Raw genomic sequence first — 57671 nt, forward strand, 5'->3', positions numbered from 1 at the left:
TTCTACTTCTGGTTTTTCTACTTCTGGTTTTTCTACTTCTGGTTTTTCTACTTCTGGTTTTTCTACTTCTGGTTTTTTCTCTTCATTTTTAATTTTTTCAAGTTTATCTTGTTCAAATAAAAGTTGTACATCATGCGTTTGCTTATAATTTCTTGATGCCATTTCGATAAATACTTTTGTATTTAGTCTTTTAGATAAATCGTTTACTTCAAACTCTACTACTCTTGTATCTTTTTCCTTATCCTCACTCACTACTTTTGCATCAACAAATGCACCATCTTTTTCCGTTTGGAAATTTTTAATTAATGAGCTACTTTTTAGTGTTATAACGGCTTTTTTCTTACCATTTTCTACTTTTAATACTCCTGGATTTACCATGTAACTATTCATCTTGGATTCTTCATCTGTTTGAACTTTGAACACTTTAAATGGAATGCTGTACTCACCATCTGTAATTGTGTTAGAATTTGGTTGTTGATCTAGGTCAAGCTTTTGGTCGGGCTTCTGACTCGGATCAGGTTTTTCATTTGGATCTGGCTGATTAGCTGGGTCCTCTTTTTCATTTGGCTTTTCTACATGAACGGGTTTAATACTATTTTGATCAAAGACAATGCGCACATCATAGTCATGATGATAATTTAAAAAATCAATATCTACTTTTACTTTTGCATTTAATACCTTCTCTACATCTTCCACATCAAATTCTACTACTCTTGTATCTTTTTCTTTATCTTCACTAATTACATTTGTCTCAACAAGTTGGCCTGCTTTTTCTGTTTCAAACTTCGTAATCCATGAACTATTCGTTAATGTAAAGGATACTTTCTTTTTCCCATCCTTCACTTTTAAAGTTCCCGGGCTTACTGAATATTGATTCATCATCGATTCTTCATCTGATGTATCTTTTAAAACTTTGAAGCCAATTGAATATTCACCGTCAGCTAACTTGGTAGCTGCTTGAACTGCAAGTGGTTGTAATGTTGATACGAATGTAAATATCATTAGACACATTGCAACAACAATCTTAAGATACTTGTTCAATGAAATAACGCTCCTTTATAAAAAATTAATTATTTAACACCGTTCCCATCAAATACAAAGCGAATATCATATGAAGCATTGTATTTAATAATTGGGATATTAATTTTCACCTTGCCGTTTAGTTTTTTTGACAAGTCAGCAACTTCAAACTCTACAACTCTAGTATTATCTGTTTTGTTTTCACTTAACACGGTTGTTTCTATAAATTGACCATCTTTTTCTACTTGGAAACTTTTAATAGAAGAACTATCTTTCACTTTAAATGAAACATATTGTTTTCCATTTTTAACTGTTAATGTTGCTGGGCTTTCAAAATAACTATTCATTCTAGATGATTCATCTTTATCGCCTTTCCATACAGTAAAAGCAATATTATATTTCCCATCAGCTAGTTTTGTAGCAGCCTTTGCATCTTGTGAACCTAGTGTTGCGATAAACGTAAATAAAACAGCAAATACGGCAATAATCATTTTAAATTGTTTAAACATATATTCATCACCCTTTGAAATATTTATTTGTTTAGCTTCACTTTACGAATTAAGAAAACACCTGAAACAAGAAGTAACGCTGCAAAGAATCCGATACGTGCTTCGTCTCCTGTTTTTGGATTATCTGTTTTCTCAGCTTTTCTACTCTCATTTGTTTCTTTATTCGCTTCTTTATTCTCTACTTTCGTTTTTTCTTCTTTTACTTGTGTATCTGTTTTCGCTTGGTCATTATTTTTTGTTGCAGCAACTACACCGTTATCGCCACCTACAGCTTTTACATTTGCATCAAACGCAAAACGAATTGTATAGTGGTGGTCATAGTTTGCACTTGGTACAACAACATGAATTTTTACTCCCAACGGCTTTGATAGATCATCAACTTTAAATTCAACCGTTCTTTTATCAGCCGCTTCGTCCTTACTCACTACTTTTGCATCAACAAAATTTCCATTCTCCGGTGCTTTAAATTCTGTAATCCAAGCACTATGGTTCATTGGAACTTGAACTTTCATCTCACCATTTTTTACAACTAACTTAGCTGGCTTTTCAAAATAATCATTTGCCATTGAAGCTGACTCGTTTTCCGCTTTTTGTATTACGTAGTTAATATCATACGTACCGTCAGCTAATTTTGCTGAAGCTTGTCCGAACGGCACTACAAGAAAAGCTAGCATACATACAAATGTCATAATAAAAGCGGGTAATACAGAAAACTTTTTCATTTTTCTTGTTTCCTCCTTGTTTATCTTGCATTTCATTTTTTGAAAATGATAATTATTCTCAATTTATAAGAAAAAAATAACCTTTTCCACCTATATTTAATTAGCATTCTTTTATGTAACATAAGTATTATTGATTATCATTCTCATTGAATATTAAAAATAATATCTCACCCTATTCCTTATACGAAGGCATAGAAACTGAGAAAAAATTATAAAACTTATTAATTGATTATCATTCTCAATATAAATCAAAAAAAATAAACTATCCCTTTTCCTCTTCTTTCACCTCTTCCCATAACAACACTATAGTTATAGAAACCCCTTTCCTTCACTTCCCTTCCAATATTTCCACAACTAAGTCAATCTTAGCCTACTCATAAATTTTTTGTCAACTATATTACGTATAAATTTTTTAATATCTAAATTTCTCTATGTACAACTTTTTCTATAAAAAAAGAGACTTTCTATTATAGAAAGCCTCTTTTCTCTATTTTTCTACAGCAATTTCCTGCTTTTGAAACTTAGAAACTATATAACCAAATCCTATACCGATTATGCCTGGAACTAACCAACCAATTCCTACACTATATAATGGAATCTTATTTAGAATAGGTGCTAATGCTGCAATTTGAAGATTTGCATTGTGTAATCCATCAAAGAAACTAATTGCGAACGCTCCTACAATACCACCCACATACATCGCTAATGGAAGACGAGCGTAGTTTTCAACAAGTGATAATACGATAAGAACGATTCCAATTGGATAAATGGCGATTAAGATTGGTAATGCTAATGCGTTTAACTGCGTTAAACCAAGATTGGCTACCATAAATGCTAGTACACAGAAAATGAAAACGACTTTTTGATATGAAAGCTTTGGTAATAAGGAAGAGAAATATTCTCCACAAGCTGCAACAATACCTACAGAAGTTGTTAAACATGCTGCTGTAATTGCGATACCTAGTAATAATGTTCCGTAACTACCAAATAAATGATTTACAACGTTTGTTAAAATAATGCCTCCGTTTGCGCCCATTCCAAGCGATACACTAGAAGCTCCAAGATACGCAAGCGCTAAATACACAAGTAGTAAACCAAGTGCTGCAATAAATCCTGCAAAGATTGTTACTTTCGCAATGCTATTCTTATTTGTAACACCTTTTGCTTTTAAAGCATTAATGACAACATTTCCGAAAACAAGTGCTGCCAGTCCATCTAAAGTTAAATATCCGTCAATAAAACCTTTGAAAAGAGGAGCACTATACGCTTCTGTCGGTGAACCAAATTCTCCAATTGGTGTAATAAGTGCTTTACCTACAATAATTGCAATAACAGCTAATAAAATTGGAGTTAACACTTTACCGATGCGTCCCACTAATTTTGAAGGATTTAAAGCTAAATAGAAAGTTACCGCAAAGAAAATAAATGTAAAGATAACAAGTGGATAGGATTGGCTAGCTATCTCACTTGGTAAAAATGGTGCAACACTCATTTCATAAGCAACTGTCCCTGTACGCGGAACGCTTACGAATACGCCTAAGCATAAATAAATTGCAGTGATAAAAACAAGTGCGAAGATAGGATGCACACGTCCTGCTAGCTCATTAATATCTCCCTTTAGAGCTATAACGATTACCCCTAATAAAGGCAATCCAACACCTGTTACGATAAAACCAAATAACGCGATCCATACATCTGTTCCAGCACCTTGTCCTAACGCTGGTGGAAAAATCATATTACCTGCACCGAAAAATAGTGCAAATAACATTAAACTTATTGCAAACATCTCAGAAAATTTTAAAGATGATTTCATTTCTACTAACCTCCTAAATAATTAATTAACAAAATATTCTGAATTAAAATCCGTCACATCTCCTCTTTCAAGCATACTTCCCCGTAAAAGAACGCAAAAAACACCCGTCCCTAACAAAGGGACGAGTGTTGAAATCGTGGTTCCACCCTTATTCTAATAAAATGAATTTATAACGAAATAAGCTCATTTTATAGCTCGTGTAAATTGATAACGGTTTTATCCGCCAAGAATTACAATGCATCATGCATGCAGTTCACTCTTGAAGTTTAGAGGTGGTAAGATTGTCTTTTCGTATTAGGAAGCTCACAGCCTAAGGCTTCCCTCTCTGAGAATCGTAGAAAACAACTCATGTCCTCATCATTACTTTTATAAAATATCTTGTCGAAACTTGTTGTTTTTTATTATATGGGCTATTTTTTAAAAAATCAATAGTTTTATTTTTTCTGACAAAAAAATATAGGGAGAAAATTTTTCCTCCCTATAACTGCCCTATTAAAATTTCTAACTCTTCAGCTGTAACGCTCCGCCACTTTCCCACTTCAAGCTCATGTAATTCTATATTCATAATGCGCACTCGCTTTAGCTTTGTTACAGTAAACCCGAAAGCACGGCTCATTCTACGAATTTGCCTGTTCATTCCTTGTGTTAAAACGATGCGAAATGTAGATTGGCCGACTCTCGTCACTTTGCATGGCTTCGTCATTCCATCTTTAATCTTTACACCGCTGGACATCTCATCAATAAACCAATCTGTAAAAGGTTTATCTACCGTCACAACGTATTCTTTCTCATGCTCGTGATCTCCGTGTAAAATTTGATTCGCAATCGCGCCATCATTCGTTAATAAAATAAGTCCTTCCGATGCTTTATCTAATCGTCCAACGGGAAAGATTCGCTCTGGGTAATTGATATAATCAATAATATTATCTTCAATATGATCGGCTGCTGTACAAGTAATTCCAACTGGTTTATGAAAAGCGATATACACCTTTTCTTTCTCTTCTTTTGCAATAACCTGCCCATCAATCGTTACAACATCATCATCGCTCACGAGAGCACCGTGCGTACAAATTTCGCCGTTAATAGCCACGCGTCCAGCTTTAATAAGACGATCTGTTTCGCGTCTTGAGCAGGATTTTGCTTCGCTTATGCATTGGTTGATTTTCATATTTTGTTCCTTTTCGTATATTAAAAGCGTCAATCTATGGCAATATCATTATGCCACGATTGACGCTCCTTCACTTCGCAAAAACAACTAAATAAATAACCCCAATCACCAAAAATATTCCACAACAAGCTAACAATGCTTTTGCAAGTTTGTCCATAAACATATAATGGTTTCCCCTTTGTTTCGTTGTTTGCTATTTTAATTCGACAACTGTTACGCCTAGGCCTCCCTCGCCCATGTCACCGTAACGGTAGTTTTTCACGCCGCGATGTTTTTTCAAGTAATCTTGTACACCTTGGCGAAGCGCTCCTGTTCCTTTACCGTGAATGATTGACACACGAGGATAGCTTGCAAGCTGTGCATCGTCTAAATATTTTTCAACGCGCATCATTGCATCTTCATAACGCTCACCGCGAAGGTCAAGCTCTAACGACACATGATAATCTCTACCCTTCACACTTGCGACTGCTTTTTTCTCTGTTTGCTTCGGTGTATTAATGTATTCCATATTGGATTCTTTCACTTTCATCTTCAAAATACCAATTTGTACGCTCCACTCTGTATCACTTACTTTTTCAAGTAATTGACCTTTTTGACCGAACGTTAATACTTTTACTTCATCGCCTGCACGTAATTGTTGTTTTGGCGCTGTGTTTTTCACATTCACTTTTTGTTTCTTCACAAGCTCTGGCGCTGCACCTTCTAGACGGCTCTTCGCTTCAATAAGCTCGTGATCTTTCACGTTTACAAGCTGCGCTTTGCGCAATTGACGAAGTTCGTGAATAATGCCCTCTGCTTCTTTCTTCGCAGCTTCGACTTTTTCTTCCCCTTCTTTTTGCGCTTTTAACAATTTTTCATCACGCTCTTCGTTAAATTCAATAATTTGACGCTGTAATTCGCGATGAAGTTTTTCAGATTGCTTACGAAGCGCTTCTGCTTCGTTCCAGTCACGCTCTGCGTTCTTTTGACTTTCTTCTAACTTCGCAATCATATTTTCAATTTTATTTGTATCCGTACTAATATGGTTACGCGCTTGATCAATAACGCGATCAGATAATCCAAGGCGCTTCGAAATTTCAAAGGCGTTACTACGTCCTGGTACACCGATTAATAATTTATACGTTGGGCTTAATGTGTTCACATCGAACTCAACACTCGCATTAATAACTTGCTCACGGTTATATCCGTATGCTTTTAATTCCGGGTAATGCGTCGTTGCAACAACGCGAGCACCACGATTACATACTTCATCTAAAATTGAAATTGCTAGTGCAGCCCCTTCTTGCGGGTCTGTTCCAGCACCTAATTCATCGAATAAAACTAAGCTTTCAAAATCAGCTTTTTCTAAAATATCTACAATGTTCACCATATGTGAGGAGAACGTACTTAAACTTTGTTCAATCGATTGCTCATCACCGATATCAGCGAAAATATTTTTAAATACACAAATCTCTGACTCATCCATTACTGGAATATGAAGACCAGATTGCGCCATTAATACACAAATACCAACCGTTTTCAGCGTAACTGTTTTACCACCTGTATTCGGTCCTGTAATTACAATTGTTGTGAAATCTTTACCGAGCATAATGTTATTTGGCACAATAATTTCCGGATCAATAAGCGGATGACGCGCTTGTCTTAAATCCATGTAGCGCTCGTTATTTACGATTGGCTTCGTTGCTTTAATTCGCTTCGCATAAAAAGCTTTTGCAAAAATGAAGTCAAGATTTGCAACTACTTCTACGTTAGACAAAACAATGTCAGCTTCTACTGCTACTTCTTCTGTTAACATTAATAAGATGCGTTCGATTTCTTGTTTTTCTTTCACACGTGCTTCTTGAAGTGCGTTATTTAATTCTACAATTACTTGTGGTTCAATAAATAACGTTTGTCCAGAAGCAGATTGATCGTGAACAATACCACCATATACACCGCGGTATTCTTGTTTTACCGGGATTACGTAACGTTCGTTACGGATCGTTACAATCGCATCAGATAACATCTTTTGTGCGTTTGAAGAACGCGTCATATTCTCTAACTTTTCACGAATACGGCTTTCCGCAGTACGAATTTGGTTACGAATACCACGTAGTTTATCACTTGCGCTATCGACTACTTCACCGCCATCACCGATACAATTTGTAATTTTCTTTTCTAAGTCATATAAAGATACAATTTGAGCGACGTGAGTTTCTAAAATCGGAAGCTCGACACCATTATCAACCATATCTTCGATAAAACGTTTCATATTGCGACTACCATACATCGTATTTGCAATATCAAGTAGTTCATTTGGGCTTAACATACTTCCGATTTTTGCACGCTTCACATTTGAGCGAACATCAGTAATACCACCTAATGGCGCACTCCCTTTTAAACGAATGACTTTCGCCGCTTCATCCGTCGTATCTTGTAGTTCTACAATTTCTTCAAAATCAGTGCTCGGTACTAAATTCTTCACTTTGTCACGACCAAGTGAAGAGGCTGTATGTTCAAGTAATTGTTCTTTTACTTTATTGTATTCTAATACACGCAACGTTCTTTCTAACATGTTGCAGGTCCCCCTTGTGTTACTTATTACGTTTAATATAGTCTAATAAACGTTCAATATCCCACGTGTTAATCACGTTATCTTTTTGAACCCAACCTTTACGTGCTGCTGCTACACCTGTTTCCATGTCTTCTAACATTTCAAGTGTATGAGCATCCGTATTAATCGCTACTTTTACACCAGCATCTTGTGCTTGTTTTAATAATTTCGCGCTTAAATCTAGACGGTTTGGATTTGCATTTAATTCTAAAACTGTATTTGTTTCTTTTGCGAGTTCAATTAATAAATCTGTGTCTACATCGTAACCCTCGCGACGTCCAAGAAGGCGTCCTGTCGGGTGAGCAATCATTGTAACATGTTTATTCTCAAGTGCAGCGCGAAGACGCTTCATAATCGTTTCACGGTCTTGTGAGAAGCTAGAGTGGATAGCTCCAATAACATAATCTAATTCTGCTAATACTTCATCATCAAAATCAAGTGATGCATCCGGTAAAATGTCCATTTCAATTCCGCGTAAAATTGTAATGTCTGGATACTTTTCATTCATACGTTCAATTTCTTTCGCTTGTTCACGAAGACGCTCTTTCGTTAAACCGTTCGCTACTTTCAAGTATTGTGAGTGATCAGTAATCGCCATAAACTTATATCCACGGGCACGACATGCCTGTACCATTTCTTCAATAGAAAAAGCACCGTCACTCCACGTTGTATGCATATGTAAATCACCTTGTATATCAGAAAACTGAATTAAGTTTGGATACTCTTTAATTAATTCAATTTCTTTTCCATCTTCACGCACTTCTGGTGGGATAAATGGAAGACCGAAATGAGCAAAAAATTCTTCTTCAGTCTCGAATGTTTTTACTTCACCTGTTTCCAAGTTCTCTACACCATACTCACTAATTTTTTCGCCTTTATCTTTTGCAATTTGGCGCATTTTTACGTTATGGTCTTTTGATCCTGTGAAATGGTGAAGCGTTGTAATAAACTCTTCTGGTTTTACTAAACGGAAATCGATTGAAATATCATATTCGTATTGAAGACGAACAGAAACTTTCGTATCTCCACTTGCAATTACTTCAATCATATTATCGAATTGCAATAAATGTTCACGTACTGCTGCTGGTTCTGTCGTTGCAATAATGAAATCTAAATCCTTCACTGTCTCACGAACACGGCGTAAGCTACCAGCGCGAGAAAAACGAATTACTTCAGCAATATTCGACAACTTCTCCTCTATTTCCCCGGCAATAGGTAATACCATCGCAATCGGTAAACGTTCTGGACGAGATCCTACTTGATCAATTGCTTCTAATATCTTCTCTTCTGTTTTCTTACCGAAACCTGCTAAAGCTTGTACTTTATTTTCCTCACAAACAGCTTTTAACGATTCCATATCCACAACACCAAGTTCTTTGTATAACTTAGCTACCTTTTTACCACCAAGGCCTGGAAGTTTTAATAACGGTAACAAACTGCTTGGCACTTCTTTTTCAAGTTCTTGTAATACTTCAGATGTTCCCGATTCTATATATTCTTGAATAACTGCTGCCGTTCCTTTTCCGATACCTGGAATCTTTGTGAAATCTTCAATTTCAGAAAGACTACGATCATCACTTTCTAGTGCTGCTGCTGCTTTACGAAATGCAGATATTTTAAATGGATTCGCACCCTTTAGTTCCATAAAAAGCCCGATTGTCTCTAGTAATTTAATAACTTGTTTTTTATTTACTTTCATCATTGCTCCGCCTTTCTTTCATAGAAAAAACTTCTCTTTCCGAAAAAAGAGAAGTTATACTCTGCTACCTGTCTGCCATAGCTCCTTCACCTTTTCAGAGAGAATCGGTGTATCGTCTACAATTATTTTGCTAATTGATGATTTTTGTAATGGTGTTTGTATTTGTTCAATCGGAAGAATATTTCCAACAATAATTAAAACAAACAAAATAATATATACTTCTAAAAATCCGAGGATTGCCCCCGCAAACGCATTTACTTGCTTTAACACCGGTATTTCTGCAAACATATTTAACAAATTACCAAGTAATGAAAGTGCGATTTTTGTAATAATAAATAATACGATAAACGCAATTGCTTGATAAAATACTGTCTCAATATTATTTGCATCAATCCATTCTGGAACAGATACATTTTTATCAAATGGATACGGAATAAATTTCGCAAGTGCTGGCGCTAAATCTTTACAGTACCAGTATGCAACAAGGTATGCGACAATAAAGCTTGTTAACTTTACAAGTTGTAAGATAAAACCTCTGCGTAATCCGAGGAAAAATCCCATAACAAGCAGTAAAATGATAATAATATCAATCATGTTTATTCCATTCCTTTTTTTGTCATACTTTCTTTCAACTTCTCATGTTCTTCTTTTAATTTTATGTAATCGTGTATGACGTTTACCGCCGTCAATACCGCTAGTCTACTCGTATCAAGCGAAGGATTCTTGGCATTGAGTTCGCGCATTTTATCATCCACAATCGCTGCTACCATGCGGATATGACTTGTACTTTCATCGCCAACAACTGAATACTGTTGGCCATATATTTCTACATTAATTCGACTTTTATTTCCCTTTTGTTGTGACAACTCACCGGCCTCCAATCACGTACAGAATCCTAAAGTTTATCATACCATGAACCATCATAATATGGAAACAGAAAGAACAATCCGATATGATAAAAATAACAATATAAAAAAGGAGCGACCATTTTGTCAAATTCTATCGTAATACAAACAAGTTCTACAGTAATTGAAGACATGAAACAACAATATAAACAAGCACTTAGCTCAAAAATTCCGCAAGGCGGTATCTTTATGGCAAAGGTGCCATCTTGCACGATTACAGCATATAAATCTGGAAAAGTAATGTTCCAAGGTGGACGTGCTGAAGCAGAAGCTTCTCGTTGGCAAACTGTCTCTCAAACACCGAAAACAACTGTAAAAAAATCGGTCGATTCTCATCGTTTTGCACCGCCTGCTTCCATCGGTACAATGTCTATAGCAGGATCAGATGAAGTAGGTACTGGTGATTACTTCGGACCGATGACAGTAGTTGCTGTATATGTGGACGCAAAACAAATTCCACTTTTAAAAGAACTTGGTGTAAAAGACTCCAAAAACTTAAACGATGCTCAAATTACCGCTATTGCAAAACAACTACTTCACGTTGTTCCTTACAGCTCTCTCGTTCTTCATAATGAAAAATATAACGAGCTATTTGATAAAGGAAATAATCAAGGTAAGCTAAAAGCTTTACTACACAATAAAGCCATTACAAACTTATTAGCGAAAATTGCTCCTACAACACCAGAAGGCATCTTAATCGACCAATTTACGCAACCTGATACATACTATAAGTATTTAGCAAAACAAAAACAGGTACAGCGTGAAAATGTTTACTTCGCTACGAAAGGTGAAAGTGTTCATTTAGCTGTTGCCGCCGCTTCCATTTTAGCTCGTTACTCATTCGTAAAACAATTTGACGAACTAAGTAAAAAAGCTGGTATGCCACTTCCAAAAGGTGCTGGTAAACAAGTTGATATCGCCGCTGCTAAATTAATTCAAAAAGTAGGTAAAGAAAGATTACCTGAGTTTGTAAAACTGCATTTTGCTAATACAGAGAAAGCGTTTCGCTTATTGAAATAGTATCGACAAAAACAGGGGCTTACAAACTCCTGTTTTTTGTTTCATGTGTTCTCGATTCAATGTAATTGCATTTACTATTTTCCTCTCCTAACTATATCGCTAAATTAACTCATTTTTAGTAATTCCCCTATAAAAAAGGAGAGCCGCCAAGACTCTCCCTTTTTTATATTAGCTTCGTTTCTGCTTCTTATTTGATGAAGATACTTTATGAGAACCAGTTTCATGTGTTGTTGTCCCTTGTCCTTCCACTTCTGGAGAACCTAGGATTGATCTTGAATGGTCTTTTTTCACTTTTTTACTCATTGCACTCACCCCCAAGGTTACTTTTTACTTAAGGGTAAAAAACTATTCAACATAATAATCTGAACATATACTCGCTACTCTTTTACTCTCGTGTTTGGTTTTCGCTTATGTCCCATAGACGCTTTGCTGCATCCTTATCCAAGGCAGCTTCAGACATTTCCCCTACTTGTTTATCGGCATAGTAATAACCACTCTGATTAGTAAATCCAGTTGATTCTGCTAGCCATACTAAAGTTTCAGCACCTTTCTCCGGCGTACGGGAGAAAGGTTTCATTGCTGCCATAGTTAAGCGAGCAGCTAGACCATTATCCTGGTTAAAATTCGTATTCACTAGCCCCGGGTCAAAGCTATAAGCACTAACACCCGTTCCCTCCAACCGCTGTCCCAATTCAGAGGTGAATAAAATGTTAGCTAGTTTTGTTTGTGCATAACGCATTGTAGGACCGCCCATGAACTTCTTAATACCGCGATACAGTTGTTCTGCATCTAGATCATCGAAATCAATTCCCTTTTCAGCCATTTTGTGACCGTGAGATGCAGTGGTAATGACGCGAGCAGGAGCACTTTCTTTTAAACGCTCCAACAACAAATCTGTAAGTAAGAATGGACCTAAATGGTTTACCGCCCAGGTCATCTCCAAACCGTCCTCTGTAATTTGCCTTGTTTGAAATAAAGCACCCGCATTATTTACTAATATATCAATTCTCGGACATCTTTCTAAAATATTGGTAGCTACCTGGCGTATAGATTGTTGGGAAGACATATCAGCGAAAAATATATCTACCACTGCATTCCCATCCGTTATATTTTCAAGTTGAGTCATAACATCATTCGCTTTTGCTTCATTACGTGCAATGATTCCTAGCTTAGCACCGCTTTTTGCAAACACCTTAGCTGCCGCTAATCCAATACTACTTGTTGCACCAGTGATTACTATATACTTGTCACGCAATGTCCACTTTGTATGACTTGGGATTTCCCCCATTGTATAAAAACCCCTTCCCTATATAAATGTCGCATTCGTTTTACTTATATATGAAGTGGGAATTGAACTATGAACAACATCTTTTCTAGTCGTGAAATACTTTATAAAGTTCAGGTTGCAATTACAACCTTTCTCAATAAAAAAAGCGAGAGCAGTTGCTCTCGCTTTTTTATATCTTAAAACTCAGAAGAACCTGGAGTTCTTGGGAATGGAATTACGTCACGGATGTTAGCCATACCAGTGATGTACATTAGGAAGCGCTCGAAACCTAGACCGAATCCAGCGTGTTTTGTACCGCCGTATTTTCTAAGTTCTAAGTACCACCAGTAGTCCTCTTCGTTCATACCTAATTCTTTAATTCTGTCTACTAAAACGTCCATTCTTTCTTCACGTTGACTTCCGCCGATTAATTCGCCGATGCCAGGAACTAGAAGGTCAGTAGCAGCTACTGTTTTACCGTCTTCATTCATACGCATATAGAACGCTTTAATGTCTTTTGGATAGTCTGTTACGAATACAGGGCGTTTGAAGATTTCTTCTGATAAGTATCTTTCATGCTCTGTTTGTAAGTCAATACCCCATTCTACTGGGTATTTAAAGTCAGCACCTGATTCTTGAAGTACTTTAATTGCTTCTGTATAAGTGATACGACCGAAGTCAGAGTTAATCACATTGTTCATGCGCTCTAGAACTGTTTTATCAACGAAGCTGTTGAAGAAGTCCATTTCTTCTGGTGCATGTTCTAATACATATTTCATTGCATATTTCAGCATATCTTCTGTAAGATCCATTACATCGCCTAATTCAGCAAATGCAATCTCAGGCTCAACCATCCAGAACTCAGCTGCATGGCGAGTTGTGTTTGAGTTCTCCGCACGGAATGTAGGTCCGAATGTGTATACATCACGGAATGCTAATGCATAAGCTTCAGCGTTCAGCTGTCCACTTACTGTTAAGTTTGTTTCTTTACCGAAGAAGTCTTTTGATTCATCAACTTGTCCATCTTCACCTTTTGATACGTTGTTTAAATCTTGCGTTGTTACGCGGAACATTTCGCCAGCACCTTCTGTATCACTACCAGTGATGATTGGTGTGTGAACATGTACGAATCCACGCTCTTGGAAGAATTGGTGAATCGCAAATGCTGCGATAGAACGTACGCGGAACGTTGCAGAGAATGCATTTGTTCTTGGGCGTAAGTGAGCGATTGTACGTAAGTATTCAAACGTATGACGCTTCTTTTGAAGTGGGTAATCAGAATCTGATAAGCCCTCGATATCAATTTTTTCTGCTTTAATTTCAAATGGTTGCTTTGCTCCAGGCGTTGCAATTACTTTACCTTCTACTTTAACTGAAGAGCTAAGTGGAAGTTTTGCAATTTCTTTGAAGTTCTCTAATTCAGTATCGAATACGATTTGAACGCTTTTGAAGAAGCTACCGTCGTTTAATTCGATGAAACCAAATGCTTTTGAATCACGTAAGTTACGAATCCACCCTGATACTTGTACTGTTTGATCTGCATACTTTTCTGTATCTCTATACAGACTTTTTACTAATGTGTTTTCCATAGTGAAATTCTCCTTTGCTGATATATTTAAATACAAAAAAACCTTTCATCCATAAAGGGACGAAAGGTTAAACTTCGCGGTACCACCCAATTTGTCATAAAGACCAACTTTAACTCGTATGTAATACATACTTCCCGGTTTGTAACAGGCCGGATTCCCGTCTAAGTCTACTCTTGAATACAAGTTTCAATTTCGGTTAGCAACTCCAAGGTGTTCTTCACATATACCGCCTCATCAGGCTCTCACCGTCCCTGACTCGCTATGGATTATAGTATATACTACTTTTCCTTATCATCGTCTTTCATTTTGTTAAACTAAAATTAATGTACTACATTCGAGGGAAAGATGCAAGACACCAGAAAATATATCAGCGATTTTCGCAATATATCGACCGTAACTTCAAATATATCGGCAATTTTTATAATATATCGACAATCGCATCATAAAAAAAATTGCCGGAATAGATCCGGCAATTTCTTATTACTTACGTAACTCCGCACCAAATTTCTCTTCTACCGTTGTTAATACACGGTTATGTGCTTCTGTTACCTCTTCGTCTGTTAACGTACGTTCTGCATCGAAGTAAGTCATAGAGAATGCAAGTGATTTCTTGCCTTCTTCCATTTTTTCACCTTCGTATAAGTCGAATAGTGTTACGTCTTTCAGAAGTTCTCCACCAGCTTCAGCAATGACTTGCTTCATTTCGCCAGCTTTTGTTTCTTTCGTTACAACAACAGCCATATCACGTGTCATAGATGGGAAACGTGGAATTGCTGCGTAGTAAGTTTCTTCCACGTCTGCACCGAATACTTTTACAAGAGATAGTTCGAATACGAATGTATTTTTCACATCTAATTGTTTTTCTGCTTCAGGGTGCAATTGACCGATGAAACCAATTACTTCCCCATCTAATACGATGTCAGCTGTACGACCTGGGTGCATACCTTCACGTTTTGCTGGTGCGTATGCGATTTGGTTTGCAACGCCAAGTACGTCGAATAATCCTTCTAGCACACCTTTCATAACGAAGAAGTCTACTACTTTCTTCTCACCTTGCCATGCATGGTGAAGAGCAAGGCCTGTCATAACACCTGCAAGATGTTGTTCTTCTTTCGGAAGTTCTCCTTCTTCTGTCGGTAAGAAGATAGAACCTACTTCGTATAAAGCAACGCTGTCGTTTTTACGTGCAACGTTGTATGAAACTGCTTCTAACAATTGTGGCACTAAGCTTAAACGAAGTTGGCTACGCTCTTCACTCATTGGAAGCGCAAGGTTTACAGGAGCTTTTTCGTTCGGCTCAACCATATATTGTTTCGCTTTGTCAGCGCTTGTTAATGAATATGTGATTGCTTCATATAAACCAGCACCTTCTAAGAAGCGACGTACTTTACGACGTTTCGTTTGTGCTGATGTTAATTTACCACGTGTCATCGTTCCAGAAGGTAATGTAACTGGAATGTGATCATACCCATACAGACGGCCCACTTCTTCTACTAGGTCTTCTGAAATTGTAATATCAGGACGACGTGCTGGTACATTTACATGGAATGTTCCTTCTACTTCTGTGAATGGGAATTTCAAGTTTGTGAACATTGTACCCATTTCACTTGCAGAAATATCTGTACCTAATACACGGTTTACTTTTTCAGCCGTAACAGATACTGTACGCTCTTGTACTTGTAAGTTATCAGCTTCTACTACACCTTCAAGTGCTTCTCCGCCAGCATATTTCGCCATTAAAGCAGCTGCGTGTTGAATTGCTTCAAACGTACGTGTTGGATCGATTCCTTTTTCAAAACGTGCACTTGATTCACTGCGAAGACCTAAGTCTTTTGATGTACGGCGCACTGTTTGACCTGCAAAGTATGCAGACTCGATTAAAACGTTTACCGTCTCATTTGTAACTTCAGAATCAGCTCCGCCCATTACACCAGCAACCGCTAAAGCTTTTGTGCCGTTTGTAATTACAAGATGATGTTCTTGTAACGTACGCTCTTGATCATCTAACGTTTCAATTTTTTCGCCTTCTTTTGCAAGACGAACAACGATTTCTTTTGAACCTAATTTATCGTAATCGAATGCATGTAACGGTTGACCGTATTCCATTAAAATGTAGTTTGTAATATCAACTACATTGCTAATTGGACGAATGCCAGCTGCCATAAGGCGCGTTTGCATCCACATTGGTGATGGACCAATCTTTACGTTCTTCACCATTTTTGCAATATATAATGGGTTTTCTTCTTTCGCTTCTACACTTACAGAAATGTAGTCAGAAGTTTTTTCTGCTGTTTCTTGTAAGTCGATAGCTGGAAGTTTTACTTCACGGCCGTAAATAGCAGCTACTTCATATGCAACACCTAACATGTTTAAGCAATCTGCACGGTTTGGTGTTAAACCAAGCTCAAGTACTTCATCATGTAAGTTTAAAATTTCAAGTGCATCTGCACCAACTTCAGCGTCACTTGGGAAGATGAAGATACCATCTGCGTATTCTTTTGAAACTAACTTTCCATCAATGCCAAGCTCTTGAAGAGCACAAACCATACCATGAGAAGCTTCACCGCGTAGTTTTGCTTTTTTAATTTTGAAGTTACCAGGAAGTACAGCGCCAACTTTTGCAACTGGTACTTTTAAACCTTTTGCAATGTTAGCAGCACCACAAATAATTTGAACTGGTTCTTCTTCACCGATATCGATTAAGCATTTGCTTAACTTATCAGCTTCTGGGTGTTTTTCACACTCTAATACGTGACCAACTACAACACCCTTTACACCTTTATTTAATACTTCAACACCTTCTACTTCAATACCACTTTTCGTGATTTTGTCTGCTAGTTCTTGTGCTGTTACATCTTTAATATCTACATACTCTTGTAACCAACGATATGATACGAACATATTTATCCTCTCCTTCCCTTACGCTCGTTTGAATTGTTGTAAGAAACGTACGTCATTTGTATAGAAATGACGAATGTCATCTACGCCGTATTTCAACATTGCGATACGTTCTGCGCCCATACCGAATGCGAAACCTTGATATTCTTTTGAATCATAACCAGCCATTTCAAGTACGTTCGGGTGAACCATACCTGCGCCTAAAATTTCAATCCAGCCAGTTCCTTTACAAGTGCCACAACCTTTACCGTGACACATCATACACGAAATATCCATCTCTACAGATGGCTCTGTGAATGGGAAGAAACTTGGACGAAGACGGATTTCACGGTCTTCACCGAACATCTTTTTCACGAATACTTGCAGTGTACCTTTTAAGTCACTCATACGAATGTTTTTATCAATTACAAGACCTTCAATTTGCATGAATTGGTGTGAATGCGTCGCATCATCGTCATCGCGGCGATACACTTTACCAGGACAAATAATTTTGATTGGGCCTTTTTCTTTGTTATTTTCCATCGTGCGTGCTTGCACAGAAGATGTATGCGTACGTAGTAACGTTTCTTCTGTAATGTAGAATGTATCTTGCATATCACGTGCTGGATGATCTTTCGGTAAGTTTAATGCTTCGAAGTTGTAGTAGTCTTTTTCTACTTCTGTTCCTTCAGCTACTTCATAACCCATACCGATGAATACATCTTCAATTTGTTCAACAACAGCTGTTAACGGATGGTGACAACCTGTTTCAACAGGACGACCTGGCAAGGTAACATCAATTGTTTCAGTAGCTAATTTCGCTTCAATTACTGCTTTTTCTAAGTTACCAATTTTGTCATCTAGACGCGTTTGAATCGCTTCACGTACTTCATTTACTAATGCTCCCATACGTGGACGCTCTTCCGCTGATAATTTTCCCATGCCGCGTAATACTTCTGTAATTGGGCCTTTTTTCCCTAAATACGCTACGCGTACGTCATTTAAGCCCTTTAGCTCTTTCGCTTCTTCAATAAGCTCTAACGCTTTTTGCTTTAGCTCTTTTAAACGTGCTTCCATTTGGAACCCTCCTAATTTTAAAAATAAAAAAACCTCGCTCCCAAAAAGGGACGAGGTAAATTCGCGGTACCACCCTAAATTGACAGAACAAGTCTGCCCACTCATTATTTATAACGATCAATTCTGACCGGAACGCCTTTACATATACATGGTCCTGGCGTCAACTCCAGAGGTGAATTCACTTCCGTCTACCATAAGAATGCTTTCAGTCTAAGGCATTCTCTCCCTATATGGCGATTTTGTAAGTTACTCTTCTCTATCAACGTTTTTCGTTATTTAACTTTTAATATAATATACTTCAACTTATTATAAGAAGTTTTTTATTTGTTCGCAACCAGGCTTTGTAAATAATACGTTAAAATCCCTGCTGCAACCGCAACATTTAATGATTCTGCCCCGCCGTAAATCGGAATATACAAGTTTTGATCCGTTTTTGCAAGAATTTCTTGGCGTACGCCATTTCCTTCATTTCCAACAATTAATGCAAAACTGCCAGCTGGTGTTACTTCCCCATACGGAACTCCATTTTCAAGAGCTGTTCCATATACAGGAACGTTATTTTCTTTTAACTTGTCTACCCATTCTTCTAAGTTCCCTTTTACAATTGGTAAGTGGAAAATAGAACCTTGTGTAGAGCGGAGTACTTTACTATTGTAAACATCAACACAACCTTCTCCAAGCACAACGGCGTGAATACCAGCTGCATCAGCTGTACGAATAATTGTTCCTAAATTACCTGGGTCTTGCAGGCCATCTAATAAAAGGAATTTCCCATCAGTAAGAGCTACTTCTTTCTCATGCTTCTCACAAACAGCAAACACACCTTGCGTCGTTTCTGTTTCACGAAGTATTTTTACGATTGCTTCAGGTACGATATACATTTCCACATCATTAACTGTCCAATCTTTCGGAAGATCTGTCTGATCAGAAACGATAAGTTCTGTTACAACTCCTGCTTTTAAAGCTTCCTCAACTAAGTGGAATCCTTCTACAAAAAATAAACCTTTTTTATCGCGCTCTTTTTTCGTCTGCAGCTTTTTCCACTGCTTCACACGCGGATTTTGTACTGAATCAATGTTTTTCATAATATGTATTTCCCTCTCTTCTTGTCTTATCATTATAGCCTATTTTTCATACATATTTACATAAAAAAGAACAAAAACTAACGTCAGTTTCAATTCTGAAGAAGAGGTGAAAGCAATGAGTTTTAATTTACGCGGTGCTGTATTAGCAAATGTATCTGGAAATTCACAAGATCAATTACAAGAAACGATTGTCGATGCAATTCAAAGCGGTGAAGAAAAAATGCTTCCAGGTCTTGGTGTTTTATTCGAAGTCATTTGGAAAAACGCTGATGAAAATGAAAAGCACGAAATGTTAGAAACACTAGAACAAGGATTAAAAAAATAAACAATAAAAGGTCACCTTAGAAAAAACTAAGGTGACCTTTTATGTCTATAAAATTTTTCTTCTCCTAAACATTTCTACTTTACTAACGCTGATTGATGGAGTACAATGTTCAAAATACATTTAAACCGATCGATTTTTCTTCATATACATCATTAGATAAAAGGAGTGAATGTTTTATGCAACGTATTACGCTTGAACAAGTTTTTAAACACCACATTACCCAAAAATATGTGAACCGTTCTGGAATGGTCCACGCGATTGCTGTCGCTTACCATGCGTTTCACTTAGCCAAAAAGCATCACGCCTCAGTCGATGCTGCGACAAAAGCCGGTTTCCTTCACGATATCGGACATCATACATGGTACACAGGCGGCGAATGGGACTATGACTTATATAAAAAGAATGATATACATGCAATTAAAGGAGCGGAAAGAGCTCACAAGTTGCTTATTAGACTAGGAGAACATCCAAAACTAGCAAAAGAAATTTCTGTTGCAATTCTATTGCATACTGATTCTTTCCTAGTAGAACAATCACTTGAAAGAACACCTCTACAAAACATTATTAAGTGGGCAGATGAAGCCGATGAAGAACCGGGCGGAGCACACCATTACCGAACGATTTCTTATGAAAAGGCACTAAAAGCAATTCAGCAATTAGATCAATTGGTAGAGCGTGAATTGCAAATAGAGCAATCGAAATCAAATAACAAGGCAGAACATAGTTATCAATGAGAAAGAGGCATCACTATAGGGTGATACCTCTTTTATTTTTTCTTAAAATACAATTCTGGATGTAATATTTTAATCTTACATCCAGAATGAAAACACCTTACAATTATATATACAAATATAAAGAGGTGATTCTACATATGCAACCCACTACACAACTTCCTTATGAACAGAAATACTCTATGTCATGGGGACAATTCATTAGCTCCGTTTTATTTGCTTTTTTCGGAACTGGACTCATTACTGTGTTCCTCGCAATGCCCTTAACAATTTATACAGCCGGACTCGAAAATAAAAAACAAATTGCCCTGTATGAATCTATTGCAAATACTGCAAGTATCGGATTACAACTAACCGTGTTGTTATTCTTCATTTTTAAATTCGAACCCGCAAAAAATTTACTATTAAAATCTTTTAATTTTAAAGCACTGAAAGAATGGCGCACATACGTATACTTACTTCTTTTCTTCGCTATAAGCATCGTACTCAATTATATCTTTTTAAAATATGTGTTCCAAGACGCAACAAAGCAACAAGCTTCTGCACTAAACTTAGACGTATTTGAACAGTATCAAATATTATTACTTATCGGCTTTGCGATACTCACCCCAATTTTTGAAGAACTTATTTTCCGTGGTTTTTTACTCCACTTTTTCTCTGAACGCTTTCCATTTTGGATTGCAGCAGTCTTAACAAGTTTCTTCTTTGGTATCGCTCATACATACTCACTCGGAGTAATGGTAATTACTTTCTTCACGGGATTATTAATGGCTATTTTATGCAAAAAAACAAAATCCATTATTCCAGCTATGTTATTTCATATTATGAATAATATGTTAGCATTCTTAAGTTAAAAAGAGGTATCATCACGATACCTCTTTCACTCTTTTATAACAACTTCAAACTCCTCTTCTGTTAGCACTTTTCGATAATTCGTTTTCTTTTCTCCCTCTTCACCGGAAGTTAGAACAGGCGTCAGTATAATTTTCGTTACACTATCCTCTAGCTTTTCAAATCGCCAATAACTATTTTTCGATTTTATTAATAATATCCAAAATAAACCTCATGTAGTAAAATATAACTTAATTCACATAAAAGAGTTTACATATGTTCAGTATTATTTGGATGCTTTTTACGCCACTTCTCTTACTATGCGGGATTGCTGGTGGTATTTTTTAATGGTAACAGAAATTAAACATCGGAAATTACTTGTTACCTTAATGGGGATTATTTGCTTTTCATTCGTTATAATGCCTTTTACTTTTTTTAAACAAAGGTATCAATGGAGAGAACGTTCTCCACATTCCACCTGTCCTATATTGGATGCTTTTCTCTCTAGCTGGTTTATTAGCAGGATTGAATGAGGTACATTCAAAAATTAAGAGTATACGCAACATGGGACTCATTATTTTCTCAATAGGACTGTTTGCAGCTATTGTCCATGCCTGATTCATATTTTATTCATTAAGGAGTTATTACATATGGAATCTACCGGTTTATTTATTTGGCTTATCTTAGCCCCTATTTTGCTATTATGTGAAGGCATCGTTGGCATTTATTTAATTGCTGCCGGAATTAAATATCGAAAATCACTTATCGTTATAGCTGGTTTAATTAGCATATCACTTATCGTTGTTCCTATCATTTGTATAGGTTATGGAATAGATTTAGAGGGAATGGTTCCAATTTCGGGAACTTTATATTGGTGCTTCTTCTCATTAGCTGGACTAGTAGCTATTATAAGTGGCAGACAAATATCAAGTATTCGTTCTATGGGGACGATTTTGGTTATAACAGGATTGTGCCCTGTAACTAGTTATCATCTTTTATATCTAACTACATAAAAAACACAAAAAAGCAGGGAAATTAATTCCCTGCTTTTCTATTTGGTTTATTGCCTGATGGTAAGAAGAACGATAACACCCAAGCAATACCCGCAAGTATCGTTGCAATTAAGAATGCATCGTTAATACCGTTAATTGCAGATAGCTTTGAGATTTGTCCAAATAGTAGTTGCGTGCTCATCGCATCTCCCGCTTGAGCTGATCCAGCTAAAGCCGCTAAGCTTTGGCCCATACCATGTACTTTATCAACTAAAATTGGATTTGACGTTGTTAACATGTTGCCATAATCCGCTACGTGAGCAGTCGTTTGTTGCGTCATAAGTGTGATTAAGATCGCTGTTCCAATTGAACCAGCTACTTGTCTTGACGTATTTTGCGTTGCTGTACCGTGAGAAATTAATTTCATCGGCAGCGCGTTCATACCAGCTGTCATAATTGGCATCATAATGAATGACATACCAATTGAACGTATAATATAATCCGTCATAATAACGCTATACGGTGTATCCATCGATAATTTTGTAAATTCATATGTCGCATAAGTTGTAATTGCCAATCCAATTATCGCTAATGGACGAATGCCATATTTATCGAATAATTTACCTGCTACTGGTCCCATGATCCCCATAATTAATGATCCTGGAAGAAGTAGTAAACCAGATTCAATTGGCGTAAAGCCACGAATATTTTGTAGATATACTGGAAGTAATAACATACCTCCGAATAATGCCATCGTTACGATTGCGTTAATTACTAAAGTAAAAGTAAATACTGGATATTTAAACACTTGTAAATCAAGCATTTTATTGTCCGTTGTTAGCTCTCTCCAAATAAATACTGCAATACCTACTACACCAATGATAAGTGATATCACAACCTCTGCACTAGTCCAGCTATTATTTCCCGCTTCACTAAATCCATACAATAAGCTACCTAGTCCAATACTTGAACTAATAACACCGAATACATCTAGCTTTGTGTTAGATACCGGCTGAGCTAGTGTAAAGAATTTTAAAGATAGGAAAGTAATAATTAAACCAATCACAAACATTCCGTAGAACATTAAGTTCCAGCTATAGTTTTCAATTACCCATCCTGTTACAGTTGGTCCGATAGCTGGTGCTAAAATCATCGCTACCCCTAGTAATCCCATAGCTGCTCCTCGCTTATGAGGCGGGAATAATGTCATGAAAATATTCATACCAACCGGCATTAAAATACCCGCTCCAACCGCTTGAATCACTCGGCCCGTCATCATCATTGTAAAGTTTCCTGAAGTAGCACAAATGATAGATCCTACCGTGAAGAATAACATTGCCGCTACGAACAATTTACGATACGTAAATCGCGAAACTAAAAAGGCACTAATCGGTACTAAAATACCATTTACGAGCATGAAGCCTGTAATTAACCATTGTGCTGTTGAAGTTGATACATTAAATTCATTCATTAACGGAGGCAATGCAACGTTAATGATCGTTTGGTTTAAAATAGAAACGAACATCCCGAGAATTAATACTGTTACAACTGCTTTTACGTTCACATTCTCTATAGGCATAGACGTTTGTTTTTTCGGCATTTCTTTTTCTTGTTTTACTTCTTCTTGCTTACCTGTTTCTAACTCAACTACATTAGAAATTTCTGTTTCTTGCTTTCGTTCAATTTCTTTTTCTTCTGTTTCTACCTTACTTACTTCTATTTTACTTACGGCTGGGACTTGTTCTTCTCCCACGTTCGTTTTTTTCTTTCGTAAAAGACGATTTACAAGGAAGAAGACGATTATACAAAATAGTGCATATCCTGCAATTGCAATTGAGGACATCTCATCTCCCCCTTACTTATGAATACGAACTGTCACATTCATGCCAGGAACAATATTTACTGATTTACTATGATCTAAAGAAATTTTAACTGGTACCACTTGTGTTACTTTCGTATAGTTCGCTGTTGCGTTGCTTGATGGTAACATAGAGAATGTATTCGCTGTTGTTAATCCAACTTGCTCTACTTTTCCTGATAACGTCGTGTCTGGGTATGCATCTACATACACGTCTACATCTTGACCTTTTTGCACATCGTCAACATCTGTTTCTTCAATATTTGCTGTTACCCATAAATTGTTCATATCAAATGCATAAGCAATTGGGCTACCAGCTCCAACGAAAGCATTTGTCGTTGCGTTTGATTGTACAACTGTCGCGTTTTGCGGAATTGTTACGTCTACCGTTTGCTCCCCATTTGCTCCAGCTACAGTGACAGCACCTAATTTATCGTTCTCATTGTAGTTTTTTCCTACTTCAGCTTTCCAGTCAGTCAATTTACCTGCTGCTGGTGAAGCAATTGGAATTACCTTTCCATCAATTTTTGCATTTTCTGTTTTTAAATAGTTTTCCGCTTGATTGTAATAGTAATAACCGCCAATGCCGCCGCCAACTAGTACAATTAATGTGATAATGTTGATAATCACCATTCTTCGAAACTGATTCATTGCATTCCTCTCCTTATATCGCATATAATTTTTTTCTAAACTATTTACATCCTTATTGTTTATATTGTTTAATTGTTAATTATATTAACCTTTAAACAAAAAAAGCACACCTTCAGCAGCATAAACCGGATTTCGTCTACCTGCGAGTGGTGCTGATTTCTAAAGGACTATCGTTTATAATTATAAATAATTATTTCGAATCTACAACCGACAATTTAAGTATGAAATGTCGCTTAAACAACAATATAATACCGATTTGTTGTTTAAGTGTATAAAATGAAACGAGGAGAAGTAAAATGTCTATTAAAAATACAAATGATCCACGTGTAAAGCGGACGAGACAACTCATACAGGATGCTTTTGTCGCTTTAGTAGGCGAAAAAGGGTTTGAAAATGTAACTGTTCAACATATCGCAGAACGCGCTCCTGTAAATCGCGCTACATTTTATAGCCATTACCATGATAAATACGACTTATTAGACAAAAGCATTGAAGAAATGTTAGAGAAGCTAGCAGAAGTAATCAAACCGAAAAATAAAAATAAAGAGGATTTTCAACTTACATTCGATTCACCACATCCAACATTTTTGGCTCTGTTCGAACACATCGCAGAAAACGTGAACTTCTATAATGTTATGCTCGGGGATAAAGCTGCAGGAAACTACTCTTATAAAATGATGAAAACAATACAAACGCATTTAACATTAAGCTTATCAATTTCACAACCAGATGATAAAGATCTTATGGTTCCTCGTGATATTCTAATTAGTTATGTGACAGGGGCTCACATCGGGATGATTATGTCATGGTTAAAAAGAGGGATGATATATACCCCGCATTTTATGGCCATGCAATTAACTCGTTTAATTATTTTAGGGGCCCATACTGCCGCAGGATTAGAAAGACCTTTTTAACACATAAAAAAGCGAAGGAGATTCTCCTTCGCTTTTTTCTATTAATTAAATGTAATGTTATGTACAGCCTCTTTATCAAGACGTTTAATAACTTCTACAATTAACTTCACTGCATTTTCATAATCATCACGGTGTAACATTGCCGCATGCGAATGGATGTAGCGTGTCGCAATCGTAATTGCCATAGACGGAATACCATTTACAGAAATGTGAATCGCACCTGCATCTGTTCCCCCGCCAGCTACTGAATCATATTGGTATGGAATTTGTAGTTCGTCAGCAACATCAACTACGAAATCACGTAAACCTGTATGTCCAATAACAGAAGCATCATATAAAATAATCTGCGGTCCATCGCCCATTTTACTTTGCGCTTCTTTTGACGTTACACCCGGTGTATCTCCAGCGATACCAACATCTACTGCGAACGCGATATCTGGTTTGATATAATTCGCAGATGTTTTTGCACCACGAAGACCAACCTCTTCTTGTACAGTTCCAACGCCGTATACAACGTTTGGATGTTTTTCATCTTTTAATTGTTTTAATACGTCAATTGCAATCGCACAACCGATTCGGTTATCCCATGCTTTTGCAAGTAACATTTTTTCATTCTTCATCACTTGGAATTCAAAGTAAGGTACAACTTGATCTCCTGGTCGTACGCCCCACTCCATTGCCTCTTCTTGGCTAGAAGCACCGATATCGATGAACATGTCTTTAATATCAACTGGCTTTTTACGAGCTTCTGGAGGTAAAATGTGTGGTGGTTTTGAACCAATTACACCTGTTACATCTCCTTTACGCGTTACAATTGTCACGCGCTGTGCAAGCATAACTTGTGACCACCAGCCACCAACTGTTTGAAAACGAAGGAAGCCTTTGTCATCAATTTGCGTAATCATAAAGCCAACTTCATCTAAATGACCTGCAACCATAATTTTCGGGCCGTTTTCTTCCCCAACTTTTTTCGCAACTAAACTTCCTAAATTATCAGTAGAAAGTTCGTCCGCAAACGGCTCAATATATTTCTTCATTACTTCACGTGGTTCACGCTCGTTACCAGCAATACCACGTGCATCTGTTAACTCTTTTAGCATTGTCAATGTCGCGTCTAATTTTGTCATTGCCAACACCCTCCTTTTTCTTCAGTCACCTTATTATACAAAAGGAAATTGAAATATTCAAAAATTAAATTAGTATCCTTGTGTTTGACGCTGATGATTTACTTCATTTTTATCTAAATACGCTTTTTCAATTTCTTCTTGTTCAAATTCAAGTGCTTGTCCAAGTCGAAGATAGCTTGTAAATAATTCAATATAGTTCGTGATAGATGGTTGATCTGTAAAACGAATTACTTTCGCATATGTGTCTAAGAAAATTTCCACTTGTGTTTTATTCGTTTGTGCACATTTATAGAATAAGAAGTTTTTATCAATACCTAAATCGATTCCGATTGATAAAATAAAATGCAAACCATCTACGTATTCTTCTAATATTACTTCACGTTCTGATGCTGGTTTATTGCTCCAATATTTAAAACAGCGTGTTTCATTTGCAAGTTCTCCAATTTCTACAAGAAGAGCTAGCATTTTTTCTTTTAACAACTTTTTCGGTTGTAAGTCATGTTCTTTTGCAATACGGTCATCTAATTCTTTTTGTAATTTAAATAGTTGTAGTAAGTCCATTCTATTGTCCTCCTCCAACATCGCATTTTATGCAACAATGTTGTTTCATCTCAAAGTTCATTATTATGTTTCAGTTCTTATGAATAAGTCAGCTATCTACCTCTTTATAAAATAGCTTGTCCTTAATTTACAAATACGTTTCAGTCATCGCTCGTATATTGTTCATCTGATGAAAGTTCCATATCATCTTTCCATTATAGCAGTGTCGTTTCGGCTAGGAAAGATACTCTTCTTTCCAAACGAGCATAATTGAAAAAAGCCAGGAGAATTCTCCTGACTTCATATGTATATTTTTCTATATCACTATAGTTTTTATGTTGATTTTGTCATATCGATAACGATGCTTCCATAAATCTTTAGAGCTTCATTCACTTCAAACTTCTCTTTGAAAACAAACAAAAAACCTTAGAAGAAAATTCTTCTAAGGTTTCAACTAATTAATTAGTTAATGTTGTTTTTTGCAACTGTTGCTAATTCAGCGAAAGCTTTTTCGTCATGAACAGCTAAGTCAGCAAGCATCTTGCGGTTAACTTCGATGCCAGCATTTTTTAAACCGTGCATTAAGCGGCTGTAAGAAAGACCATTCATACGAGCTGCTGCGTTGATACGTGTGATCCATAATTTACGGAAGTCACGTTTCTTTTGACGACGGTCACGGAATGCATACATTAGAGATTTCATAACCTGTTGGTTAGCAACCTTGAATAATGTATTTTTAGAACCGTAGTAACCTTTTGCTAATTTTATAACTTTTTTACGACGTTGACGAGTAACTGTACCACCTTTTACTCTTGGCATAATATTACCTCCTAATTGTTCTATATATCAGCCGAACTTATTTTAAGTTGTCAAGCATTTGACGAATGCGTTTGAAGTCACCAGCGCTTACTACACCAGCTTTACGTAGTTTACGTTTAGCTTTTGTAGATTTGTTAGCGAATAAATGGCTTGTGTAAGCGTGAGAACGTTTCAGTTTACCTGATCCAGTCTTTTTGAAACGCTTTGCAGCGCCGCGATGAGTTTTTTGTTTAGGCATAGGTATTTCCTCCTCTATCTATTACTTATCGTTTTTCGGTGCTAAAACTAAGAACATACTACGTCCTTCCATTTTAGGCTTAGATTCAATTGTACTAACTTCAGCACAAGCTTCTGAGAAGCGATCTAAAACACGTTGACCGATTTCTTTATGAGTAATGGCACGTCCTTTAAAGCGAATTGACGCTTTAACCTTGTCGCCTTTCTCTAAAAACTTGATAGCATTACGAAGTTTTGTGTTAAAGTCGTGTTCATCAATTGTTGGACTTAAACGAACTTCTTTCATGCTAATTACTTTTTGATTTTTGCGCTGTTCTTTTTCTTTCTTCTGTTGCTCAAAGCGGAATTTACCGTAGTCCATAATGCGGCATACTGGCGGTTTCGCATTTGGAGCAACTAATACTAAATCAAGATTAAGATTTGCAGCTAAGTCTAAAGCGTCATTACGAGACTTGATTCCAAGTTGATCGCCATTTGCGCCAACTAAACGTACTTCACGTGCACGAATTTGCTCGTTAATCATCATATCCTTGCTAATAGTAAGCCACCTCCAAGGTTTTCTCAGAACATATTTTGTAGTCATAGAACCCGACAAAAAAAGTGCGGGCATACGACACCCACACTTGTAAAATCTTAAGTAAGAAATACATTTACCTGCTAACTGCGAATGCGTCCATCAGGTGAGAAGCGGGTGCTTCTACTTGTTCCACAAAACAATATTCTATTATCCTTGATGAGTTTATCATAGGACATGACGTCTGTCAAGAAGACGCGATGTGTTTTACTAACAACAAGAAATATTGTAACAAACAACTAGCATACATGCAATACTTTTTTATGATAAGAGTTACATGGTTATTTTTTCTAGTTTTTCTCTTTTATATTAAAAAGAAAAGCCGCGGTATACCGCGGCTCTTTCTTATCTTTTTCCTTCTACTTTAATCATGTCAACAAAAGCATCTAATGCGATTGTTTCTGATTTTTGTTCACCATATTTACGTACGTTTACGCCATTTTCAGTTACTTCATTGTCACCTACTACAAGCATGTACGGAATTTTTTGCATTTGTGCTTCACGGATTTTGTAACCAATTTTCTCTTCGCGAGTATCTAATTCAACACGAATACCAGCACGGCGCAATTCATCTTGTACTTTCTTCGCATAGTCTAAATGCACTTGCGGAGAAACTGGAATTACTTGTGCTTGAACTGGAGCTAACCAAGTTGGGAATGCACCTTTGTATTCTTCAATTAAGAATGCTACGAAACGTTCCATAGTTGATACAACACCACGGTGAATTACAACTGGACGATGTTGTTTTCCATCTTCACCAACGTAAGCTAATTCAAAGCGTTCTGGAAGTAAGAAGTCTAATTGTACAGTTGAAAGTGTTTCGTCTTTTCCAAGAGCAGTACGAACTTGAACGTCAAGTTTTGGACCGTAGAACGCCGCTTCACCTTCAGCTTCGTAGTAATCAAGACCCATTTCATCCATAGCTTCTTTTAACATACCTTGTGCTTTTTCCCACATCTCATCATCAGCATAGTACTTTTTAGTATCTGCTGGGTCACGATAAGATAGACGGAATGAATAGTTCTCTAAACCGAAATCTTTGTACACTTCTAGAGTTAAGTTTACAACACGTTTTAACTCTTCTTTAATTTGATCTGGGCGTACGAAAATGTGCGCATCGTTTAAAGTCATTCCGCGTACACGTTGTAATCCAGATAACGCACCTGACATTTCATAGCGGTGCATTGTTCCAAGTTCCGCAATACGGATTGGTAATTCACGGTAGCTGTGAATATCGTTTTTATAAACCATCATGTGGTGAGGGCAGTTCATTGGACGAAGAACTAACTCTTCATTATCCATTTCCATTGATGGGAACATACCATCACGGTAGTGATTCCAGTGACCAGAAGTTTCATATAGCTCTCTGCTTCCTAGTACTGGAGTGTATACGTGATCATAGCCTAAGCTTGCTTCTTTATCAACGATGTAACGCTCGATAATACGACGGATCGTTGCACCTTTTGGTAACCAAAGTGGTAAACCTTGTCCTACTTTTTGGCTATTAGTAAATAGTTTTAATTCTTTACCTAATTTACGGTGATCGCGCTCTTTCGCTTCTTCAAGCATACGTAAATGCTCATCTAATTCTGCTTTCTTAACAAATGCAGTACCGTAAATACGTTGTAGCATTTTATTATTGCTATCGCCGCGCCAGTAAGCACCTGCAACGCTTAATAATTTAAACACTTTAATTTTCCCTGTAGATGGAAGGTGAACACCGCGGCAAAGGTCGAAGAATTCGCCTTGCTCATAGATTGAAATAACTGCATCTTCTGGAAGATCGTTAATTAAATCTAATTTTAACTCATCGCCGATTTCTTCAAAGCGACGAAGTGCTTCTGCACGTGGTACTTCATGACGAACGATTTCTAAGTTCTCGTTCACGATTTTTTGCATTTCTTTTTCGATTTTCTTGAAGTCTTCAACTGTAATTGCTTCTTCCATATCAATATCGTAGTAGAAGCCATTTTCGATTACTGGGCCAATGCCAAGCTCAAGCTTAACATCTTTATATAAACGTTTTAACGCTTGTGCTAAAAGGTGGGCTGTTGAATGGCGTAAAATGTATAAGCCATCTTCAGAATCTAATGTAATAATAGAAACTGCACCATCTTCTTCGATTGGTGTAACAAGATCAATCATCTCATCGTTTAATTTTCCAGCCACAGCTTTTTTCTTTAAGCCTGGGCTAATAGAAGCTGCGATTTCTTCAGTTGTTACGCCTTTTGGAAACTCCTTCACAGCTCCATCAGGGAAAGTAATTTTAACTACATCTGCCATCACTGGTCACTCCTCTTTTTCTCAAAATAAAAAACACTCATCCCGTAAAAAGGGACGAGTGTTGAATTCGTGGTTCCACCCTTGTTCCAATTAACATGATTGTTAATTGCTCAAGTTCAACATAACGGTGTTGTCCGTTAGCAATTACTAAAAAAATCGTTCACTGCTAAAGTTTAGAGGTGGTAAGTAATAATCCCGTACTAGGAAGCTCACACCCTAAGGCTTCCCTCTCTGAAAATCGTAGAAAACTACTCATGTCCTCATCATGACATTTCAATATATTTCATTTATGTAGGTAATTATATGCTCAAAAACTTAGAAAATCAAGGGCGTTACCTTTATTTTTTAAATTTTTCACATTGCGTTCAAACTCATGTAATCCGTGTATTTGTATCCGTTCTTGAAATACGTTTCGCAAAGTAATAATCATATTATGGTCTTGTTCTTTCGTATACAAATAGATTTTTTTCGGTGAAATAGAAAGAAGTGGTGCAATTACTTTTGTATCAATATATACATCTTTTTGCTTTAGCAAATCTTCATCTATATATTGGACCAATTTCTCCTGTTTTAAACGTCTACCTTTATCATCATAGAAAATAAAACTTTCATCAAAAATAAGATGCATACAGGACAAACGTGACTTTCGATTACTAACTTGTTGCCGGAGCGTCTCAATGAACATTTGATATTCTTGTTCCATCTTATACTCATCAATTGCCACTTCAGTAAGCTTAGCTACCATTTCCCTATATGTACGAAGACGAAAACGAACATATGATGAAAACGAGAATGAGAGCGGATCACAAAGCCAATTATTTAAAGAAGACTTAATATACGATTCAAATGTGTAACGTGTTAACTCACGAGCAACCCCATTTCTTCTTCCCTTTAAAACTTCTTGTGCTATATGCAATATTTGATGACACTCTTCTTGTTCTTCATAAAAAAACTTTTCTTTTAAAATTGTATAAATCCACTCATTTTGTTTCACATTCACAATGAAATATACCATGACTGGCAATAAAATCTTTTCAATATAGTGTGATTCACATACTGGTATGTGAATTACAACTTTTTGTTCCTGTAAATACACACTCGTTTCTTTATATAACACTTCCGCCCTTTTCAGTAGTTGTTTATATACGTGCATAGCATCATTTTTTTCTTCGAAGCAAATTTCAATCACTTTTGTCCCCCCTTTTATCCCCGCTCTAAAGGATTGTATCTATACGTTACAAATCCTATAAGAGTTTGGCCCGTGGAAGTTCACTCTTAGTAGAATTGCATTTCCTTTCGTTAGAAAATCCACTCGATATGGCTTGCTAATTTTATATATATTAAGGGAGGGAGAAAAAAATGATACAAGCTACTATGAATTTTCCATAAGAACTGTTCGTTTTACAATTCGACTACGCTGAAAAGCATTCAAAACAAAAAAAGAACAAGCTTCTCAGCTTGCTCTTTACTTATGACGGCGGTTTTTCCCACCGATTGTAATTGGTTTCGCTAAATATTTAATTCGTTCCATAATACGGGCCGCTTTCATTTCTTCTGCTTCACCGCGCTGTGTATACGTTAAGTGATGTTCCAACTGTTTGAAATCAAAATTAGACGTAAAGAACGTTGGTAAGTTTTCTAGCATACGGAATTGTAAGATTGCACCGAGTACATCGTCACGTACGAAACTAGACATCGCTTCCGCTCCGATATCATCTAACATTAAAACTTGTACCCGTTTAACCGCATCAATCTTTTCTCCAATTGAATTATCTTGAATCGAACTTTTAATTTCACGTAAAAATTCTGGGAAGTATACGAGCATGGAACTTATTTTCTTTCGAGCAAGCTCATTCGCAATCGCCCCTAAAAGATATGTTTTCCCTACACCAAATTTACCGTAAAGATATAGCCCCTGTACTTTTTTACCCGGTTCATATGTGCTTAAAAATTCATTCGCTGCACCAATTGCATCAATACGTGCATTTAACTCTGAAGGGTCTAAATTTTCCATAGTCGCCTGTAAAATATCCGTTGGCATATATACACTTTGAACGAGTTTTTCATATTTTTTTCTCTCATCATATGCTACTTTTCTAATGCAACGATCGTATTGAATATCAATCATCTTACCTTGGATAACGAGCTTCGGTTCATATCCTTGCAGCATATTTTTACATGTCCCTAGATCCGGACAATCTGAACAACCTACACATTGTCCAATATATTCATATAACTTCACAAGACTGCGCTCAATCATAGAAGTCGTTACTTCGCCTTTATGCTCGTCTATAAATTCTTTCACACGCGGATGTGCCATCACTTCCGCCTTTAATACTTCATATCTGTTTTTAAAATTTTCATTTTCCATTAATTTTGTAAATGAATTTTGAATATGCTCCATTTTCTCACCTCAAAGAGCGTTCATTCTCTTCTATTAATCACGCTTATATTTTTTCAACACTTCTTCTAGTCGTTTTCGTTCATCTTCTAACGTACTTGTATCTTTTTCCGCACGTACATCATTTTTCACAGTTTCTTTTTCTTTCGGCTCTTCTTTCAACCAATCTGGTACCATTTCTTTTCGTACTGTTTTCTTCGCTGTACGACCTTTTTTCTTCGTCTCAGCCCATTCTTGGTATTGACGGTTTTCTTCTTTTGCTAGCGCCATTGCTTCAGCTACTGTACCGACCTTTTTACGAGCCCAATGCCCAGCAATCTTCTCCACATACGTTTTCGCAAGTTTCATATCTGAGCGTAGCATAACGTAATAAATAAGTACATTCACAACTCCTGGCGTTAATTTTTGATTGATCATAACATCCTCAACAATTTGCAAGTCCGCTTTCGTCGCCTCTGCACCACCAGAAATCTCTTTCAATAGTTGTTTTGGTGAGATTTCTTCTAATTGTTTTATAAGCATCTCTTCTTGCGATGAAGGCTCTTTCTCTTTCATCGTACGTGCAGCGTGTGGCTGTACTCTTTCACTTAATATTGGTAACGCTTGACCATTTTCGAATTGGTACCAATCGCGCGCTCCTTTTCTAAGCCTTTCCATATCAATTGTTTGCATCTCTGTCACCGCACCAAGAACGATATTTTGCATCGATAACACATCCACACCATACACGTAAGCAAGTGTAATGACACATTCTCGCACTTGATCTGTAATCGCCTTTTTAGGAACAAGAGCGGACAATCCGTCTACAAATAAGGAGAAATCAAAGAAATCGTTCCAAACTTTAGGAGCATCTCCCTTTTCATTATTTGGCATCATTGTCGCTTTTGGAATACGGAGTTCTTCTTGCGCATGCTCAAGCTGTCCTGGATTAAACGAATCAAACACCTCATTAAAAGAACGTGTAATATTTTCATAAGAAGCAAAATCAAATTCTTCTTCTAAGAAATATTGTTTTACTTGATTATATTTTGTCCGACTCAATCGATTGTATAAAAAGATACTTAAAACAATATCATCAAAAAACTGCTTTGGAGATAAAGGTGGTTGCAATTCGTATATAAACATTCGAATATCTTTTTCTTTCTTAATATATACCTTTAAAAGCCCAATTGCCTCTAGCTTTACTCGTTCCTCATATATTTCGGGAAGTTGCATTTGCATGGTCACCATAAGGGAATGATGTGTATTCTCTTTTCCAAATACACGATCTTGCTCTAACGCCCCCCATAGCGTCATGTACAAGCTAAAAGCTCTACTACCTATTAACGGCTGATACAACATCGTTAACACTTTCCGGTCGTAATTATGTAGTAGTCCTTTCGTACTTACTTTATAACGATCAATCGGCAATAGCTCCATCCATGACTGTTTTTGCATTCTTGCTTTTCCTTTCTCTCATCCAATCTATCCTCTAATTCATTCGTTCTATCTTCATTATATATTTTATCCCGCTATTTGCGGGCAGTAAGACTCCCACATCAAAATTCGGCGAATGCACGAAAGTTTGGTAGGAGATACCTTCCCGTAAATGCCCGATTGGTGAAGGCTAATACTCATTTTGGAATGAACAAAATTCCCAATGATTATTAGCGAAAAAGAGCTATTAGCTTACGCTTCTAGCTCTCTTACCTCATTACTTACAGTATGTAAAGAGAATTGAATACAGCTTCTATTCTCTTTCTTTTTGCAGTATATCTTTTAATTCTTCAATAAATACATTTAAATCTTTAAATTGACGATATACAGAAGCAAAGCGTACGTAAGCAACATCATCGATATCACGAAGTTCTTCCATAACAATTTCACCAATCATATCACTTTTCACTTCTGATATACCTAAATTACGAAGTTCACGTTCCACACTTTGTGTTACTTCCTCTAATTGTCTTAAAGATACTGGTCTTTTCTCACATGCTTTAATTAAACCGCGTAAAATCTTTTCTTTATTAAACTCTTCTCGTGTGCCTTCTTTTTTAACAACGATAAGAGGTGACTCTTCTACTCTTTCAAATGTCGTAAAGCGACTTAAACAACTTTCACACTCTCTCCTTCTTCGAATAGAGCGCCCTTCGTCTACCGGACGCGAATCTAACACTCTTGTGCCATTATGAGAACAGGATGGACAACGCAATTCATTCACTCCCTTACAATTTAATTTTTATTTTTCTCTACTTCATTCACGTAAAAATATATATACAATATTATATAACTCATTCTAATGCTCTTACCACTCTAAGTTTAAATACATGATTTCATCATCTATTTTCCCAACAAAATAAGATGGTAGATGTAGCACTAACTTATGTGTGAGAGCTCCATTTAACTAACTAATGAACACGTTATGTTTTTCCTTTTTTATAAACTAAAAAAGAGGTGCATTATACACCTCTTTACATTTTAAATCAATTATGTTCTTTTTTAAAGAGCTTTTGTTTCTCTCTGCTTAATTTCGAAGCTACCAGTGCCTCGAGGAAGCTCGATGCTCTCACGCGTTTTCGCGTTTAAACCTTCTGCAATATATTCTGCAGCAACATTTGGATCAATACGATCCCCACAAGTATAAACATCAATACTTGCGTAACCGTGCTCCGGAAAGCTATGAATTGTTAAATGTGATTCCGAGATAATTACTACTCCACTTACACCTTGTGGTGCAAATTTATGGAAAGCAACCTCACGCACTTCAGCACCAGCTCTTAGTGCTGCATCCACAAATAATTGTTCAATATACGGCATGTCATTAAGCTTGTCGAAATCGCAATCCCAAAGTTCAGCGATCACGTGACGACCCATCGTATCCATAGTATCCATTCTACAGTTCCCCCTTGTAAATTTATTCTAACTGTTCGAATTGAAAACTAATTTGCAATTTGGCTTGCTCCACTACCACGGGGGAAAGTTAGTCCAGAGAGGTCCTAACCCTTTAAGTAGTGACTACGTACCTCAGCTCTTAAGTTTACGAGTGTTAGTATACTTTGTTTATTTTCATTTTGCAACAACAGTTTTTTCGATTTTCTGTCATATTTTCCTCTTTACTTTTCCCTAAAAAAAAGAAACGATTCACAAATACAGTAATAACAACGCTTCGTGGTATGTCCACTTTCCAAAATATACTCATATAATTTTTTTCCTTTTCAGAAAAAAATAAAAAAAGAGAGGGCAATATTCACTTGCCCTCTCCCTTATTCACTTAAATATGTTGCACATTTTTTTGTTTCGCTAATTCGTCAACAACTAACGTTACAAGATCTACAACACGACGAGAGTAGCCCCACTCGTTATCATACCAAGCAAGTACTTTTACTTTACGATCACCCATTACCATTGTAGATAAGCCATCAATAATAGCTGAGTGTGTATTTGTATTAAAGTCAATAGATACTAAAGGCTCTTCGCTAAATTCTACAATACCTTTTAACGCACCGTTTGCAACAGTTTTGAATGCATCGTTAATAGCTTCAACTGTCACATCACGTTTTACATCTACTACTAAGTCAACAAGAGACACGTTTGGTGTTGGTACACGAAGTGCCATACCATGAAGTTTTCCGTTTAAATGCGGAAGAACTTTTGCTAGCGCTTTCGCAGCACCTGTCGTTGTCGGAATGATTGATTGTCCGCAAGCACGTGCTCTTCTTAAATCTTTATGTGGGTTATCAATATTTTTTTGGTCATTTGTATAAGCGTGAACAGTCGTCATTAAACCGTTTTCAATTCCAAACTGCTCATCTAACACCTTCACAACAGGCGCTAAACAGTTTGTTGTACAAGATGCATTTGAAATAACGGTATGTTTTGTAATATCTAATTGGTCTTCGTTCACACCAACTACAATTGTTACATCTTCATTTTTACCAGGCGCTGTTAAAATAACTTTTTTCGCTCCAGCTTCAACGTGAAGAATTGCTTTTTCTTTTGAATTAAATTTACCAGTTGCTTCAATTACAACTTCAACACCTAGATCTGTCCAAGGCAATTCCTTTGGATCGCGGTTGTTTAAAAGGCGAATCATTTTCCCATCAACTAATAAGTGATCTTCAAATGCTTCTACTGTTCCGTCAAACTTGCCGTGAACTGTATCATATTTAATTAAATGTGCTAACGTTTCAGATGGATAGCTTGCATTGATTGCTACAATTTCGAATGCGCTTTCTTTTATTGCCTGACGAAATACCATTCTCCCAATACGTCCAAATCCATTAATTGCCACACGAGTCATAATATGTTATCCCCCTTGAATGCGTTATACTATTTATCTCCAATCCCAATAATAGTATAACACAAAAAGGGGATATGTCACTAAGCATTTTCATTAATTTCACAATTTTTTAGTCAATAATGTTCCATTTCTTTAAAATTTCCTGTAATTGTGTTTTCGTTCCCATAATTGTGCCATCATTATTTATTACTTCATCCGCATGCTTCACTTTTTCTTCTAACGGCATTTGCGATTGTATACGTGCTTTTGCTTCTTCTTCCGAAAAATTATTTCGCTCCATTAAACGTTTTAATTGCGTATCAGGCGTGACAGCTACAACTAAAACACGATCAACGAGACTTGTTAATTTACTTTCAAACAAAAGAGGGATATCTAACACAACCGCTTGCATACTTTCTTTTATGTACATTTCCTTTTGTGCATTCATTTCCTCACGTACTGCAGGATGAACAATTTTATTTAACTGCAATCGTTTTTCTTCATTATAGAAAACAACATTTCCTAATTTCGGCCGATCCAGTTCTCCATCTTTTTGTAACACTTCCGTTCCAAATACTTCTACTATTTTGTTATATGCTGGTTTTCCTCGTTCTACAACTTCTCTTGCAATAACATCTGCGTCAATAACCGGTATACTTAGCCCACGAAACATTTCTGATACCGTACTTTTTCCGCTTGCAATTCCTCCCGTTAATCCAATTACCACTGTCATAATACTTCTCCTCCTCATAATAAAAGGCGCGAAACTAATGTTCCACGCCCATACTTACATTTTCCAAATTCCAATAATAATGAGTAATACCCCAGGCAGGAATGTAAATTTTTGTAACCATTTCATATTCGATAAAACTGTACCCAGCTTCATTCCAATAAACAAAAATAAAGAACTCATAACTGCAACTAATATTGCCATCATAGCGGGTGCATAACCTAATAAAGATGCACCAATTCCAGCACCAAACGAATCCACGGAAAGTGCGATACCAAGAAGTAGCGCTTCTCCTGCAGAAATAGTTCCCGATTTATCAAAATCTGCAACAGTCGGTTTCCGTAAAATTTGAATTACTAACCCAAGTGAAGCAATTTCTAGTTTCCAAACCTTCTCTTCTTGCTTCGGTTCTTCCTTTTTATCACTTCGAAAAAATTGATATAATACCCAAATCCCTATTCCAATAAGAACAAGCCCACCGATACGCGTTGCGATAACAGGTGAAAATATTTTCGCAATCATATGTCCAATTCCCATTGAAACAAGCATAACAGCCGCTGAACAGATTCCGATAATTATAATTGATCTTAGTGGAATTCTTACACTTCTCAAACCATATGTCAGCCCTACACTACAGCTATCTAAGCTTAATGTAAAAGCTAATAAAATAAGAGATAAATAAAGGTACATCGGTAAGCTCCTCCCTTATACATAGCTCTGCTGTATGTATATGACAAATGCCTATCCGATGTTATCTCTTTTCTATATTCTAGGCTGACAAATTGGGCAATAATGCGTCCCTCTTCCGCCAACAACTGTTTTTTCTAATATCGTGCCACAAGTTACACATGGTTCTCCCTTTTTCCCATATACATTTAAAAGTTCTTGGAATGAACCAATTTGCCCTTGCGAATTCATATACGTTCTAATTGTGCTTCCGCCTCGCTTCACTGCTTCGCCTAGCGTTGTAACAATTGCTTCGTAAATTCTTTCGATTTCTTCTTGCGTTAAAGATGCAGCTTCTCGCTCTGGATGGATATGAGAACGGAATAAAACTTCATCTACATATATATTTCCAAGCCCTACTAAAAGACGCTGATCTAATAATACGACTTTTATTTTACGATTTGTCTTTTGCAATTTTTCTTGTAAATACTGTGGTGTCAATTCAGCATCAAATGGCTCTGGACCTAAGTCAACAAGAGGCATTTGATTTAACTCTTCACCTTTTTTAAAGAGATGCATCGTACCAAACTTTCTCACATCTTTATAATGTAATTCAGTTCCATCTGTAAATAAGAAACGGACGTGCGTATGCTTATCAATTGGCTCATCCTCTTGATGCAGTAAAAACTTTCCTTCCATACGCAAATGTGAAACGATAACATAATTCGTTACATATAAAAGCAAAAACTTACCTCTTCGCTTTATCGTTTCAATTTTCTCGCCTCTGAGCATTTCTTTAAAGATTTCCGCATCATCTGGTCGTTTTACTATTTTTGGATACGTAACAATAACATCTTCAATCGTTTTTCCTGTTACAAGATTTTCGAGTGTCCGTCTGACGTTTTCAACCTCTGGTAATTCAGGCATTTCATCACTTCCTTATTTTGCGTCGTACCAAGTTGGACCGTAAGAATAATCAACTTTCAGTGGAACTGCGAGTTCAATTGCATGCTCCATTACTTCTGGTACAAGCTTCTCTAATTTTTCAATTTCTTCTTTTGGTGCTTCAAAGATTAATTCATCGTGTACTTGCAGAAGAAGACGCGCTTGTAATCCTTCTTCTTCTAAACGATCTGCCATAATAATCATAGCTATCTTTATAATATCTGCAGCACTACCTTGAATTGGTGTATTCATAGCTGTACGCTCAGCAAAGCTACGTAAATTGAAATTACGACTCGTAATTTCCGGAATGTAACGGCGACGATTTAATAAGGTAGCCACATACCCTTTTTGTTTCGCATCTTTTACGATGTCATCCATGTATTCTTGTACACCAGGGAAACTTTCTAAATACTTTTCAATAAATTCCGCTGCTGCTTTTCTTGTAATTCCTAAGTTTTGTGAAAGACCGTAATCACTAATACCATACACAATTCCGAAGTTAACAGCTTTTGCTTGTCGTCTCATATTCGAAGTTACTTCATCTTTTCCAACACCGAATACGTCCATAGCTGTTTTCGTATGAATATCCATATCATGTTGGAACGCTTCAACTAGCCCTTTATCATTTGCAATATGAGCTAATACACGAAGTTCAATTTGTGAATAATCGGCCGCATACATAATCCATCCTTCTTCTGATGGAACAAATGCCTGACGAATCTTTCTTCCTTCTTCTAATCGAATCGGTATATTTTGCAAGTTCGGATCTGTTGAACTTAATCGACCTGTTTGTGTTAAAACTTGATTAAAGCGAGTATGAATTTTCGATGAATCTTCATGTACAACTTTTAGTAAACCTTCAATGTAAGTTGAATTTAATTTCCCTAACTGACGATAATGTAAAATGTTTGGAATAATTTCATGATGATTCATAAGTTTATCTAGTACATCAGCTGACGTAGAATAACCTGTTTTCGTCTTTTTAATAACTGGTAAGTTTAAATTCTCAAACAGAATAACCCCAAGTTGCTTCGGTGAATTAATATTAAATTCTGTTCCCGCAAGCTTATAAATTTCCTGTTCCATTTCCTTTAATCTACCCGCAAGTTCTTCTCCCATATTACGAAGGCGCTCCGTATCAACTTTTACACCTTTTACTTCCATATCAGCTAGTACACGTGCAAGTGGTAATTCTAACTCTGTAAACAATTCATATTGCTCGTTCTTTTTTAATTCTTCCAAGAACGTTTGCTTTACATCATATAATACATGCACTTTTCGAGCTACATGCTCCGCTACTACTTCTAGCTCTGGAACAGCACGCTTCGCACCTTTTCCATAAACTTCTTCATCCGATTTCACGGCATGCGTTTCTTTCATTTTCGCTACAGTACGGAAATCTTTATCCGTATCAGCTGGATCAAGTAAATAAGCAGCAATTAATAAATCAAAGTCGATTCCTTGAATATCTATACCCTTCCATTTGAGTGCAACGATAGCTCGCTTCGCATCAAATGTATGCTTTCTCATTTCTCCATTTGCAAGCCATGCTTTGAAAGCCTCGGATGCAAGAGCTATGTCCGTCTGAATAAAGTAGCAACCATTTTCATTTTGAATACCAAAACCTTGAATGTCCGCTTTATGATAGTTATCTTCTTGTACTTCTACAATAAGTGCACTATCTTGCTGAAGCATTTCTTCTGTAACTTCTTCCACAATATCAAATGTAATATCGTCTAATTCAGCTGGAGCTGTTTCTTCTGGCGTAACACCTAATTTATTCAAAAGAGATGTAAATCCTAAATTCTCGAACATTGGAATCACATCACTTGCTTCATATCCTTTATACTCCATATCATCCACATGCACTGTAATCGGCGCATCTGTAATAATAGTTGCAAGATCTTTACTCATAAGAGCTTGTTCTTTATTCGCTTCTAGTTTTTCTTTTAATTTCTTCCCGCTTACTTGATCGATATTTTCATACACTGCTTCAACCGTTTCAAATTGCGTTAACAATTTAATTGCAGTTTTTTCACCAACTCCTGGTACACCCGGAATATTATCTGACTGGTCCCCCATTAAACCTTTCATATCGATAATTTGCTTTGGTGATAAATTGTATTTCTCAAATAAAGCTTCTTTCGTATATTCATCTACTTCTGTAATCCCTTTTCGAGGTATACATACCAGCGTATTATCAGAAACAAGTTGAAGTAAATCTTTATCTCCTGAAATAACCTTAACATGAAACCCTTGCTCACTCGCTTCTTTCGCTAACGTCCCCATAATGTCATCCGCTTCATAATTTTCTAGTTCATAACGCGGTACATTAAATGCATCAAGCATCTCACGAATAAACGGGAATTGTTCTGATAACTCAGGTGGAGTCTTTTGACGTCCTCCTTTATACTCGCTATACGTTTTATGACGGAATGTCGTTTTTCCTGCATCAAACGCAACAAGCATATGCGTTGGCTTTTCTTCCTCTAATATTCTCATTAACATCATTGTAAAACCGTAAATTGCGTTCGTATGTATACCTTTGTCGTTATTTAAAAGCGGTAGTGCAAAGAAAGCACGATACGCGATATTATTACCATCTACTAATACGACTTTTTTTTCCACAATAGAAACCTCCCCATACAAATTTGAAACGATTTTCACATAGAAAAAAAACCGTTCCTTTCCTCTCTCTATATTAACATGACTAATAGAGAGAAGAAAAATAACGGTTTTTTTCTTTCATATATATCAAACTTATATTGGCATAAAGGGAAGTGACGAGAACAGCATAACTATTCTCGTCCAAAATTACTCCTTGGATGAAGGGGTTTTCATGTATTATATTAACAGAGCTTTATTAATATTTAATTAAGCCATTGTTAATATATTGTAAATATCCTTCATCCTATTTTTCAGTTGCCGATTTCGGTAAAACAACTGTAAATGTTGTCCCTTCCCCAACTTCACTATCCACAGTAATTGTACCGTGATGTGCCTCAACTAAATGCTTTACAATCGATAATCCAAGACCTGTACCACCAGTATTTCTACTTCTCGCTTTATCCACTCGGTAAAAACGTTCAAAAATACGTGGGATTTCATCTTTACTAATACCAATTCCAGTATCAGATACTTTTATATAAGCATTGTATTTATCTTCTGCTAATTCAACAGAAACAACGCCTCCAGCCGGTGTATATACGATTGCATTATTAATTAAATTAATAAAGATTTGTTTCAAACGACCAGGATCTCCAATGACAGAGACACGTTTTAATACATTCACTTGTAAAGAGATTTCTTTTTCGCCTGCTTTATTGTCAAGCACCATATGAATATCTTCAAGAAGTCCCTTCATATCAACGGTTTCCATATTTAATTTAAACCCTTGTTGCTCAATCTTTGACAAATCTAATAAATCTTCAATTAACCCCTGCATGCGTTCACTTTCTTTTAAAATAATGTGTAAGAAATGTTCGCAGAATTTCTTATTATCCATCGCTCCATCCAAGAGCGTTTCTGAAAAACCTTTAATAGAAGTAATTGGCGTCTTTAGTTCATGAGAAACATTTGCTAAAAAGTCTTTTCTCATTTGTTCTAATCTCTTTAACTCTGTTATGTCATGGAATACGAGAACAATCCCTTTCCATTCATGGTTCGTCCCGATAATCGGCGCTCCATATACTTCGAAATGCTTTCGCTCAATTCCAAGTGGCAATAACATTTGTTTACGCACTTTCACTTCTGTCATAAAGATTTCTTCCACAAGCTCTATAATTTCTGTATGGTGGAACGATTCATAATATAAGCGATCTAAATATTCTTCATCTGTTACGTGGAAAGTCTCTTTATAAGAACGGTTTACAAGGTTTATATAACCGCGGCTATCAATTAAAATCATTCCACTTCCCATATTTTCGATTAACGTATGCAGACGATCTTGTTGCATTTCTTGTTCAAGTGTCATCTCTTGTAAATTACGAGCTAAAATATTAATCGCTTTACTCAGCATTCCTGTTTCATCCGAATGACTTTCATAAGCACGTGCTTTATAATTTCCCTTCGCTAATTCAATCGCCACTTTCGTAACTGATTCAATTGGCCTAATATATTGCCCTGTAATTTTCATACCTAAAAACACGACTACAAGACAAGCGATAACAAATCCAATAATTAATAATCCCCACGTTTTTTGATGAACATCTTTCAAAGGCTCAATTGTACTTTTCACCAAAATGTATCCTTGTTTCCCTGCTACATCTTGAACGAACACCGCATGATAAAATTCATTCTTCTGATCCGTTTCTTTCGTAATGACTTTATTTCTTTGTTTCGCTGTTTCGGCAGAAAGTTCTTTAATCATCTCTTGACTAAATGCAGAGTGTGGTCCTTTGCTATATTGAACTTTCTTTTTTTCATCCACAAATATAATAGAAGCTGGTATTTTTTCTTCTAACTTTTCAAATACATACGGCTTTTTTAAAACATCCTCAAAACCTTGTTCTTCTGCTAATACCGCAACATATCCTGTTTCTTTTACCATTCTCTCTTTCGCATGATCTATATAATAGTTTTCAAACACGGTTTCTAACAGTAAACCTAGTCCAACTAAAATAAACACAATAAGAGAAACAAATGTAAAAAGAAGCCTGGAACGAAATTTATTCATCCCCTTTTGGCTCCTCTAATTTATATCCTAAACCACGTATCGTTTTAATGTACGTCGGTTTTTTCGTATTTTTTTCAATTTTATCGCGCAAGTGGCTAATATGAACATCAACAATTCGTGTATCACCAGCAAAATCATAATTCCATACAGCACTTAATAATTGATCACGCGTCAACACGCGACTTTTATTTTTCGCAAGATAAACAAGTAGTTCAAATTCTTTTGGGGTTAATTCAAGCTTTCTTCCTTGGAAATAAGCCTCATAAAACTCCGGTAAAATTTTAAGGTCTGCAATTAGGATGCTATCTTCATCTGGCGCTTCTGCAACTTGCTCTTCTTGCTGTAATTTCGTACGACGCAAAATCGCCTTCACACGAGCAACAACTTCTCTTGGACTAAATGGCTTCGTCATATAATCATCCGCCCCAAGTTCAAGACCTAGCACCTTATCAAATTCATCATCTTTTGCCGTTAACATTAAAATCGGCGTCATAACACGCTGCAATCGTAATTCTTTACAAACTTCCATACCATCCATTTTTGGAAGCATTAAATCTAATATAATTAAATCCGGACGTTCTGTTGTCGCTTTTTGAAGCGCCATTTCTCCGTCCATCGCTGTTATAACTTCAAAACCAGCTTGTTGTAAATTAAATTCAATTAAAGTTAAGATAAATTCCTCATCATCAACTACTAAAATACGATTGTTCATTCTTTTCCTCCAAGTTATAGACTTGAAACCTTCTTCATCCTAGTATTTTCCCCGTTATTCTCATCATACTAGAAAACAGGTCCCCCCTCAATATAATTGTCTATTCATGGATTCAGATTATGCTCTCGTTATCTCTAAAAACAATTACACTCGGCTCAATTAACGTGTTACTATCCACACTTTATACAATTCTATATTCTACTTCCGTATGAACATTGAATTCTCGATTTTGTGCTAAGAAAAAAGATAGAACATACGCTATTTTATAGTCCGGTGTTTCATATCCATCAAATACTCTTCCGTACATTTCATTCGCGATCCCGTCTGCCCACACTTCAGCTTCTCTTATCGTTTCAAAAATAACGTCTTCCCTTTTCCATCTCACTTAAAAAATCCCTCCTTCAATTGACTTCAGTTATTAAAGTATGTGATAATTTAATATAATAATTAATATATATCAATATTAATTATATGGAGGTTCTATTATGCGACTAGTACTACCTATTCTAACTTTAGTAGTAACATGTATTCTTACTTTTAACGCTCCAAGCTGGGATACGATTAAAACGGGTTGTTCAGCTTTCGCTGAAGGATTCGCTGAAGGATTCTTCAACTAAAAATAGCGCTAGCTCCCTTATTAAAGGTATGCTAGCGCTATTCATATTTTCATGTTTTAAAAATTATCTAATGCTTTTTCCATAATGGAAACAGATTTAAAAGGTGGCGTTACCGTTAATGAACCTTTAACAACCGTTTCTCCTTTTTCATCATGAGCAGATACAAGCATATCAATTGTATGTGCCTCCTCAGAAACAGCCACAACTTCAAAGTGGATTTGTAACGTTTCATAATGGTGAACATGCTTCACGAACGTAAGGTCCTTCCTAATAATATGACTACCTGGACCTGGTAAATATTTCGTAACCGCCGTTGTAATCATTCCCGTTAGCATAATGCTTGGTACAATCGGCTTTTCATACGGAGTTTGGGATGCGTAATCATGCTGAATATATAATGGATTGGCATCATTCGTTAGCCCTAAATACAATAACAAATCTTTATCCTCAATTTTTTCAGTGATAGATAGTTTCTCTCCTACTGTAATTTCATCCATTTTACGACCAATTTGAACTTTTTTCTTTAACATGTTACAACCCCCTCCGATTTTTTCACCTTATTATCCTACTAAAAGCGATACCTTATCCGAAATTTACTATGATGAGGGCAATGTATAGTATAAATCTACAGTTTCATTATAGGATACTACAAATGATAGCGTTTTCATATTATTTCAAAAAAACATTTCATTAAATAGTAGAAAAAGATTCGGGGCCCCGAATCTTTTTCCGCTTATATTTAATTATTAAACAAGAACTTTCATAACGTTACGTACAGATTCTACAGAGCGATCTAACGCTTCTTTTTCCTCTGCAAGAAGTTCTAATTCAATAATTTTTTCAATTCCGTTACCACCTAGAATTACTGGTACCCCTAAGTAAAGGTCACTATAACCATATTCACCTTCAAGATACGCAATAGCCGGTAATACACGGCGTTGATCTTTTAAGATTGCTTCTGTCATTTCAACTAAAGAAGCCGCTGGTGCGTAATATGCACTACCATTTCCTAATAAGCCTACAATCTCTCCGCCACCTTTACGTGTACGTTCTACAATTGCCTCTAAACGCTCTTTCGGAATTAACGTTTCTAACGGAATGCCACCCGCATAGGAATAACGTACAAGAGGTACCATGTCGTCACCGTGTCCACCAAGAACAAATCCTGTAATGTCTTTCACAGAAAGATTTAATTCTTGTGCAATGAATGTACGGAAACGAGCTGTATCTAATACGCCCGATTGGCCGATAACACGCTCTTTCGGGAATCCCGCTTCTTTAAATACAGAATATGTCATTGCATCAACTGGATTTGTTAACACAACAATAATTGCATTTGGTGAATGTTTTGCAATGTCGCGCGTAATACTTTTCATAATTTTAGAGTTCGTTGCTACTAAGTCATCACGGCTCATACCAGGCTTACGTGCAATACCTGCTGTAATAACGACAACGTCAGAATCAGCAGTATCTGCGTAATCAGATGTTCCAATAATGTTAGCATCAAAACCTTGTACTGGGCTCGCTTCTAACATATCTAACGCTTTCCCTTTTGTTGGATTTTCCAGTTGTGGAATGTCCACTAATACAACATCTGCAAGTTCTTTTTGTGCTAATAAGAATGCTGTTGTTGCTCCTGTAAATCCTGCACCGATGACTGAAACTTTCTTGCGTTTGATTGTCATAATTTACCCCCCACTTTAATTATGCGTTTTTGATTATCGCTACATCCATGTTTTTAATAAGCTCATTAGCAAATTCAGAACATTTCACTTCTGTTGCGCCTTCCATTAGACGAGCGAAGTCGTATGTTACTACTTTTGATGCAATTGTTTTCTCAACTGAATCAGTTACTAATTTCGCAGCTTCATTCCATCCTAAATGTTCTAGTAATAATACACCAGAAAGAAGAACAGAAGATGGGTTTACTTTGTCTAAACCTGCATATTTTGGAGCTGTACCATGTGTAGCTTCAAAGATAGCATGTCCAGTCACATAGTTAATGTTTGCACCAGGTGCAATACCAATTCCACCTACTTGTGCAGCAAGTGCATCAGAGATATAGTCACCATTTAAGTTCATTGTTGCAACAACATCGAACTCACGTGGACGAGTTAAAATTTGTTGTAAGAAGATATCTGCAATAGAATCTTTTACGATGATTTTTCCAGCCACTTCTGCGTCTGCCATCGCTTTATTCGCTGCATCTTTGCCATCTTTTTCAACGATGCGATCATATTCAGCCCAAGTAAATACTTTATCGCCAAATTCTTGTTCCGCAACTTCATAACCCCAGTTTTTGAAAGCACCTTCTGTAAATTTCATAATGTTTCCTTTATGAACTAATGTAACAGAAGAGCGTTTTTCGTTAATTGCATATTGAATTGCAGCACGAACAAGACGCTTTGTCCCTTCTTCTGAAATTGGTTTAATACCAATACCAGATGTTTCTGGGAAGCGGATTTTATTAACACCCATTGCTTCTTTTAAGAAAGCAAGAACTTTTTCTGCTTCTGGAGATCCTTGTGCATATTCAATTCCAGCATAGATGTCTTCTGTATTTTCACGGAAAATAACCATATCAGTATCTTCCGGACGTTTTACAGGTGAAGGAACACCTTCAAAATAACGAACTGGACGTAGACATACGTATAAATCTAATTCTTGACGAAGCGCTACGTTTAGAGAACGAATACCACCGCCAACTGGAGTTGTAAGTGGACCTTTAATTGCGATTAAATATTCACGGATTAAATTTAAAGTCTCTTCTGGTAACCACTCGCCTGTTTGGTTGAATGCTTTTTCCCCTGCAAGCACTTCTTTCCAAACGATTTTCTTCTCACCATCATAAGCTTTTTCTACTGCTGCTTCTAGTACGCGAGATGCAGCTTCCCAAATATCAGGACCAATTCCATCTCCTTCGATAAATGGAATAATCGGATTGTTTGGTACATTCATAACACCATTAGTTACAGTAATTTTTTCACCTGTCGTCAATGTGATAACCCCCATGTTTGAAATTTCATATGTATGAAACTGAGGGAATAACCCCTCAGTTCAAACCGTTAGTCAAATTAAAATATTCTAATCATTACATCTTCCCAAAAAAATCAGACTTTTGAAAGCGTATTTTTACTATCGAAATAGTGTTTTTCGCTTATCGTTGTGCAATTGGAACATATACTTGATGTGTTGGTCCATTATAATCAGCACGCGGACGGATTAAACGGTTGTTTTCATATTGTTCTAGAATATGAGCTAACCAGCCTGACATACGGCTAATTGCAAAAATAGGTGTAAATAAGTCATGGTCAATTCCTAAACAATGGTATACAGAAGCTGAATAGAAATCAACATTTGGTGGAAGACCTTTTTCTTTTGTTACAATGTCTTCAATTTTGATAGACATATTATACCATTTCTCTTCTCCTAAAAGCACGCATAATCTCTTAGACATCTCACGTAAATGTTTTGCACGTGGATCACCTTGCTCATACACACGATGACCAAAGCCCATGATTTTCACTTTATTTTGAAGAGCATTATGAATATATGATTCTACATTTTCTTCTTCGCCAATTTCAGTTAACATCTTCATTACATTTTCATTTGCCCCGCCGTGAAGAGGACCTTTTAACGCACCGATTGCTGCAGTAATACCAGAATATACATCTGAAAGTGTAGCTACGCAAACACGTGCAGTAAATGTAGAAGCGTTTAACTCATGATCTGCATGAAGTACAAGCGCCTTATCAAAAGCTTCAATTTCAACTTCATTTGGCTCACGATCATTTAACATGTACAAGAAGTTTGCAGCTAATGATAAATCTTTTCTCGGTTCAACAATATCTAAACCTTTACGGATTCTTGCATAAGCGGCAATTAAAGTTCCCACTTGAGCTTGTAATTTAACCGCTTTCAAATAATTGGACTTTTCATCCATAATTTCAGCGCTCTCATCGTATAATGATAGCATGGAAATTGCAGTTCGTAAAACAGACATAGGATGTGCGATCTTTAAATCTACTTGTTTCAAATATGTTAAAATTTCACCTGGCACTTTATAGTATTCTGATACAGTTTCATTAAATTCCGCTAGTTCTTGTTCGTTAGGAAGCTTACGGTGCCATAATAAGTACACTACTTCTTCAAATGTAGCATTCTCAGCTAAATCATCAATATTATACCCAACATAAGTTAATGTATCATCAATAATAGAGCTCACAGATGATGTTGTTGCTACTACCCCTTCTAAACCTCGAATAACAGTCATGACATTCTCTCCTTTTCCTGAAAAATTCTCCCAACCTTGCTCCTTATATCTATTTGCTCCCCTTATGAATTATGAACGCCCGTTCACTCTTTAGGCAAGCAAAATGCACGATCATGCACATTTGTTGCGATGTTCCCCTCTTAATGTCCATTGCTTACATGGAAAGCATGAGCGTGAATGTCTCCCCGAATCCTCACGCTCAGAACAACAAGTTAGTGAGGAAAATGAATTCCGAAGAGTTTTATGATAAAAACAACATAAAACAATATCATTATAAAATTGTTTTATGTTGTTTTTATTTTATCTGGTGTAAAGTCTCTGCTGTTATGTAACTTTTCAAAGTTTCTAATTCTATTATAAACAATTATCTGACTTTTGTGAACAGAAAGAATTCAAAAATTTTATATTACTATAAAATTCCTTATTTAAACATTTGTATAATACTCATAACTGCATAGGCAATTCCAGCCCCAATTAACGGGCCTACAGCCACCCCATTAAATAAGGCAACCGCTATAATCGTCCCAAAAACAAGCGCAGTTGTAATATGAGGGTCCGTCGTCAATAATTGTACGCCGCCTTTCGCTAACAAAGCGACCGCCACACCTGAGGCTAAAGCAATCCATGCATAATATGATTTCGCTGCTTCTCCGAGTTGTTTAAAGCCTATTTCCCCTGTCGCAATCGGTACGAGCACTGCTATTGTAATGACTGTTACACCAAGGTTAATCCCTTTCGTTTGTAAATAAGGAAAGACTTTATCTCCTAAAAACGTAAACTTCAATAAGAATAACACTCCAATGGCTACAGTAAGCGATTGGTTTTTAGCAATAAGTCCTATAATAAGTAGTATGAATAAAAATAACGTTGACTGACTAATCATGTTTGCACTTCCTTTCTGAAAATAATGAACTCGCTTCCAAACAAAAATACCTTTAAACCTATCGTTATACATGTCATATCGATGTCTATTTGCCAATGAGAATAAGCCAACAATTTCATTTTTGTATGCATTTTTAACTTACAAAACGAGACTGTAACCCCAAAAAATCAAAGCATATATACATTTTTGAAAACGATGGTCTCTCCTTTCTTTTCTAACAAGAAACAGGTAAAATAAAAAGAAGAGAAAATGAAGTTTTTACCATATAGTAGAAGCATCATCAACAAGCTTTTACAGTCGTTCATGTACTGAAAAAGCAGGGAAAATCCATCATTCCACTATAACATAAAAGTGAAACTTTAATCAGTGAATGCTACTCGTTATAAGTTGAACGAATTAGGCTAATACAAATTGGAATGGGAGGTATACATCTTTGAACCGAAACTTACTATATATGATATTGCGACTCATATTTGTCATTGTAGCAACGGTAGCTGGGTTCTATGTATTACTATACATGTCAGGACTTATCTATCCTTTTATTATCGCTTTTGCATTTGCTTATTTGATTAATCCTGTCGTCAATTTCCTTAATCAAAAACTACAATTCCCTCGCGCACTAGCAGTACTCGTTAGCTTAATTCTCGTATTCGGAGCTATCGTCGGGCTTGTTACATACCTTGTAACAGAAGCAATATCTGCCACAACATACTTACTACAACTTGTTACAGTAAAGTTTCCGGATATCGTTAAATTCGCAGAGCAATTTGCACTTAATCATATTATGCCTCTCTATGACGATTTAATTTCTAAATTTAATCATCTTGGAGAACCGCAGCGTTATACAATTACACAAAACATCCAAAACTTAGGAACTGAAGCAACAACACAAATGAAAGAACTTTTAACAGCTATTATAAGTGGATTAACAAATTTCATTAGTGCATTACCAACAACTCTAACTGTTCTTGTATTCATTTTATTAGCCACTTTCTTCATTAGTTACGATTGGCACCGTCTTGCTCAAAAAGCAAGAAAACTTCTACCGAATCGTGTACATGGCTACGGAAAAACTATTTTTGTCGATTTAAGAAAAGCTTTGTTCGGTTTTGTTAAAGCGCAACTTACACTCGTATCTATGACAACCGTTATTGTACTAATCGGACTTTTAATATTACGCGTACCATACGCCATTACTATCGCGATTATTACAGGTGTTGTAGATTTACTCCCCTACTTAGGGACAGGAGCCGTCTTCGTCCCTTGGGTTATATACGTATTTTTCACTGGCGACACCGCATTCGCCATCGGTCTTCTCATTCTATACATCGTCGTGATTGTCCAAAGACAAATTATGGAACCTAAAGTGCTTTCATCTAATATTGGTCTTGATCCATTAGCGACACTAGTCGCTCTATTTATCGGCTTTAAGCTCTTCGGTTTCTTAGGATTAATCATCGGTCCAGTCACATTAGTACTACTTAATACATTACACAAAGCTCATGTCTTCCATGACTTGTGGAAATACATTAAAGGTTCACCCTCTTCAAAACAATAATTTCTAATTCACACAAAAAACTTAAGGAATAATGAGTGCAATTTCCCACTCATTATTCCTTGTACTTCTTTTTCATACTAACTACATGCAAAAAGAGAATTGCCCAAAAAAGGATAATTCTCTTGTTTTTTTGCATATAAAAACGGATTTTTCAACCTAAAATACATTTTTATTCTATTTATTTTATAATTATTACTTACATTTATTGCTTTTTATGTAAATGAATAAATATACAAATTAGTATAAGATAAGGCTTCAACTAACGATTTCCCTGCTTTTATCAGATTTCATTACGTTCCTTGATCCTTCATACACAAAAATAAAACTTCAATATAGCGGATTTTTTCTACATCCTATTCATTAAGAACAAATAGTATCCAATTTACATGTTCAATCAGAAATATATATCCTACACAATAAAGTGAAACTTTAATCAATCAGGTTTTGTTCATCCCCCACTAATTATTAACCCGTACCAATCAGGCTTTTTGCAGAATAAAAAAAGTAGTGCTTAGATCGCTATAATCTAAGCACTACTTCTGAATAATAATAGTAGATCTCTTTCTAAACTTCCATTCCATCCACTTCATAACAAGCGGCTTCAATAAAGCCCTAGTAAAAGGGACAACAAAAATAAACCCCATTACATCCGTCACATATCCAGGAAGCACTAAAAGAATACCTCCTACAAATACAAAAATACCATCTAGTACTGCCTCGCCTGGCATTTCTCCTCTATTCAACTTAGATTGAATCTCTCTAAGCACTTTAAACCCTTGCCTTTTCGCCAAATATACACCTACAACACCAGTAAATACAATCATAGCGAACGTAGACCATAACCCTATTACATGACTCGACCCAATTAATACCGTAATCTCAACCGCAGGTATTAAAATCAACAAGAATAACAACCATTTCACAGTTCTGCACCCCTTTCACAAATCGCTTTAAAGACCCCTAAAACGCTCATATAGACTAAACAGAAGTAAGACATCCATTCACATTAAACTTCATAACAAGCAGCTTGTAAAAGCAAATTTAGACGTTTTAAAATAGTTCTATCATGTTTTTGTGTAAAAAAAAGAGAAGGACTCCGCTCCTTCTCTCCGTATTACTTCTTATAGCACTTCCGCATGTCCATTATAAACAATTCCGCGTGCCGCATCAACTGTTACTTCTTGGCCATTTTTTAAAGTTGCTGTTACGCCGTTTACACCAACGATAACAGGAATACCGATTGATACGCCTACAACAGCTGCATGGCTAGTTAAGCCACCTTCTTCTACAACTAAAGCAGCAGCTTTTTCGATTGCAGAAATCATATCTTTATCAGTGCTTGTTGTAACAAGGATATCACCTTCGTTTACGTTCGCTACAGCTTCAGCAGCTGTTTTTGCTACAACTACTTTACCTTTTGCAGCTTTACGACCGATTCCTTGTCCTTTAGCAACTTCTTCACCAACAACATGGATTTTCATTAAGTTTGTTGTACCAGTTTCAGCAACTGGAACACCCGCAGTGATTACTACAGTGTCTCCAAGTCCGATTAGACCTGCATCCATACCTGTTTGAATCGCAGTATCTAACATTTCGTCAGTAGACGCTGCACGTTTCCCAGCCATAAATGCTTGTACACCCCAAACAAGTGCAAGACGACGTCCTACTTGCTCGTCAGATGTTACAGCTACGATTGGAGATTTCGGACGATATTTAGAGATCATTTTCGCAGTATGTCCACTTTCTGTTGGAGCTACGATCGCAGCTACATCAAGAGCAAGTGCTGTATGCGCAACAGATTGGCTAATTGCATCTGTAATTGTTGGAGTGAACTCTTTAATACGTTTTTTGAACATATCTTCGTATTGTAATGATTTTTCAACACGTACTGCAATGTTAGCCATCATTGTTACCGCTTCTACTGGATATTGACCAGCAGCAGTTTCACCTGAAAGCATGATTGCATCCGTACCATCGAAGATTGCGTTAGCTACGTCACTTGCTTCCGCACGAGTTGGACGTGGGTTACGTTGCATAGAATCTAACATTTGCGTTGCAGTAATAACTGGTTTACCTAATACGTTACATTTTTTGATTAAACGTTTTTGCACTAAAGGTACTTCTTCTGGTGGAATTTCCACACCCATATCACCACGAGCTACCATTAAACCGTCAGAAACTTCTAAGATTGAATCGATATTGTCGATACCTTCTTGGTTTTCGATTTTTGGTACAATTTGGATGTATTGAGCATTATGCTCTTCTAGTAATTCACGGATTTCTAATACGTCAGATGCTTTACGAACGAAAGATGCTGCGATGAAATCAACTTTTTGCTCGATACCAAAGATGATATCTTTTACGTCTTTTTCAGTGATACCAGGAAGCTTAATGCTTACGTTTGGTACGTTAACACCTTTTTTATTTTTTACAGTTCCACTGTTTAAAACTTTTGTACGGATATTTCCGTCAGCTTTTTCGATTACTTCTAGCTCGATAAGACCGTCATCGATTAGAATGCGAGAACCTGGGTCTACATCATCATAAAGACCAGCATAAGATACAGAGAACTTCTCTGCAGTACCTAATACTTGCTCAGTAGAAAGAACTACTTCTGCACCTGTTACAAGTTCAGCTTGTCCGTCTACGAAGTCGTGAGTACGGATTTCTGGACCTTTTGTATCAAGTAAGATACCAACTGTTTTACCAGTTTTCTTTGAAGCTTCACGAATGTTTTTAATACGAGCGCCGTGCTCTTCATGGCTACCATGAGAGAAGTTTAAACGAGCAACGTTCATACCCGCTTCCATTAATTGTTCTAATTTCTCAATACTTTCACTAGCAGGACCTATTGTACATACAATTTTAGTTTTACGCATATTGCACCTCCGAAAATTATGAAACCGTTCCCAAATATCCGACATTACGCCGATTAGATGGATAATTCTTTAGATAATTGATACATATCTTTATCGATTGTATGCTTTTGAGCTAACGCCTCGATAATGTCATGATCAACAAGTTTATTATCTTGAATACCTACACAGCGTCCACCTTTACCAGCAATTAACAACTCAACTGCTCTTGCGCCAAGACGACTTGCTAATACACGGTCTTGTGCACTTGGTGATCCACCACGTTGTACGTGACCTAATACAGTTACACGAGTATCAAAGTTTGTTGCTTCTTCAATATGCTTACCGATGTCAATTGCACTTCCAACACCTTCAGCTACAATGATAATACTGTGTTTTTTCCCACGTTCACTACCGCGTTTTAGACGAGCGATTACATCATCCATGTCATACTCTTCTTCTGGAATTAAGATCGTTTCTGCACCATCAGCTAAACCAGCCCATAATGCGATGTCTCCAGCATGACGTCCCATTACTTCGATAACATATGTACGTTCATGAGATGTAGCTGTGTCACGGATTTTATCAATTGCATCAATAACAGTATTTAAAGCTGTATCGAAACCAATTGTGAAGTCTGTTCCAGGAATATCATTGTCGATTGTACCTGGTACACCAACACATGGGAATCCTTGTTCAGTTAATTTTTTAGCACCTTGGTAAGAGCCATCTCCACCAATAACAACAAGTCCTTCGATACCGTGTTTCTTTAATTGCTCGATACCTTTTAGTCGTACTTCTGGGTCTTTAAACTCAGGACATCTTGCTGTATATAATTTCGTACCACCGCGGTGGATAATATCGCCAACAGAACCAAGTTCTAATTTTTCAATGTGACCAGAAATTAATCCAGCGTATCCATGGTAAATACCATATACTTCAATATCATGGAAAATCGCTTTACGAACAACTGCACGAATGGCAGCATTCATACCAGGTGAATCTCCACCACTTGTTAATACACCAATACGTTTCATTTGTACTCACCTCATAAAGATTATTTGCCTTATAATAAAATAACACGAAAAAATATAAAAACACAATGGAGAAGATGTGTCTTTTCATAATAAAAACGTGCATTCGCGAAGAGGAACGCACGCTTTTCTTATTTTATCCCAATGGAAGCGTTTGAAAACGAAACTTGCCCAATTTTCATATATTTTTCATAACGTTTTTCGATTAATTCATCTTTCGAAATTCCGTTTAATTGTTCAAAAGTTTTTCTAATCATTAAGTCTATATTTTCTGACTGTTTTAAAAGATTACGGTGAGCTCCACCTTTTGCCTCTGGAATAATTTCATCAATTACACCTAATTCTTTCAAATCTGCTGCTGTAATTTTCATTGCTTCTGCAGCTTCCTTCGCTTTTCCTGCATCTTTCCAAAGAATTGCCGCTGCACCCTCTGGTGTAATAACAGAATAAGTGGAATTTTCTAGCATATGAATGTAATCTCCTACTCCAAGACCTAGCGCACCACCACTACCGCCTTCACCGATAACGATACAAATAACTGGTACCGTTAAACCTGCCATCTCAAATAGATTGCGGGCAATAGCTTCACTTTGTCCACGTTCTTCAGCTGCTTTACCAGGATAAGCTCCCTTCGTATCGATGAAACAAATAATAGGACGATTAAACTTTTCCGCTTGTTTCATGAGACGCAGTGCTTTTCGATATCCTTCTGGATGAGGCATCCCAAAATTACGACGAATATTTTCTTTCGTATCTTTTCCGCGCTGATGCCCAATTACAGTTACAGGCATCCCCTTATATTTCGCAATGCCGCCGACAATCGCTGCATCATCGCCAA

Annotated in this window: 52 protein-coding genes, 3 pseudogenes and 5 other annotated features (1 of these 60 running past the window's edge); of the genes and pseudogenes, 9 read left to right on the plus strand and 46 right to left on the minus strand. The window is 36.6% G+C overall.

What is annotated here, in order from left to right; genetic code table 11:
* From JDS98_RS09520 to zapA, 9 genes are all read right to left on the minus strand, one after another.
* A partial coding sequence (locus tag JDS98_RS09520) for an NEAT domain-containing protein (protein ID WP_199633830.1) occupies nt 1-1041 on the minus strand: 1041 nt, incomplete at its 3' end.
* A gap of 29 nt (nt 1042-1070) precedes the next feature.
* On the minus strand, nt 1071-1529 hold the full coding sequence (locus tag JDS98_RS09525) for an NEAT domain-containing protein (protein ID WP_000476173.1): 459 nt from the start codon (nt 1527-1529) through the stop codon (nt 1071-1073).
* Between the two features lie 23 nt (nt 1530-1552).
* Nucleotides 1553-2251: a heme uptake protein IsdC gene (gene isdC, locus JDS98_RS09530; RefSeq protein ID WP_199633832.1), complete on the minus strand. Its 699-nt coding sequence runs from the start codon at nt 2249-2251 to the stop codon at nt 1553-1555.
* A 487-nt stretch (nt 2252-2738) separates the two neighbouring features.
* Nucleotides 2739-4064, minus strand: a complete 1326-nt coding sequence (brnQ6, locus tag JDS98_RS09535) for a branched-chain amino acid transport system II carrier protein BrnQ6 (RefSeq protein ID WP_000842655.1) — start codon at nt 4062-4064, stop codon at nt 2739-2741.
* A gap of 114 nt (nt 4065-4178) precedes the next feature.
* Nucleotides 4179-4434: a binding site (T-box leader), on the minus strand.
* A gap of 108 nt (nt 4435-4542) precedes the next feature.
* Nucleotides 4543-5232, minus strand: coding sequence for a 23S rRNA pseudouridine(2604) synthase RluF (locus JDS98_RS09540; RefSeq protein ID WP_098711758.1), 690 nt, complete (start codon nt 5230-5232; stop codon nt 4543-4545).
* 193 nt (nt 5233-5425) lie between these two features.
* Complete coding sequence (locus JDS98_RS09545; RefSeq protein ID WP_000893740.1) at nt 5426-7786, minus strand: endonuclease MutS2; 2361 nt, start codon at nt 7784-7786, stop codon at nt 5426-5428.
* Between the two features lie 19 nt (nt 7787-7805).
* Nucleotides 7806-9524 (minus strand): DNA polymerase/3'-5' exonuclease PolX, encoded by a 1719-nt coding sequence (gene polX / locus JDS98_RS09550; protein ID WP_098911619.1) that lies wholly within the window; start codon nt 9522-9524, stop codon nt 7806-7808.
* 54 nt (nt 9525-9578) lie between these two features.
* Entirely contained in the window at nt 9579-10118 is a 540-nt protein-coding gene (locus JDS98_RS09555; RefSeq protein WP_199633834.1) for a CvpA family protein, read from the minus strand.
* Between the two features lie 2 nt (nt 10119-10120).
* Entirely contained in the window at nt 10121-10390 is a 270-nt protein-coding gene (gene zapA / locus JDS98_RS09560; protein ID WP_000082703.1) for a cell division protein ZapA, read from the minus strand.
* 123 nt (nt 10391-10513) lie between these two features.
* Between zapA and rnhC the strand changes: the two genes are divergently transcribed.
* Entirely contained in the window at nt 10514-11449 is a 936-nt protein-coding gene (gene rnhC, locus JDS98_RS09565; RefSeq protein WP_000071618.1) for a ribonuclease HIII, read from the plus strand.
* Nucleotides 11450-11617: 168 nt separating this feature from the next.
* Here the strand turns inward: rnhC and JDS98_RS09570 are convergent, their stop codons facing one another.
* The 6 genes from JDS98_RS09570 to JDS98_RS09595 all read right to left on the minus strand — a co-directional run bounded on the left by JDS98_RS09570 (nt 11618) and on the right by JDS98_RS09595 (nt 19377).
* Nucleotides 11618-11752 carry a YuzL family protein gene (locus tag JDS98_RS09570; protein ID WP_000039591.1) on the minus strand — a complete coding sequence of 45 codons (135 nt, stop codon included), beginning with the start codon at nt 11750-11752 and terminating at the stop codon, nt 11618-11620.
* Nucleotides 11753-11834: 82 nt separating this feature from the next.
* On the minus strand, nt 11835-12737 hold the full coding sequence (locus JDS98_RS09575) for an SDR family NAD(P)-dependent oxidoreductase (protein ID WP_199633836.1): 903 nt from the start codon (nt 12735-12737) through the stop codon (nt 11835-11837).
* Between the two features lie 176 nt (nt 12738-12913).
* On the minus strand, nt 12914-14305 hold the full coding sequence (gene asnS / locus JDS98_RS09580; protein ID WP_000432185.1) for an asparagine--tRNA ligase: 1392 nt from the start codon (nt 14303-14305) through the stop codon (nt 12914-12916).
* A 52-nt stretch (nt 14306-14357) separates the two neighbouring features.
* Nucleotides 14358-14609 (minus strand) — a binding site (T-box leader).
* A gap of 176 nt (nt 14610-14785) precedes the next feature.
* Nucleotides 14786-17206: a phenylalanine--tRNA ligase subunit beta gene (pheT, locus tag JDS98_RS09585; protein ID WP_052943357.1), complete on the minus strand. Its 2421-nt coding sequence runs from the start codon at nt 17204-17206 to the stop codon at nt 14786-14788.
* Nucleotides 17207-17224: 18 nt separating this feature from the next.
* The gene (gene pheS, locus JDS98_RS09590) at nt 17225-18259 is read right to left on the minus strand and encodes a phenylalanine--tRNA ligase subunit alpha (RefSeq protein WP_000388217.1); all 1035 of its coding nucleotides are present in this window, start codon (nt 18257-18259) and stop codon (nt 17225-17227) included.
* A 43-nt stretch (nt 18260-18302) separates the two neighbouring features.
* Nucleotides 18303-18531 (minus strand) — a binding site (T-box leader).
* 48 nt (nt 18532-18579) lie between these two features.
* Nucleotides 18580-19377, minus strand: a complete 798-nt coding sequence (locus JDS98_RS09595; protein ID WP_141555941.1) for a TrmH family RNA methyltransferase — start codon at nt 19375-19377, stop codon at nt 18580-18582.
* 82 nt (nt 19378-19459) lie between these two features.
* Between JDS98_RS09595 and sspI the strand changes: the two genes are divergently transcribed.
* From sspI to JDS98_RS09610, 3 genes are all read left to right on the plus strand, one after another.
* Nucleotides 19460-19669, plus strand: coding sequence for a small acid-soluble spore protein SspI (sspI, locus tag JDS98_RS09600; protein ID WP_000009509.1), 210 nt, complete (start codon nt 19460-19462; stop codon nt 19667-19669).
* A 176-nt stretch (nt 19670-19845) separates the two neighbouring features.
* Nucleotides 19846-20403, plus strand: coding sequence for an HD domain-containing protein (locus JDS98_RS09605; protein WP_001189003.1), 558 nt, complete (start codon nt 19846-19848; stop codon nt 20401-20403).
* A 137-nt stretch (nt 20404-20540) separates the two neighbouring features.
* Nucleotides 20541-21254: a CPBP family intramembrane glutamic endopeptidase gene (locus tag JDS98_RS09610; protein WP_016109172.1), complete on the plus strand. Its 714-nt coding sequence runs from the start codon at nt 20541-20543 to the stop codon at nt 21252-21254.
* A 26-nt stretch (nt 21255-21280) separates the two neighbouring features.
* On the opposite strand, the pseudogene JDS98_RS30580 reads toward JDS98_RS09610, so the two are convergent.
* A pseudogene (locus JDS98_RS30580) lies at nt 21281-21445 on the minus strand (DUF4179 domain-containing protein); the annotation flags it as partial.
* Nucleotides 21446-21507: 62 nt separating this feature from the next.
* Between JDS98_RS30580 and JDS98_RS09615 the strand changes: the two are divergent.
* Both JDS98_RS09615 and JDS98_RS09620 read left to right on the plus strand, forming a co-directional pair.
* Nucleotides 21508-21868 (plus strand): annotated as a pseudogene (locus JDS98_RS09615) (ammonia permease).
* Nucleotides 21869-21881: 13 nt separating this feature from the next.
* The gene (locus JDS98_RS09620) at nt 21882-22244 is read left to right on the plus strand and encodes a hypothetical protein (RefSeq protein WP_052943355.1); all 363 of its coding nucleotides are present in this window, start codon (nt 21882-21884) and stop codon (nt 22242-22244) included.
* A gap of 22 nt (nt 22245-22266) precedes the next feature.
* Here JDS98_RS09620 and JDS98_RS09625 read toward each other — a convergent pair whose 3' ends face one another.
* Nucleotides 22267-24066, minus strand: coding sequence for a DHA2 family efflux MFS transporter permease subunit (locus JDS98_RS09625; RefSeq protein WP_000094770.1), 1800 nt, complete (start codon nt 24064-24066; stop codon nt 22267-22269).
* Nucleotides 24067-24078: 12 nt separating this feature from the next.
* Nucleotides 24079-24732 carry an HlyD family secretion protein gene (locus tag JDS98_RS09630; RefSeq protein WP_001071409.1) on the minus strand — a complete coding sequence of 218 codons (654 nt, stop codon included), beginning with the start codon at nt 24730-24732 and terminating at the stop codon, nt 24079-24081.
* 296 nt (nt 24733-25028) lie between these two features.
* Here JDS98_RS09630 and JDS98_RS09635 point away from each other — a divergent pair, with 296 nt between their 5' ends.
* Nucleotides 25029-25646: a TetR/AcrR family transcriptional regulator gene (locus JDS98_RS09635; protein ID WP_000023657.1), complete on the plus strand. Its 618-nt coding sequence runs from the start codon at nt 25029-25031 to the stop codon at nt 25644-25646.
* Nucleotides 25647-25687: 41 nt separating this feature from the next.
* Here the strand turns inward: JDS98_RS09635 and JDS98_RS09640 are convergent, their stop codons facing one another.
* The 19 genes and pseudogenes from JDS98_RS09640 to JDS98_RS09730 form a co-directional block, all read right to left on the minus strand.
* A complete protein-coding gene (locus JDS98_RS09640; RefSeq protein ID WP_000163548.1) occupies nt 25688-26773 on the minus strand; it encodes a M42 family metallopeptidase in 1086 nt (361 codons plus the stop codon).
* A gap of 69 nt (nt 26774-26842) precedes the next feature.
* Nucleotides 26843-27334: a dUTP diphosphatase gene (locus tag JDS98_RS09645; RefSeq protein ID WP_000365050.1), complete on the minus strand. Its 492-nt coding sequence runs from the start codon at nt 27332-27334 to the stop codon at nt 26843-26845.
* Between the two features lie 441 nt (nt 27335-27775).
* On the minus strand, nt 27776-28132 hold the full coding sequence (gene rplT, locus JDS98_RS09650) for a 50S ribosomal protein L20 (protein ID WP_001138362.1): 357 nt from the start codon (nt 28130-28132) through the stop codon (nt 27776-27778).
* A 37-nt stretch (nt 28133-28169) separates the two neighbouring features.
* The gene (rpmI, locus tag JDS98_RS09655; RefSeq protein WP_001125945.1) at nt 28170-28370 is read right to left on the minus strand and encodes a 50S ribosomal protein L35; all 201 of its coding nucleotides are present in this window, start codon (nt 28368-28370) and stop codon (nt 28170-28172) included.
* Nucleotides 28371-28391: 21 nt separating this feature from the next.
* Nucleotides 28392-28895 carry a translation initiation factor IF-3 gene (gene infC, locus JDS98_RS09660; protein ID WP_000973214.1) on the minus strand — a complete coding sequence of 168 codons (504 nt, stop codon included), beginning with the start codon at nt 28893-28895 and terminating at the stop codon, nt 28392-28394.
* A 62-nt stretch (nt 28896-28957) separates the two neighbouring features.
* Nucleotides 28958-29078 (minus strand) — a sequence feature (ribosomal protein L20 leader region).
* 210 nt (nt 29079-29288) lie between these two features.
* The gene (gene thrS, locus JDS98_RS09665; RefSeq protein WP_000786076.1) at nt 29289-31226 is read right to left on the minus strand and encodes a threonine--tRNA ligase; all 1938 of its coding nucleotides are present in this window, start codon (nt 31224-31226) and stop codon (nt 29289-29291) included.
* Between the two features lie 47 nt (nt 31227-31273).
* Nucleotides 31274-31502 (minus strand) — a binding site (T-box leader).
* Nucleotides 31503-31533: 31 nt separating this feature from the next.
* On the minus strand, nt 31534-32415 hold the full coding sequence (ytxC, locus tag JDS98_RS09670) for a putative sporulation protein YtxC (RefSeq protein WP_199633837.1): 882 nt from the start codon (nt 32413-32415) through the stop codon (nt 31534-31536).
* A gap of 276 nt (nt 32416-32691) precedes the next feature.
* Nucleotides 32692-33630 (minus strand): primosomal protein DnaI, encoded by a 939-nt coding sequence (gene dnaI, locus JDS98_RS09675; RefSeq protein ID WP_000400118.1) that lies wholly within the window; start codon nt 33628-33630, stop codon nt 32692-32694.
* A gap of 33 nt (nt 33631-33663) precedes the next feature.
* Complete coding sequence (locus JDS98_RS09680) at nt 33664-35064, minus strand: replication initiation and membrane attachment family protein (RefSeq protein WP_097959258.1); 1401 nt, start codon at nt 35062-35064, stop codon at nt 33664-33666.
* Between the two features lie 292 nt (nt 35065-35356).
* Nucleotides 35357-35818 (minus strand): transcriptional regulator NrdR, encoded by a 462-nt coding sequence (nrdR, locus tag JDS98_RS09685; protein ID WP_001203687.1) that lies wholly within the window; start codon nt 35816-35818, stop codon nt 35357-35359.
* A gap of 287 nt (nt 35819-36105) precedes the next feature.
* Nucleotides 36106-36489 carry an adenosylmethionine decarboxylase gene (gene speD / locus JDS98_RS09690; protein WP_002003660.1) on the minus strand — a complete coding sequence of 128 codons (384 nt, stop codon included), beginning with the start codon at nt 36487-36489 and terminating at the stop codon, nt 36106-36108.
* 388 nt (nt 36490-36877) lie between these two features.
* Nucleotides 36878-37906 (minus strand): glyceraldehyde-3-phosphate dehydrogenase, encoded by a 1029-nt coding sequence (locus JDS98_RS09695; RefSeq protein WP_000198973.1) that lies wholly within the window; start codon nt 37904-37906, stop codon nt 36878-36880.
* 109 nt (nt 37907-38015) lie between these two features.
* Nucleotides 38016-38618: a dephospho-CoA kinase gene (gene coaE / locus JDS98_RS09700; RefSeq protein ID WP_199632129.1), complete on the minus strand. Its 603-nt coding sequence runs from the start codon at nt 38616-38618 to the stop codon at nt 38016-38018.
* Between the two features lie 54 nt (nt 38619-38672).
* On the minus strand, nt 38673-39305 hold the full coding sequence (gene ytaF, locus JDS98_RS09705; RefSeq protein ID WP_000281731.1) for a sporulation membrane protein YtaF: 633 nt from the start codon (nt 39303-39305) through the stop codon (nt 38673-38675).
* A 72-nt stretch (nt 39306-39377) separates the two neighbouring features.
* Entirely contained in the window at nt 39378-40208 is an 831-nt protein-coding gene (gene mutM / locus JDS98_RS09710; RefSeq protein WP_001114492.1) for a DNA-formamidopyrimidine glycosylase, read from the minus strand.
* 12 nt (nt 40209-40220) lie between these two features.
* Entirely contained in the window at nt 40221-42854 is a 2634-nt protein-coding gene (polA, locus tag JDS98_RS09715) for a DNA polymerase I (RefSeq protein ID WP_000412831.1), read from the minus strand.
* Between the two features lie 283 nt (nt 42855-43137).
* Nucleotides 43138-44901 carry a sensory box histidine kinase PhoR gene (gene phoR, locus JDS98_RS09720; RefSeq protein WP_001032136.1) on the minus strand — a complete coding sequence of 588 codons (1764 nt, stop codon included), beginning with the start codon at nt 44899-44901 and terminating at the stop codon, nt 43138-43140.
* Nucleotides 44894-45613: a two-component system response regulator PhoP gene (gene phoP, locus JDS98_RS09725; RefSeq protein WP_001065218.1), complete on the minus strand. Its 720-nt coding sequence runs from the start codon at nt 45611-45613 to the stop codon at nt 44894-44896. The genes phoR and phoP overlap by 8 nt, the downstream gene beginning before the upstream one ends.
* A gap of 159 nt (nt 45614-45772) precedes the next feature.
* A pseudogene (locus tag JDS98_RS09730) lies at nt 45773-45998 on the minus strand (hypothetical protein).
* Nucleotides 45999-46098: 100 nt separating this feature from the next.
* On the opposite strand from JDS98_RS09730, the gene JDS98_RS30460 reads away from it, so the two are divergent.
* Complete coding sequence (locus tag JDS98_RS30460) at nt 46099-46230, plus strand: hypothetical protein (protein WP_274605741.1); 132 nt, start codon at nt 46099-46101, stop codon at nt 46228-46230.
* Between the two features lie 56 nt (nt 46231-46286).
* Here the strand turns inward: JDS98_RS30460 and JDS98_RS09735 are convergent, their stop codons facing one another.
* The 5 genes from JDS98_RS09735 to JDS98_RS09755 all read right to left on the minus strand — a co-directional run bounded on the left by JDS98_RS09735 (nt 46287) and on the right by JDS98_RS09755 (nt 51386).
* Nucleotides 46287-46760, minus strand: coding sequence for a MaoC family dehydratase (locus JDS98_RS09735; RefSeq protein ID WP_000914174.1), 474 nt, complete (start codon nt 46758-46760; stop codon nt 46287-46289).
* Between the two features lie 216 nt (nt 46761-46976).
* A complete protein-coding gene (gene mdh / locus JDS98_RS09740; protein ID WP_000153235.1) occupies nt 46977-47915 on the minus strand; it encodes a malate dehydrogenase in 939 nt (312 codons plus the stop codon).
* Nucleotides 47916-47934: 19 nt separating this feature from the next.
* A complete protein-coding gene (gene icd / locus JDS98_RS09745; protein ID WP_000206907.1) occupies nt 47935-49227 on the minus strand; it encodes an NADP-dependent isocitrate dehydrogenase in 1293 nt (430 codons plus the stop codon).
* A 160-nt stretch (nt 49228-49387) separates the two neighbouring features.
* Nucleotides 49388-50503: a citrate synthase gene (gene citZ, locus JDS98_RS09750; protein WP_000216095.1), complete on the minus strand. Its 1116-nt coding sequence runs from the start codon at nt 50501-50503 to the stop codon at nt 49388-49390.
* Between the two features lie 421 nt (nt 50504-50924).
* Nucleotides 50925-51386, minus strand: a complete 462-nt coding sequence (locus JDS98_RS09755; RefSeq protein WP_000625507.1) for a DUF441 domain-containing protein — start codon at nt 51384-51386, stop codon at nt 50925-50927.
* A gap of 433 nt (nt 51387-51819) precedes the next feature.
* Between JDS98_RS09755 and ytvI the strand changes: the two genes are divergently transcribed.
* Nucleotides 51820-52944, plus strand: a complete 1125-nt coding sequence (ytvI, locus tag JDS98_RS09760; protein ID WP_001081386.1) for a sporulation integral membrane protein YtvI — start codon at nt 51820-51822, stop codon at nt 52942-52944.
* A 533-nt stretch (nt 52945-53477) separates the two neighbouring features.
* Here the strand turns inward: ytvI and JDS98_RS09765 are convergent.
* The 4 genes from JDS98_RS09765 to accA all read right to left on the minus strand — a co-directional run.
* Nucleotides 53478-53867: an FxsA family protein gene (locus tag JDS98_RS09765; protein ID WP_000871649.1), complete on the minus strand. Its 390-nt coding sequence runs from the start codon at nt 53865-53867 to the stop codon at nt 53478-53480.
* A 198-nt stretch (nt 53868-54065) separates the two neighbouring features.
* Complete coding sequence (gene pyk / locus JDS98_RS09770) at nt 54066-55823, minus strand: pyruvate kinase (protein WP_001232683.1); 1758 nt, start codon at nt 55821-55823, stop codon at nt 54066-54068.
* A gap of 53 nt (nt 55824-55876) precedes the next feature.
* Entirely contained in the window at nt 55877-56836 is a 960-nt protein-coding gene (gene pfkA, locus JDS98_RS09775; RefSeq protein ID WP_000821156.1) for a 6-phosphofructokinase, read from the minus strand.
* Between the two features lie 128 nt (nt 56837-56964).
* Nucleotides 56965-57671, minus strand: partial view of an acetyl-CoA carboxylase carboxyl transferase subunit alpha gene (accA, locus tag JDS98_RS09780; protein ID WP_000818790.1) — the 3' portion only. 268 nt of this gene lie beyond the right edge of the window; the window shows 707 of its 975 coding nt (coding positions 269-975); its start codon lies beyond the right edge, outside the window; it ends in the stop codon at nt 56965-56967.

This window comes from Bacillus cereus group sp. N11 (assembly GCF_016483605.1).
In the GTDB taxonomy this organism is placed as follows: Bacteria; Bacillota; Bacilli; order Bacillales; family Bacillaceae_G; genus Bacillus_A; species Bacillus_A toyonensis.

Excerpts from the sequence above, each read along its gene's own strand:
- JDS98_RS09525 (WP_000476173.1), bottom strand. The coding sequence starts at position 1,529 with ATGTTTAAACAATTTAAAATGATTATTGCCGTATTTGCTGTTTTATTT.
- isdC (WP_199633832.1), bottom strand. The coding sequence starts at position 2,251 with ATGAAAAAGTTTTCTGTATTACCCGCTTTTATTATGACATTTGTATGT.
- brnQ6 (WP_000842655.1), bottom strand. The coding sequence starts at position 4,064 with ATGAAATCATCTTTAAAATTTTCTGAGATGTTTGCAATAAGTTTAATG.
- JDS98_RS09540 (WP_098711758.1), bottom strand. The coding sequence starts at position 5,232 with ATGAAAATCAACCAATGCATAAGCGAAGCAAAATCCTGCTCAAGACGC.
- JDS98_RS09545 (WP_000893740.1), bottom strand. The coding sequence starts at position 7,786 with ATGTTAGAAAGAACGTTGCGTGTATTAGAATACAATAAAGTAAAAGAA.
- polX (WP_098911619.1), bottom strand. The coding sequence starts at position 9,524 with ATGAAAGTAAATAAAAAACAAGTTATTAAATTACTAGAGACAATCGGG.
- JDS98_RS09555 (WP_199633834.1), bottom strand. The coding sequence starts at position 10,118 with ATGATTGATATTATTATCATTTTACTGCTTGTTATGGGATTTTTCCTC.
- JDS98_RS09570 (WP_000039591.1), bottom strand. The coding sequence starts at position 11,752 with ATGAGTAAAAAAGTGAAAAAAGACCATTCAAGATCAATCCTAGGTTCT.
- JDS98_RS09575 (WP_199633836.1), bottom strand. The coding sequence starts at position 12,737 with ATGGGGGAAATCCCAAGTCATACAAAGTGGACATTGCGTGACAAGTAT.
- asnS (WP_000432185.1), bottom strand. The coding sequence starts at position 14,305 with ATGGAAAACACATTAGTAAAAAGTCTGTATAGAGATACAGAAAAGTAT.
- pheT (WP_052943357.1), bottom strand. The coding sequence starts at position 17,206 with ATGTTCGTATCATATCGTTGGTTACAAGAGTATGTAGATATTAAAGAT.
- pheS (WP_000388217.1), bottom strand. The coding sequence starts at position 18,259 with ATGGAAGCACGTTTAAAAGAGCTAAAGCAAAAAGCGTTAGAGCTTATT.
- JDS98_RS09595 (WP_141555941.1), bottom strand. The coding sequence starts at position 19,377 with ATGATAAGACAAGAAGAGAGGGAAATACATATTATGAAAAACATTGAT.
- sspI (WP_000009509.1), top strand. The coding sequence starts at position 19,460 with ATGAGTTTTAATTTACGCGGTGCTGTATTAGCAAATGTATCTGGAAAT.
- JDS98_RS09605 (WP_001189003.1), top strand. The coding sequence starts at position 19,846 with ATGCAACGTATTACGCTTGAACAAGTTTTTAAACACCACATTACCCAA.
- JDS98_RS09610 (WP_016109172.1), top strand. The coding sequence starts at position 20,541 with ATGCAACCCACTACACAACTTCCTTATGAACAGAAATACTCTATGTCA.
- JDS98_RS09620 (WP_052943355.1), top strand. The coding sequence starts at position 21,882 with ATGGAATCTACCGGTTTATTTATTTGGCTTATCTTAGCCCCTATTTTG.
- JDS98_RS09625 (WP_000094770.1), bottom strand. The coding sequence starts at position 24,066 with ATGTCCTCAATTGCAATTGCAGGATATGCACTATTTTGTATAATCGTC.
- JDS98_RS09630 (WP_001071409.1), bottom strand. The coding sequence starts at position 24,732 with ATGAATCAGTTTCGAAGAATGGTGATTATCAACATTATCACATTAATT.
- JDS98_RS09635 (WP_000023657.1), top strand. The coding sequence starts at position 25,029 with ATGTCTATTAAAAATACAAATGATCCACGTGTAAAGCGGACGAGACAA.
- JDS98_RS09640 (WP_000163548.1), bottom strand. The coding sequence starts at position 26,773 with ATGACAAAATTAGACGCGACATTGACAATGCTAAAAGAGTTAACAGAT.
- JDS98_RS09645 (WP_000365050.1), bottom strand. The coding sequence starts at position 27,334 with ATGGACTTACTACAACTATTTAAATTACAAAAAGAATTAGATGACCGT.
- rplT (WP_001138362.1), bottom strand. The coding sequence starts at position 28,132 with ATGCCAAGAGTAAAAGGTGGTACAGTTACTCGTCAACGTCGTAAAAAA.
- rpmI (WP_001125945.1), bottom strand. The coding sequence starts at position 28,370 with ATGCCTAAACAAAAAACTCATCGCGGCGCTGCAAAGCGTTTCAAAAAG.
- infC (WP_000973214.1), bottom strand. The coding sequence starts at position 28,895 with ATGATGATTAACGAGCAAATTCGTGCACGTGAAGTACGTTTAGTTGGC.
- thrS (WP_000786076.1), bottom strand. The coding sequence starts at position 31,226 with ATGGCAGATGTAGTTAAAATTACTTTCCCTGATGGAGCTGTGAAGGAG.
- dnaI (WP_000400118.1), bottom strand. The coding sequence starts at position 33,630 with ATGGAGCATATTCAAAATTCATTTACAAAATTAATGGAAAATGAAAAT.
- JDS98_RS09680 (WP_097959258.1), bottom strand. The coding sequence starts at position 35,064 with ATGCAAAAACAGTCATGGATGGAGCTATTGCCGATTGATCGTTATAAA.
- speD (WP_002003660.1), bottom strand. The coding sequence starts at position 36,489 with ATGGATACGATGGGTCGTCACGTGATCGCTGAACTTTGGGATTGCGAT.
- JDS98_RS09695 (WP_000198973.1), bottom strand. The coding sequence starts at position 37,906 with ATGACTCGTGTGGCAATTAATGGATTTGGACGTATTGGGAGAATGGTA.
- coaE (WP_199632129.1), bottom strand. The coding sequence starts at position 38,618 with ATGACAGTGGTAATTGGATTAACGGGAGGAATTGCAAGCGGAAAAAGT.
- ytaF (WP_000281731.1), bottom strand. The coding sequence starts at position 39,305 with ATGTACCTTTATTTATCTCTTATTTTATTAGCTTTTACATTAAGCTTA.
- mutM (WP_001114492.1), bottom strand. The coding sequence starts at position 40,208 with ATGCCTGAATTACCAGAGGTTGAAAACGTCAGACGGACACTCGAAAAT.
- phoR (WP_001032136.1), bottom strand. The coding sequence starts at position 44,901 with ATGAATAAATTTCGTTCCAGGCTTCTTTTTACATTTGTTTCTCTTATT.
- phoP (WP_001065218.1), bottom strand. The coding sequence starts at position 45,613 with ATGAACAATCGTATTTTAGTAGTTGATGATGAGGAATTTATCTTAACT.
- JDS98_RS30460 (WP_274605741.1), top strand. The coding sequence starts at position 46,099 with ATGCGACTAGTACTACCTATTCTAACTTTAGTAGTAACATGTATTCTT.
- JDS98_RS09735 (WP_000914174.1), bottom strand. The coding sequence starts at position 46,760 with ATGTTAAAGAAAAAAGTTCAAATTGGTCGTAAAATGGATGAAATTACA.
- mdh (WP_000153235.1), bottom strand. The coding sequence starts at position 47,915 with ATGACAATCAAACGCAAGAAAGTTTCAGTCATCGGTGCAGGATTTACA.
- citZ (WP_000216095.1), bottom strand. The coding sequence starts at position 50,503 with ATGACTGTTATTCGAGGTTTAGAAGGGGTAGTAGCAACAACATCATCT.
- JDS98_RS09755 (WP_000625507.1), bottom strand. The coding sequence starts at position 51,386 with ATGATTAGTCAGTCAACGTTATTTTTATTCATACTACTTATTATAGGA.
- pyk (WP_001232683.1), bottom strand. The coding sequence starts at position 55,823 with ATGCGTAAAACTAAAATTGTATGTACAATAGGTCCTGCTAGTGAAAGT.
- pfkA (WP_000821156.1), bottom strand. The coding sequence starts at position 56,836 with ATGAAACGTATTGGTGTATTAACAAGTGGTGGAGATTCACCTGGTATG.